Annotated in this window: 54 protein-coding genes and 1 tRNA gene (1 of these 55 cut by a window edge); 18 read left to right on the plus strand and 37 right to left on the minus strand. The window is 62.5% G+C overall.

What is annotated here, in order from left to right; genetic code table 11:
* Nucleotides 1-19: 19 nt before the first annotated feature.
* Together H7993_RS08705 and H7993_RS08710 are read right to left on the minus strand one after the other, a co-directional pair.
* Nucleotides 20-580, minus strand: a complete 561-nt coding sequence (locus H7993_RS08705; protein ID WP_122479525.1) for a response regulator transcription factor — start codon at nucleotides 578-580, stop codon at nucleotides 20-22.
* Nucleotides 577-1836, minus strand: a complete 1260-nt coding sequence (locus H7993_RS08710; protein WP_122479526.1) for an ATP-binding protein — start codon at nucleotides 1834-1836, stop codon at nucleotides 577-579. The genes H7993_RS08705 and H7993_RS08710 overlap by 4 nt, the downstream gene beginning before the upstream one ends.
* Nucleotides 1837-2004: 168 nt before the next feature.
* Between H7993_RS08710 and H7993_RS08715 the strand changes: the two genes are divergently transcribed.
* The 13 genes from H7993_RS08715 (at nucleotide 2005) to leuA (ending at nucleotide 19569) form a co-directional block, all read left to right on the plus strand.
* Nucleotides 2005-2715 carry an SIMPL domain-containing protein gene (locus H7993_RS08715; RefSeq protein ID WP_185794062.1) on the plus strand — a complete coding sequence of 237 codons (711 nt, stop codon included), beginning with the start codon at nucleotides 2005-2007 and terminating at the stop codon, nucleotides 2713-2715.
* A 63-nt stretch (nucleotides 2716-2778) separates the two neighbouring features.
* Nucleotides 2779-4380, plus strand: coding sequence for an ABC transporter substrate-binding protein (locus H7993_RS08720; RefSeq protein ID WP_185794063.1), 1602 nt, complete (start codon nucleotides 2779-2781; stop codon nucleotides 4378-4380).
* A gap of 256 nt (nucleotides 4381-4636) precedes the next feature.
* A complete protein-coding gene (locus H7993_RS08725) occupies nucleotides 4637-6238 on the plus strand; it encodes an ABC transporter substrate-binding protein (protein WP_185794064.1) in 1602 nt (533 codons plus the stop codon).
* Between the two features lie 214 nt (nucleotides 6239-6452).
* Nucleotides 6453-8051, plus strand: a complete 1599-nt coding sequence (locus tag H7993_RS08730) for an ABC transporter substrate-binding protein (protein ID WP_185794065.1) — start codon at nucleotides 6453-6455, stop codon at nucleotides 8049-8051.
* Between the two features lie 162 nt (nucleotides 8052-8213).
* Nucleotides 8214-9593 (plus strand): OprD family porin, encoded by a 1380-nt coding sequence (locus H7993_RS08735; protein WP_185794066.1) that lies wholly within the window; start codon nucleotides 8214-8216, stop codon nucleotides 9591-9593.
* Between the two features lie 72 nt (nucleotides 9594-9665).
* The gene (locus H7993_RS08740) at nucleotides 9666-11261 is read left to right on the plus strand and encodes an ABC transporter substrate-binding protein (RefSeq protein WP_122479532.1); all 1596 of its coding nucleotides are present in this window, start codon (nucleotides 9666-9668) and stop codon (nucleotides 11259-11261) included.
* A gap of 76 nt (nucleotides 11262-11337) precedes the next feature.
* A complete protein-coding gene (locus H7993_RS08745) occupies nucleotides 11338-12348 on the plus strand; it encodes an ABC transporter permease subunit (protein WP_122479533.1) in 1011 nt (336 codons plus the stop codon).
* 10 nt (nucleotides 12349-12358) lie between these two features.
* Nucleotides 12359-13270, plus strand: coding sequence for an ABC transporter permease subunit (locus H7993_RS08750; RefSeq protein ID WP_049861914.1), 912 nt, complete (start codon nucleotides 12359-12361; stop codon nucleotides 13268-13270).
* A 10-nt stretch (nucleotides 13271-13280) separates the two neighbouring features.
* A complete protein-coding gene (locus tag H7993_RS08755) occupies nucleotides 13281-14249 on the plus strand; it encodes an ABC transporter ATP-binding protein (protein WP_185794067.1) in 969 nt (322 codons plus the stop codon).
* Nucleotides 14249-15217: a peptide ABC transporter ATP-binding protein gene (locus H7993_RS08760; protein WP_122479535.1), complete on the plus strand. Its 969-nt coding sequence runs from the start codon at nucleotides 14249-14251 to the stop codon at nucleotides 15215-15217. The genes H7993_RS08755 and H7993_RS08760 overlap by 1 nt, the downstream gene beginning before the upstream one ends.
* A gap of 93 nt (nucleotides 15218-15310) precedes the next feature.
* Nucleotides 15311-16690, plus strand: coding sequence for an exodeoxyribonuclease VII large subunit (gene xseA, locus H7993_RS08765; protein ID WP_185794068.1), 1380 nt, complete (start codon nucleotides 15311-15313; stop codon nucleotides 16688-16690).
* Nucleotides 16691-16693: 3 nt separating this feature from the next.
* Nucleotides 16694-17515 (plus strand): M23 family metallopeptidase, encoded by an 822-nt coding sequence (locus H7993_RS08770; RefSeq protein ID WP_185794069.1) that lies wholly within the window; start codon nucleotides 16694-16696, stop codon nucleotides 17513-17515.
* Between the two features lie 383 nt (nucleotides 17516-17898).
* Entirely contained in the window at nucleotides 17899-19569 is a 1671-nt protein-coding gene (gene leuA / locus H7993_RS08775) for a 2-isopropylmalate synthase (protein WP_185794070.1), read from the plus strand.
* A gap of 206 nt (nucleotides 19570-19775) precedes the next feature.
* Here leuA and H7993_RS08780 read toward each other — a convergent pair whose 3' ends face one another.
* From H7993_RS08780 to trmJ, 21 genes are all read right to left on the minus strand, one after another.
* Nucleotides 19776-20576, minus strand: coding sequence for an amidohydrolase (locus H7993_RS08780; RefSeq protein WP_185794071.1), 801 nt, complete (start codon nucleotides 20574-20576; stop codon nucleotides 19776-19778).
* Nucleotides 20573-21721, minus strand: a complete 1149-nt coding sequence (locus H7993_RS08785; RefSeq protein ID WP_185794072.1) for a pyridoxal phosphate-dependent aminotransferase — start codon at nucleotides 21719-21721, stop codon at nucleotides 20573-20575. Before H7993_RS08785 ends, H7993_RS08780 begins: the two co-directional genes overlap by 4 nt.
* 550 nt (nucleotides 21722-22271) lie before the next feature.
* Entirely contained in the window at nucleotides 22272-23735 is a 1464-nt protein-coding gene (gene der / locus H7993_RS08790; protein ID WP_122479541.1) for a ribosome biogenesis GTPase Der, read from the minus strand.
* 120 nt (nucleotides 23736-23855) lie between these two features.
* A complete protein-coding gene (gene bamB, locus H7993_RS08795; RefSeq protein WP_206682972.1) occupies nucleotides 23856-25010 on the minus strand; it encodes an outer membrane protein assembly factor BamB in 1155 nt (384 codons plus the stop codon).
* Nucleotides 25003-25644 carry a tetratricopeptide repeat protein gene (locus H7993_RS08800; RefSeq protein WP_122479543.1) on the minus strand — a complete coding sequence of 214 codons (642 nt, stop codon included), beginning with the start codon at nucleotides 25642-25644 and terminating at the stop codon, nucleotides 25003-25005. The genes bamB and H7993_RS08800 overlap by 8 nt, the downstream gene beginning before the upstream one ends.
* Nucleotides 25645-25686: 42 nt before the next feature.
* Nucleotides 25687-26976, minus strand: coding sequence for a histidine--tRNA ligase (gene hisS / locus H7993_RS08805; protein ID WP_122479544.1), 1290 nt, complete (start codon nucleotides 26974-26976; stop codon nucleotides 25687-25689).
* Nucleotides 26977-26998: 22 nt separating this feature from the next.
* The gene (gene ispG, locus H7993_RS08810; protein WP_122713484.1) at nucleotides 26999-28108 is read right to left on the minus strand and encodes a flavodoxin-dependent (E)-4-hydroxy-3-methylbut-2-enyl-diphosphate synthase; all 1110 of its coding nucleotides are present in this window, start codon (nucleotides 28106-28108) and stop codon (nucleotides 26999-27001) included.
* A gap of 1 nt (nucleotide 28109) precedes the next feature.
* Nucleotides 28110-29093, minus strand: coding sequence for a RodZ domain-containing protein (locus H7993_RS08815; protein ID WP_185794074.1), 984 nt, complete (start codon nucleotides 29091-29093; stop codon nucleotides 28110-28112).
* Nucleotides 29090-29845, minus strand: a complete 756-nt coding sequence (pilW, locus tag H7993_RS08820; protein ID WP_043186565.1) for a type IV pilus biogenesis/stability protein PilW — start codon at nucleotides 29843-29845, stop codon at nucleotides 29090-29092. The genes H7993_RS08815 and pilW overlap by 4 nt, the downstream gene beginning before the upstream one ends.
* A gap of 14 nt (nucleotides 29846-29859) precedes the next feature.
* A complete protein-coding gene (gene rlmN, locus H7993_RS08825; RefSeq protein WP_122479547.1) occupies nucleotides 29860-31008 on the minus strand; it encodes a dual-specificity RNA methyltransferase RlmN in 1149 nt (382 codons plus the stop codon).
* A gap of 28 nt (nucleotides 31009-31036) precedes the next feature.
* On the minus strand, nucleotides 31037-31462 hold the full coding sequence (gene ndk, locus H7993_RS08830) for a nucleoside-diphosphate kinase (protein ID WP_043186559.1): 426 nt from the start codon (nucleotides 31460-31462) through the stop codon (nucleotides 31037-31039).
* An 88-nt stretch (nucleotides 31463-31550) separates the two neighbouring features.
* Nucleotides 31551-31751 (minus strand): Fe-S cluster assembly protein IscX, encoded by a 201-nt coding sequence (iscX, locus tag H7993_RS08835; RefSeq protein ID WP_185794075.1) that lies wholly within the window; start codon nucleotides 31749-31751, stop codon nucleotides 31551-31553.
* Nucleotides 31752-31764: 13 nt separating this feature from the next.
* Nucleotides 31765-32106 carry an ISC system 2Fe-2S type ferredoxin gene (gene fdx / locus H7993_RS08840; RefSeq protein WP_122479549.1) on the minus strand — a complete coding sequence of 114 codons (342 nt, stop codon included), beginning with the start codon at nucleotides 32104-32106 and terminating at the stop codon, nucleotides 31765-31767.
* A gap of 3 nt (nucleotides 32107-32109) precedes the next feature.
* Nucleotides 32110-33972 carry a Fe-S protein assembly chaperone HscA gene (gene hscA / locus H7993_RS08845; protein WP_185794076.1) on the minus strand — a complete coding sequence of 621 codons (1863 nt, stop codon included), beginning with the start codon at nucleotides 33970-33972 and terminating at the stop codon, nucleotides 32110-32112.
* Between the two features lie 46 nt (nucleotides 33973-34018).
* Nucleotides 34019-34540 (minus strand): co-chaperone HscB, encoded by a 522-nt coding sequence (hscB, locus tag H7993_RS08850; protein ID WP_122796030.1) that lies wholly within the window; start codon nucleotides 34538-34540, stop codon nucleotides 34019-34021.
* A gap of 8 nt (nucleotides 34541-34548) precedes the next feature.
* Nucleotides 34549-34872: an iron-sulfur cluster assembly protein IscA gene (iscA, locus tag H7993_RS08855; protein WP_122479552.1), complete on the minus strand. Its 324-nt coding sequence runs from the start codon at nucleotides 34870-34872 to the stop codon at nucleotides 34549-34551.
* 90 nt (nucleotides 34873-34962) lie between these two features.
* Complete coding sequence (gene iscU / locus H7993_RS08860) at nucleotides 34963-35349, minus strand: Fe-S cluster assembly scaffold IscU (RefSeq protein ID WP_043186545.1); 387 nt, start codon at nucleotides 35347-35349, stop codon at nucleotides 34963-34965.
* 53 nt (nucleotides 35350-35402) lie between these two features.
* Nucleotides 35403-36617, minus strand: a complete 1215-nt coding sequence (locus H7993_RS08865) for an IscS subfamily cysteine desulfurase (RefSeq protein WP_122479553.1) — start codon at nucleotides 36615-36617, stop codon at nucleotides 35403-35405.
* A 34-nt stretch (nucleotides 36618-36651) separates the two neighbouring features.
* Entirely contained in the window at nucleotides 36652-37149 is a 498-nt protein-coding gene (gene iscR / locus H7993_RS08870) for a Fe-S cluster assembly transcriptional regulator IscR (RefSeq protein ID WP_122479554.1), read from the minus strand.
* 423 nt (nucleotides 37150-37572) lie between these two features.
* Nucleotides 37573-38352 (minus strand): serine O-acetyltransferase, encoded by a 780-nt coding sequence (cysE, locus tag H7993_RS08875; RefSeq protein ID WP_185794077.1) that lies wholly within the window; start codon nucleotides 38350-38352, stop codon nucleotides 37573-37575.
* Complete coding sequence (gene trmJ, locus H7993_RS08880) at nucleotides 38353-39105, minus strand: tRNA (cytosine(32)/uridine(32)-2'-O)-methyltransferase TrmJ (protein WP_185794078.1); 753 nt, start codon at nucleotides 39103-39105, stop codon at nucleotides 38353-38355.
* A gap of 133 nt (nucleotides 39106-39238) precedes the next feature.
* Here trmJ and suhB point away from each other — a divergent pair, with 133 nt between their 5' ends.
* Nucleotides 39239-40054, plus strand: coding sequence for a type III secretion system regulator SuhB (gene suhB / locus H7993_RS08885; RefSeq protein ID WP_122479557.1), 816 nt, complete (start codon nucleotides 39239-39241; stop codon nucleotides 40052-40054).
* 88 nt (nucleotides 40055-40142) lie between these two features.
* Here suhB and argE read toward each other — a convergent pair whose 3' ends face one another.
* From argE to H7993_RS08925, 8 genes are all read right to left on the minus strand, one after another.
* Entirely contained in the window at nucleotides 40143-41297 is a 1155-nt protein-coding gene (gene argE / locus H7993_RS08890) for an acetylornithine deacetylase (RefSeq protein WP_185794079.1), read from the minus strand.
* Entirely contained in the window at nucleotides 41294-41971 is a 678-nt protein-coding gene (locus H7993_RS08895) for a DUF1028 domain-containing protein (protein WP_185794080.1), read from the minus strand. Before H7993_RS08895 ends, argE begins: the two co-directional genes overlap by 4 nt.
* Nucleotides 41972-41984: 13 nt before the next feature.
* Nucleotides 41985-42395 carry a RidA family protein gene (locus tag H7993_RS08900; RefSeq protein WP_122713495.1) on the minus strand — a complete coding sequence of 137 codons (411 nt, stop codon included), beginning with the start codon at nucleotides 42393-42395 and terminating at the stop codon, nucleotides 41985-41987.
* 62 nt (nucleotides 42396-42457) lie between these two features.
* The gene (locus H7993_RS08905) at nucleotides 42458-43753 is read right to left on the minus strand and encodes a flavin-containing monooxygenase (protein WP_185794081.1); all 1296 of its coding nucleotides are present in this window, start codon (nucleotides 43751-43753) and stop codon (nucleotides 42458-42460) included.
* Nucleotides 43754-43875: 122 nt separating this feature from the next.
* A complete protein-coding gene (locus H7993_RS08910) occupies nucleotides 43876-44607 on the minus strand; it encodes a class II aldolase and adducin N-terminal domain-containing protein (protein ID WP_185794082.1) in 732 nt (243 codons plus the stop codon).
* 72 nt (nucleotides 44608-44679) lie between these two features.
* A complete protein-coding gene (locus H7993_RS08915; RefSeq protein WP_122479562.1) occupies nucleotides 44680-45513 on the minus strand; it encodes a transporter substrate-binding domain-containing protein in 834 nt (277 codons plus the stop codon).
* 25 nt (nucleotides 45514-45538) lie between these two features.
* On the minus strand, nucleotides 45539-46411 hold the full coding sequence (locus tag H7993_RS08920; RefSeq protein WP_185794083.1) for a phytanoyl-CoA dioxygenase family protein: 873 nt from the start codon (nucleotides 46409-46411) through the stop codon (nucleotides 45539-45541).
* 29 nt (nucleotides 46412-46440) lie between these two features.
* Complete coding sequence (locus H7993_RS08925; RefSeq protein WP_122479739.1) at nucleotides 46441-47961, minus strand: amino acid ABC transporter permease/ATP-binding protein; 1521 nt, start codon at nucleotides 47959-47961, stop codon at nucleotides 46441-46443.
* Between the two features lie 509 nt (nucleotides 47962-48470).
* Between H7993_RS08925 and H7993_RS08930 the strand changes: the two genes are divergently transcribed.
* Nucleotides 48471-49430: a LysR family transcriptional regulator gene (locus H7993_RS08930; protein WP_185794214.1), complete on the plus strand. Its 960-nt coding sequence runs from the start codon at nucleotides 48471-48473 to the stop codon at nucleotides 49428-49430.
* On the opposite strand, the gene H7993_RS08935 is transcribed toward H7993_RS08930, so the two are convergent.
* The 6 genes from H7993_RS08935 to queA form a co-directional block, all read right to left on the minus strand.
* Nucleotides 49415-49963, minus strand: a complete 549-nt coding sequence (locus H7993_RS08935) for a glycine zipper 2TM domain-containing protein (RefSeq protein ID WP_122713500.1) — start codon at nucleotides 49961-49963, stop codon at nucleotides 49415-49417. The two genes, H7993_RS08930 and H7993_RS08935, sit on opposite strands and share 16 nt — an antisense overlap.
* 120 nt (nucleotides 49964-50083) lie before the next feature.
* On the minus strand, nucleotides 50084-50995 hold the full coding sequence (secF, locus tag H7993_RS08940) for a protein translocase subunit SecF (RefSeq protein WP_185794084.1): 912 nt from the start codon (nucleotides 50993-50995) through the stop codon (nucleotides 50084-50086).
* Nucleotides 50996-51004: 9 nt separating this feature from the next.
* Complete coding sequence (gene secD, locus H7993_RS08945; protein ID WP_185794085.1) at nucleotides 51005-52873, minus strand: protein translocase subunit SecD; 1869 nt, start codon at nucleotides 52871-52873, stop codon at nucleotides 51005-51007.
* Between the two features lie 62 nt (nucleotides 52874-52935).
* Nucleotides 52936-53271: a preprotein translocase subunit YajC gene (gene yajC / locus H7993_RS08950; protein ID WP_122479568.1), complete on the minus strand. Its 336-nt coding sequence runs from the start codon at nucleotides 53269-53271 to the stop codon at nucleotides 52936-52938.
* Between the two features lie 51 nt (nucleotides 53272-53322).
* Nucleotides 53323-54438: a tRNA guanosine(34) transglycosylase Tgt gene (gene tgt, locus H7993_RS08955; RefSeq protein WP_163007623.1), complete on the minus strand. Its 1116-nt coding sequence runs from the start codon at nucleotides 54436-54438 to the stop codon at nucleotides 53323-53325.
* Between the two features lie 14 nt (nucleotides 54439-54452).
* A complete protein-coding gene (gene queA, locus H7993_RS08960) occupies nucleotides 54453-55517 on the minus strand; it encodes a tRNA preQ1(34) S-adenosylmethionine ribosyltransferase-isomerase QueA (protein ID WP_185794086.1) in 1065 nt (354 codons plus the stop codon).
* A 109-nt stretch (nucleotides 55518-55626) separates the two neighbouring features.
* Here queA and H7993_RS08965 point away from each other — a divergent pair.
* The 3 genes from H7993_RS08965 to H7993_RS08975 form a co-directional block, all read left to right on the plus strand.
* Nucleotides 55627-55711: transfer RNA gene (locus H7993_RS08965), tRNA-Leu, on the plus strand.
* 238 nt (nucleotides 55712-55949) lie between these two features.
* Nucleotides 55950-56573, plus strand: a complete 624-nt coding sequence (locus H7993_RS08970) for a LysE family translocator (RefSeq protein ID WP_185794087.1) — start codon at nucleotides 55950-55952, stop codon at nucleotides 56571-56573.
* Between the two features lie 101 nt (nucleotides 56574-56674).
* Nucleotides 56675-57671, plus strand: partial view of an MFS transporter gene (locus H7993_RS08975; RefSeq protein WP_185794088.1) — the 5' portion only. 209 nt of this gene lie beyond the right edge of the window; only the first 997 of its 1206 coding nucleotides appear in the window; its start codon is at nucleotides 56675-56677; its stop codon lies off the right edge, out of view.

A 57671-nucleotide genomic window follows, 5' to 3' on the forward strand; every position in this document is an offset into this window, starting at 1 on the left:
CAGAGCGCTGCACGCGGGTTCACCGACGCACGGGGCGTTTCTGCAATTTGCGTTGCAGGGTACGCCGGTGCATACCCAGCGCTCGCGCCGTGGCGGAAATGTTGCCGGCGTGCTCGGTGAGCACTCGCTGGATGTGCTCCCATTGCAGGCGGTCGACCGACATCGGATTTTCCGGCACCAGCGTGTCGAGGTCAGCGTGTTCGGCCGACAGCGCCGCCAGTACGTCATCGGCGTCGGCCGGCTTGCACAGGTAGTTGCAGGCGCCACGCTTGATCGCCTCCACTGCAGTGGCGATGCTCGAATAGCCGGTGAGAATCACCACGCGCATTTCCGGATCCAGCTCCAGCAGCTTGGGCAGCAGCACCAGGCCCGAATCGCCTTCCATCTTCAGGTCCAGCGCGGCGTAGTCGGGTACATCGTCCTGGGCCAGCTTCAAGCCTTCCTCGGCGCTGCCTGCGGTGCTTACGCGAAAGCCTCGGCGGGTCATGGCACGGGCCATCACGCGGGTAAACGTGGCGTCGTCGTCCACCAGCAACAGGTGCGGCAGCTCTTCGCCTTCGACTTGGTTTTCGTCAGTCATCGATCATCTCCTGGGACGCCACGGGGCAGGCGCAGCTCGGTGAGCGTGCCGCCCTCTTCATGACTATAGAGTTTTACCGAGCCGCCGGCGCGAGTCACGCTGGCCTTGCTCAAGAACAGGCCAAGGCCGAAGCCCTTGCCCTTGGTAGTGAAGAACGGTTTGCCGATCTGCTCGGCAATGGCCAGGGGAACACCCGCGCCGTGGTCGCGGATGACGATGAAGATGTCTTCACTGTCCCAGTCCAGCTTGACCTCGAGGTTGTCGGGGCAGGCATCGGCGGCGTTGTTGAGCAGGTTGAGCAGCGCCTGGGTGAGGTCCGGAGGCGGCGACAGGTGCGGCACCTCGCCTTGGCCCAGGCGGTGGAAACGGTAGCTGGACTCGGGGCGCATCAGATGCCAGCGATTGAGGGCTTCGTCGAGCCAGGCGGTGACCGGCTGATCGACCACGGCCATGCGTCGGTTGGCTTCGGCAGCCCGCACCAGTTGCTGGAGGGTTTCCTTGCACAGCTTGACCTGATCCTGCAGCACCTGCAGGTCTTCCTGCAGTTCAGGCTGGGGATGGTCCTGGCGCATTTCCTTGAGCAGCACGCTCATGGTGGCGAGCGGCGTACCCAGCTCATGGGCAGCGCCCGCAGCCTCGGTGGCCACGGCCAGCAGTTGCTGGTCACGCAGGCCCTCTTCGCGGCGCTGGGCACGCAGCTGTTCCTGGCGCCGCAGCTCCTCGGCCATCTTGGCGGCGAAGAAGGTAATCACCGAAGCAGCCAGGGCGAAGCTCAGCCACATGCCGTAGATCTGCAGGTTTTCACGGCCGATCGGCAGCGTGTCGAGGGGGTAGAAGTGCGCCAGCATGAAGGTGTAGCAGGCCAGCGCGATGCCTGAGAGCACCAGGGAGTAGACCCACGGCAGGGTCACGGCCGCAATGGTCAGGGGCACTAGGTAGTAGGACACGAACGGATTGGCGCCGCCGCCCGAATAGTAGAGCAGGACACTGTGGATCAGCAGGTCGCAGGCCAGTTGCAGGGCGTACTCGAGCTCGGTGACCGGCAACGAGAAGCGCAGGCGCAGGACGGTCAGCGCGCAGAGTATGGCAGACACCGCCAGCGTGGTGCTCAGCGCCAGCCAGGGCAACGGCAGCAGGTGCGTCAGGTAGGCGAAACCGACCGAACCGGCCTGAGCGGCCAGTACCAGGGTGCGGATGAAGGTCAGGCGCCAGAGGTTCTGGCGTGAAGCGGAAAGAGGCATAGGATGGGCGAGCATTTGCTCTCCAGTGAGCGCTGCAGGCGGATCGGTGCAAGTATAACCAACTCGACACGCCGACAGCGGAAACTGCGGCAAATGACCGCGCGAAACGCATGAACCTGGCTCGTTCAGGAACCGCATCCGGCCTGGCCAGTCTTACCCAGCACTTACAACAAGGAGTTTTCCATGCCCGTCATCACCCGCAGCGCCGCTTTGGTCCTTGGTGCGAGCCTGTTGGCCAGCCTTCCAGCACTGGCCGACGAAGCCCGCTACAACCAGATTTCCCTGCGCGCCGAGGTCAGCCAGGAAGTGCCCCGCGACCTGATGCTCGTGACCCTCTACAGCGAAGAGCAGAACGCCGACCCGGCCAAGCTCGCCGCCGGCATCACCGAGACCTTGAACAAGGCTCTCGCCCAGGCCCGTGAAGTCAAGGGCGTGATCGTGCGCCAAGGCAGTCGCAACAGCTACCCGATCTACGACGACAAGGGCCAGACCATCACCGGCTGGCGTGAACGCGCGGAAGTGCGCCTGGAAAGCGCCGACTTCCCCGCGCTGTCCAAACTCACCGGCGAACTGCTGCAGAGCCTGAAAATGGGCGCCATGGACTTCTCGATCGCCGACAAGACCCGCAAGCAGAGCGAAGACGCCCTGCTCAAGGAAGCCGTCGCTGCGTTCAAGGCCCGTGCTCAACTGGCCACCGACGCCTTGGGTGGCAAGAGCTACAAGGTGGTCAATCTCAACCTCAACAGCGCGGGCTACCCGCGGCCCTACGCGTCCGCCCCGATGATGATGAAAGCCGCCCGTTCCGACGCCGCCCCGGTAACCCCGGACGTGGAAGCCGGCACCAGCGAGGTCAGCATCAACGCTGATGGCGTCATCGAAGTCGTGATGCCTTGATGCGCTGCCGTCCTTGATCGGGCGGCCCTATCCCCCTATTGCCATTCATCTGCCGAGGCCCCCATGCACATCCCCGCCTTCAAGCCACTGCTCCTGACCGCTGCCCTGTGTGCCGGGATGCCCATGGCCCAGGCCGCGAGCACCCTGGTGTACTGCTCCGAAGCCAGCCCCGCCGGCTTCGACCCTAGCCAATACACCAGCGGCACCGATTTCGACGCTTCGGCGGAAACCGTCTTCAATCGCCTGACCCAGTTCAAGCGCGGCGGCACCGAAGTCGAGCCTGGCCTGGCCACCTCCTGGGACGTATCGGCGGACGGTTTGAGCTACACCTTTAACTTGCGCGAAGGGGTCAAGTTCCACAGCACCGACTACTTCACGCCCAGCCGCGATTTCAACGCCGACGACGTGCTGTTCACCTTCCAGCGCCTGCTCGATCCCGAGCACCCCTTTCGCAAGGCCTACCCTTCGGAATCGCCCTACTTCACCGACATGGGCTTGAACACCAACATCAAGTCGGTCAGCAAACAGGACGAGCACACCGTCGTCTTCACCCTCGCCACGGTCGATGCCGCGTTCGTGCAGAACCTGGCCATGAGCTTCGCCTCGGTGCAATCCGCCGAATATGCCGCGCAGCTGCTCAAGCAGGGCAAGGCTGCCGACATCAATCAGAAACCGATCGGCACCGGCCCGTTCGTCTTCAAGCGCTATCAGAAGGATTCGCAGATCCGCTACGTTGCCAACAAGGCGTACTGGAAGCCTGAAGACGTCAAGCTCGACAATTTGATCTTCGCGATCAACACCGATGCTGCCGTGCGCCTGCAGAAACTCAAGGCCGGCGAATGCCAGGTCAGCGGCTATCCGCGGCCCGCCGACATCGAGGTGATGAAACAGGACCCCAACCTGCGTGTGCTCAGCCAGCCCGGCTTCAACCTGGGCTTCCTTGCATACAACGTGACCCATCCGCCGCTCGATCAACTCAAGGTGCGTCAGGCACTGGACATGGCGATCGACAAGCCCGCCATCATCAAAGCGGTGTACCAGAGCGCCGGCCAACTGGCACAGAACGCCCTGCCCCCCGCGCAATGGTCTTACGACACGGGCATCAAGGACGCGCCCCACGACATCACCAAGGCCCGCGCGCTACTCAAGGAAGCCGGGATCAAGGAAGGCACGACTATCGACCTGTGGGCCATGACGGTGCAGCGCGCTTCCAACCCCAACGCACGCATGTCGGCGCAAATGATCCAGAGCGATTGGGCCAAGGTCGGCATCAAGGCCAACATCGTCAGCTACGAATGGGGCGAGTACATCAAGCGCGCCAAGAACGGCGAGCACGACACCATGATCTACGGCTGGACCGGCGACAACGGCGACCCCGACAACTGGCTCGGTGTGCTCTACAGCTGTGCGGCGGTCAAGGGCAGCAACTACGCCAAATGGTGCGACCCGGCCTACGACAAACTGATCCAGCAGGCCAAGTTGAGCAGCGATCGCGACGAGCGTGTGAAGCTGTACCAGCAGGCGCAACGCATCCTCAAGCAACAGGTGCCGATCACACCCATCGCGAACTCCACGGTGTTCCAGCCCATGCGCAAGGAAGTTCAGGACTTCCGCATCAGCCCCTTCGGCCTGACCCCTTTCTACGGTGTCAGCCTCTCGCAGTGATACCTAACGCCCCATTGCAGTGCGCCAGCGTGGTGCAGTGGGGTCGATAAGCGTGCGTTCTGCTGCAAAACGTTATTGATCGTGCGTTCAACTATCGAAAAAATTATATCGATGCGACATTCGTGTACGCCCGTCCCACCGTTTCAACCCCGATTCGATGCAAACAGTTGATTTGGGTATGCCGCCTGCATAAGTATCGGCCGGGTCGGCCCACAAGGTCGCCCTCATTCTTAAAATGACAACAACTGAGGCCACCATGCTCAAAACCGCGGTCATTCCGTTCATCGTCGGGGCCGGCCTGCTTGCCAGCGCCCCTTTCGCCCATGCTGCGAGCAACCTTGTATTCTGCTCCGAAGGCAGTCCGGCGGGTTTTGACCCGGCGCTGTATACCAGTGGCACGGATTTCGACGCTTCTGCAGAAACCGTCTTCAACCGTCTGAGCCAGTTCGAGCGCGGCGGCACTGCGGTCATTCCTGGCCTGGCCACGAGCTGGGACATCTCCGAAGACGCACTGACCTACACCTTCCACCTGCGCGAAGGGGTCAAGTTCCACACCACCGACTACTTCAAGCCGTCCCGCGAATTCAACGCCGACGACGTGCTGTTCACGTTCAACCGCATGATCGACAAGAACATGCCGTTCCGCAAAGCCTATCCGACCGAGTTCCCGTACTTCACCGACATGGGCATGGACGAGAACATCACCAACATCGAGAAGCTCGACGACCACACCGTGCGCTTCACCTTGAAGACCGTCGACGCCGCGTTCATCCAGAACATGGCAATGAGCTTCGCCTCGATCCAGTCCGCCGAATACGCCGCCCAGTTGCTCAAGCAGGGCAAGGCCGCCGACATCAACCAGAAGCCAATCGGCACTGGCCCGTTCGTGTTCAACCGCTACCAGAAAGACGCGCAGATTCGCTACAAGGGCAACAAGGACTACTGGAACCCGGATGACGTGAAGATCGACAACCTGATCTTCGCCATCACCACCGATGCATCGGTGCGCATGCAGAAGCTCAAGAAGAACGAGTGCCAGGTCAGCGTGTACCCACGCCCGGCCGACCTCAAGCCGCTCAAGGAAGACAACAAGCTGCAGATGCCCGACCAGGCCGGCTTCAACCTGGGCTACATCGCCTACAACGTCACCCATGAACCGCTCGGCAACCTCAAGGTCCGCCAGGCGCTGGACATGGCAGTGAACAAGAAAAGCATCATCGAAGCCGTGTATCAGGGCGCCGGCCAGCTGGCAGTGAACGCCATGCCGCCGACCCAGTGGTCCTACGATGAAAGCATCAAGGACGCCGGCTACAACGTGGAAGAGGCCAAGAAGCTGCTCAAGGAGGCCGGCGTCAAGGAAGGTACCGAGATCACCCTGTGGGCAATGCCGGTGCAGCGTCCCTACAACCCCAACGCCAAGCTGATGGCCGAGATGCTGCAATCGGACTGGGCCAAGGTGGGTATCAAGGCCAAGATCGTCAGTTACGAATGGGGTGAGTACCTCAAGCGAGCCAAGGCCGGCGAGACCGATGCCATGCTCATCGGCTGGAGCGGCGACAACGGTGACCCGGACAACTGGCTCGGCACCCTGTACGGCTGCGACGCGGTGAACGGTAACAACTTCTCGAAGTGGTGCGACAAGGACTACGACCAGTTGATCAAGACCGCCAAGGCCACGCCTGACCAGGCCAAGCGCACCGAACTGTACAAGCAGGCTCAGGTGCGCCTCAAGGAACAGGTACCGATCACCCCGATCGCCCACTCCACGGTCTACCAGCCCATGAGCGCCAAGGTCACCGACTTCAAGATCAGCCCCTTTGGCTTGAACTCGTTCTATGGCGTAGGCCTGAAGGACTGACCCCGGGCATCTCTCCTGACGCAGGCGGACGACGGACCGAAAGGTCCGTCGTCCACTTCGCTTGCACGAACGCCAGGATTTTTCCCACAGCACTACCGGAATACGCCGACATACACCTTAGTCAAATGGAACTAGCTTTCCTTGGCGACGGCCGTCCTATTCCTGCCAGGGGACTGGCGACCCACGATCGGAAAACAACAAGACAGGGACTATCATGCGACATACAAAGCTTTGCTCCGCCATGCTCGCTCTGGGCCTGCTCGGCCAGGTCGGCCTCAGCCAGGCCGCGAACAGCCTGGTGTACTGCTCCGAAGGCAGCCCCGCAGGTTTCGACATCGCCCAGTACACCAGCGGGACCGACAACGATGCTTCGCAACCGATCTACAACCGCCTGACCGAATTCGAAAAAGGCGGGACCAGTGTTATTCCCGCACTGGCCACCAAATGGGACATCTCGGAAGACGGCCTGACCTACACCTTCCACCTGCGCGAAGGGGTCAAGTTCCACAGTAACGAGGCGTTCAAGCCGACCCGCGACTTCAACGCCGACGACGTGCTGTTCACCTTCAACCGCATGCTCGACCCCAACCAGCCGTTCCGCAAGGCCTACCCCACCGAGTTTCCCTACTTCGTCAGCATGAGCCTGGACAAGAACATCGCCAAGGTCGAAAAAGCCGACGACCACACCGTGGTGTTCACCCTCAACGCCGTGGATGCCGCGTTCGTGCAGAACATCGCCATGAACTTTGCCTCCATCCTGTCCGCCGAGTACGCCGACCAGCTGCTCAAGGGCGGCAACATGCGCGACATCAACCAGAAGCCGATCGGCACCGGCCCGTTCGCCTTCCAGCGTTACCAGAAGGACTCGCAGATCCGCTACAAGGCCAACCCGCAGTACTGGGACATGAGCCAGGTAAAGGTCGACCAGTTGATTTTCGCCATCAACACCGATGCTTCGGTGCGCATGCAGAAGCTCAAGAAGAACGAGTGCCAGGTGACGGCCTACCCACGCCCCGCCGACCTCGCGGGCCTCAAGGCAGACCCCAAGCTCAAGGTCATGGAGCAGGCTGGCTACAACTTGGGCTACATCACCTACAACGTGCGCCACAAGCCGTTCGACCAGCTGGAAGTGCGCCAGGCGATGGACATGGCGGTGAACAAGGACGCCATCCTCAAGGCCGTCTACCAGGGTGCCGGGCAGAAAGCAGTCAATGCCATGCCGCCGACTCAGTGGTCCTACGACGAGAGCATCAAGGACGCGCCTTTCGACCCGGAGAAAGCCAAGCAGATGCTGCAGGCCGCCGGGGTCAAGGAAGGCACCGAGATCACCCTCTGGGCCATGCCCGTGCAGCGTCCGTACAACCCCAACGCCAAGCTGATGGCTGAAATGCTGCAGGCCGACTGGGGCAAGATCGGCCTCAAGGTCAAGATCGTCAGCTACGAATGGGGCGAGTACCTGGACCGTACCAAACGCGGCGAACACGACGTTTCGCTGATTGGCTGGACTGGCGACAATGGTGACCCGGACAACTGGTTGGGCACGCTGTACAGCTGCGATGCGATTGGCAGCAACAACTACTCGATGTGGTGCAACCAGGACTACGACAAGCTGGTGCAGCAGGCCAAGCGCGTGACCGATCGCGACGAGCGCAGCGTGCTCTATCGCCAGGCGCAGCAGTTGCTCAAGCAGCAGGTGCCGATCACCCCGATCGCCCACTCCACCGTCAACCAGCCGGTCAGCGCCAAGGTCGACGGCTTCAAGGTCAGCCCGTTCGGGCGTAACGATTTCGGCGGCGTAAGCGTCCGCGACTAGATAACCCCCGCCCTCCCAAACCTATGGTCGTGCCATGGGTTTGGGGAGCTTTTGGCAAAAAAGAGCAAGCAAACGTTTGCAACTGTCACCACCCGCCATGGATAGGGCACAAGCCGCACTCGATAAAGCGGCAATAAAACCAAAAAATGTAAGGAGCTTCAGTTGAAAATCACCAAGAGAGCAGTACTCACGTTGTCCTTGAGCGGTTTCACGCCCCTGGCCCTGGCCGAAGAAGTCAGCCAGGCTTTCGTCCCTCTCAGCGTCAAGACCAGCAGCGCCCAGGATGAAGCCCAGGGCTTCATCGAGGACTCGAGCCTGACCGGCTCGACGCGCAACTGGTTCGCCAAGGAAAAAGGCAAGCGCGGCCTGACCTGGGGCATCAACAAAGGCAACGGCGCCACCGAACGCACCGGCAGCCGCGACACCTGGGTACAGGGCACCATCGTCAACTACACCTCGGGCTTTACCCAAGGCACGGTAGGTTTCAGCACCGAAGTGGCGGCCTACAACACCGTGGCTCTGGAGCAAGGCAAAGGCCGCGTGGCTGGCGGCGGCAACCGCACCCTGACCGACCACGACGGCGAAGTGGTCGACCAGTGGACCAAGGCAGGCCTGGCCAACCTCAAGGCACGGGTTTCAAACACGGTGGTGACCGCCGGGCGGCAATCGCTGAACACACCGGTGCTGGCCTTCATCGGCAACCGTGCCCTGCCCTCCAGCTTCGAAGGTGTCAGCGTGCACAGCGCCGAGTTCGACAACCTCGATTTCGACCTCGGTACGTTCAGCCGGGTGTCGCCGCGCACCGAGCAGGGCCTGAGCAAATTCAGGACCGAGTACGGCAACGGCACCACTACCGATCAGGTCAACATCTTCGGCCTCAACTACCAGCCGCTGAAAAGCCTGACCACCAGCCTGTACGCGTCCAACGTCAAGGATGTCTGGAACCAGTACTATTTCGGCGCAGCCCATGAATTGGGGGATGCCTCGGTACTGAGCCTGAGCACCGGGTTCAACTATTACAAGACCAAGGATGCGGGCAGCGCCAAGATGGGTGCCATCGACAACGACACCTACAGCCTGTCGTTGACCGCGACGCACAAGGCGCACAGCCTGACGCTGGCCTTCCAGGAAGTGAACGGCGACGAATACTTCGACTATTTGCACGAGACCAACGCCATCTTCCTGGCCAACTCGCTGTTCTCCGACTACAACGGCCCGAACGAAAAATCGTTCCAGGTCGGCTACGGGCTGGACATGGCCAGCTATGGCGTACCGGGGCTCAAGTTCAGCGTCTACACCGCGCGCGGCTGGGGCATCGATGGCACGCGCTACAAGGGTGGCGGCTATGACGGCATTCAGGCTCAGGACGGCGAAAGCCATTACGAGTACGGCTTCGGCACCTCATACGCCGTGCAGGGCGGGCCATTGAAGGCCAGCACCATTCGCGCGACCTACAGTGCCCACCGCGCCAGCGCCAATCAGGTCGATGGCAGCCTCAACGAGCTGCGCATCGTCACTACCATTCCGTTCCAGATTCTTTGATCGGCGAGCGCTGCCCGTGGTTCGCCGAATCACGGGCAGCGACTACGCTTACGTGCGATTGCGAGGGCAACGATGAAAACGCTATCACTCAAGGCTGCCGTAGCCGCCGCCCTGCTCGGCATGAGCCTGGGCGCCAGTGCCAAACCGCTGGTGGTCTGCACCGAAGCCAGTCCCGAAGGTTTCGATATCGTTCAGTACACCGGTGCGGTGACGGCCGACGCCTCAGCCGAAACGGTGTTCAACCGCCTCGTCGACTTCACGCCGGGCAGCACCGATATCCAGCCCGGCCTGGCACGAAGCTGGGACATCAGCGAAGACGGCAAGACCTACACTTTCCACCTGCGCGAGGGCGTGAAGTTCCATACCACGGACTACTTCAAGCCGACCCGCAACCTCACTGCCGACGACGTGCTGTGGAGCTTCATGCGCCAGTTCGATGCCAACCACCCCTGGCATGACAAGTCGACCATGGGCTATCCCTACTTCGAATCGATGGGCATGGGTGAGTTGATCCAGAGCATCGACAAGCTTGATGAGCTGACCGTGCGTTTCGTGCTCAAGCGCCCAGAGGCGCCCTTCCTGCGCGACATGGCAATGGGCTTCACCTCGATCTACTCCGCCGAATATGCCGACCAGTTGCTCAAGGCCGGCAAGACCGCCGAGCTGAACAGCAAGCCGATCGGCACCGGCCCCTTCGTGTTCGTGCGCTACAGCAAGGACGCACAGGTTCGCTACAAGGCCAACCCCGACTATTACAACGGCAAGCCACCGGCCGACCCGCTGATCTTCGCCATCACCGTGGACAACAACGTGCGGGCGCAGAAGCTGCGCGCCAACGAATGCCAGGTCGCGGTGTACCCCAAGCCGGACGACGTGCCCGGCATCAAGGCCGACCCGCAGCTCAAGATCGCGGAAATGGACGCCCTGATGACCAGCTACGTGGCCATCAACACCACCCACAAGTACCTGAGCGACGTGCGCGTGCGCCAGGCCATCCAGATGGCCTTCGACAAGCAGACCTTCGTGCGTACGCTGTTCGGCGAAGGCAACGCAACGCCGGGCGTGGGCCCCTACCCGACCACCCTGCTGGGCTACAATCATTCCCTGAAGGACTTGCCCTACGATCCGGCCAAGGCCCGGGCGCTGCTCAAGGAAGCCGGCGTTCCGGAAGGTACGTCGTTCACCATCTTTGCGCGCAATGGCAGCAGCCCGACCAACCCCAATTCCAGCCTGGCGGCGCAGCTGCTCCAGGCGGACCTGGCCAAGGTAGGCATCAAGCTGGATATTCGCGTGCTGGAGTGGGGCGAGTTGATCAAGCGCCTGAAACTGGGCGAACATGACCTGGCTTTCTACGGTTGGGCCGGCGACAACGGCGATCCGGACAACTTTCTCAGCCCGAACCTGACGTGTGAAGCGGCGAAGAACGGCGAAAACGCCGCTCGCTGGTGCAACCCGGAGTTCGATGCATTGGTGAACAAGGCCCGCGAAGCCACTGAACCGGCAGCGCGCGCGGCGTTCTACGAACAGGCACAGGTCATTTTTCTCAAAGAGCAACCCTGGTTGAGCCTGGCGTATCCACGCCTGTTCTCGGCCATGCGCAAGAACGTCGAAGGCTTCCACATAAGCCCGATGACCAATAATAACTTCGCCACCACCCAGGTGAAGTAGAAAAAGACGCCCCGCTTCGGCGCCCATCCGGGCGGACGCGGGGCATGCCTAACCGGCTGATGAGGTACTACGCACGATGTTTAGTTTTATTGCCCGACGTGTGGGATTGCTGATCCCCACTTTCTTCGGCATCACGCTATTGACCTTCGCGTTGATACGCCTGATTCCCGGTGACCCTGTCGAAGTGATGATGGGCGAGCGTCGGGTCGACCCCGAAATGCACGCACAGGCGATGGAACGCCTGGGTCTGAACAAGCCCCTGTATGCCCAGTACCTGGACTACATCGGCAACCTTGCCCAGGGCAACCTGGGCGAGTCGCTGCGGACCCGTGAAAGCGTGTGGACCGAGTTCACCGCACTGTTTCCGGCCACCCTGGAGCTGTCCATTGCCGCGCTGATCTTCGCCGGCATTCTGGGCCTGCTCGCCGGGGTAATCGCCGCACTCAAGCGAGGCTCCCTGTTCGATCACGGGGTCATGGGCATCTCCCTGGCCGGCTATTCCATGCCGATTTTCTGGTGGGGCCTGATCCTGATCATGTTCTTCTCGGTGACCCTGGGCTGGACGCCGGTCTCCGGGCGCATCGACCTGTTGTACGACATCGAGCCGAAAACCGGCTTCATGCTCATCGACACGCTGTTCAGCGAAGACGAAGGCGCCTGGTGGGATGCCCTGCATCACCTGATTCTGCCAGCCATCGTACTGGGCACCATCCCGCTTGCGGTGATCGCGCGCATGACCCGTTCCTCGATGCTCGAAGTCCTGCGCGAGGATTACGTGCGCACGGCGCGCGCCAAGGGCCTGTCGCCGGCCCGCGTAGTATTCGTGCACGGCCTGCGCAATGCGCTGATTCCGGTGCTCACGGTGTTCGGCCTGCAGGTCGGCACGCTGCTGGCCGGTGCGGTACTGACCGAAACCATCTTTTCCTGGCCGGGCATCGGCAAGTGGCTGATCGAGGCCATCGGCGCCCGTGACTACCCTGTCGTGCAGAACGGCATCCTGTTGATCGCCTGCCTGGTGATCCTGGTCAACTTCGTCGTGGATATACTCTACGGCCTGGCCAACCCACGCATCCGTCATCAGCGCTGAGACCCTATCCATGACTACGAAAATCGAAACGGTAGCGGTGGATCAGAGCCTGCTCTATCCCTCCCCGTACAAAGAATTCTGGCAGGCTTTTGCCAAGAACAAGGGCGCCGTGGCCGGCCTGGTGTTCATGCTGATCATCGTCTTCTGCGCGCTGTTCGCGCCCTGGGTGGCACCGCACAACCCCAGCGAGCAGTACCGCGACTTTCTCCTGACCCCGCCGGTATGGCTGGAAGGCGGCCAGTGGCAGTTCATTCTGGGCACCGACGAACTGGGCCGCGACCTGCTTTCGCGCCTGATCCAGGGTTCGCGGCTGTCGCTGCTGATCGGCCTGTCGTCGGTGGTGATGTCACTGATCCCGGGCATCCTCATGGGTCTGCTGGCCGGCTTTTTCCCACGCATCCTCGGGCCGTCGATCATGCGCCTGATGGACGTCATGCTGGCGCTGCCGTCGCTGCTGCTGGCAGTGGCCATCGTCGCCATTCTCGGCCCTGGCCTGATCAACACCGTGATCGCCATTGCCGTGGTGTCGCTGCCTTCCTACGTGCGCCTGACCCGCGCTGCGGTGATGGGTGAACTGAACCGCGACTACGTCACTGCCGCGCGGCTGGCCGGGGCAACGCTGCCACGCCTGATGTTCATTACCGTGCTGCCCAACTGCATGGCGCCGCTGATCGTGCAGGCCACCTTGAGTTTCTCCTCGGCGATTCTCGACGCCGCTGCGCTGGGCTTCCTGGGCCTGGGCGTGCAGCCGCCGACGCCGGAATGGGGCACCATGCTGGCCTCGGCGCGGGACTACATCGAACGCGCCTGGTGGGTGGTGAGCCTGCCGGGTCTGACCATTCTGCTCAGCGTGCTGGCAATCAACCTGATGGGCGACGGGCTGCGCGATGCGCTGGACCCCAAACTCAAGAACGCCGCCTGAGGAGCCGACCATGTCACTTTTGAATATCAATAATCTGAACGTGCGCTTTGGCGACGCCAAGGCTGTGCCGGTCGTCGACGGGCTGGACCTCAGCGTGGACAAGGGCGAAGTGCTCGCCATCGTCGGCGAGTCGGGTTCGGGCAAGTCGGTGACCATGATGGCCCTGATGGGCCTGATCGACGCGCCCGGCATCGTCACGGCCGACTCGCTGCTGTTCGACGGCCACGACATGCTCAAGCTCAACGCACGGCAACGGCGCAAGGTGGTCGGCAAGGACCTGGCGATGATTTTCCAGGATCCGATGACCGCCCTGAACCCAAGCTACACCGTGGGCTTCCAGATCGAGGAGGTCTTGCGCCAGCATCTGGGCATGTCCGGCAAGGCCGCGCGCCAGCGGGCCCTGGAACTGCTCAAGAAGGTGGAGATTCCTGCGGCGGAAAGCCGTCTGGATGCCTACCCCCATCAACTGTCCGGTGGCATGAGCCAGCGCGTGGCAATCGCCATGGCGATTGCCGGCGAACCCAAGCTGCTGATCGCCGACGAACCCACCACCGCCCTGGACGTGACCATTCAGGCGCAGATCATGGAGTTGCTGCTCAACCTGCAGCAAGAGCAGAACATGGGCTTGATCCTGATCACCCATGACCTGGCCGTGGTGGCCGAAACCGCCCAGCGCGTGTGCGTGATGTACGCCGGCCAGGCGGTGGAGGTGGGCCACGTGCCGCAACTGTTCGATATCCCTGCGCACCCCTACAGCGAAGCGCTGCTGATGGCCATCCCCGAGCACAGCGAGGGCGCCGAACGCCTGGCCACCCTGCCCGGCATCGTCCCGGGCCGCTACGACCGTCCGCAGGGCTGCCTGCTTTCGCCACGCTGCCCCTACGTGCGTGAAAACTGCCGTACCGAACGCCCTGCCCTGGATCAGAAAGCCCAGAGCCTGGCGCGCTGTCTCTATCCACTCAATCAGGAGGTGGCGTAATGAGCGTCGTACTGACCGCCCGCGACCTTACTCGCCACTACAACGTCTCGGCCGGGCTGTTCAAGCCTGATGCCGTGGTGCGCGCCCTCAATGGCGTGTCCTTCGAGCTCGAAGCCGGCAAGACCCTTGCCGTGGTCGGTGAATCGGGCTGCGGCAAGTCGACCCTGGCTCGCGCGCTGACCTTGATCGAAGAGCCTTCGTCCGGGTCGCTGCAGATCGCCGGCCAGGAAGTCGCCGGCGCCAGCAAGGCCGAGCGCAAGCAATTGCGCAAAGACGTGCAGATGGTCTTCCAGAGCCCCTATGCCTCGCTCAATCCGCGGCAGAAGATCGGCGATCAGCTCGGTGAGCCATTGCTCATCAACACCTCGCTGAGCAAGGCCGAGCGACGCGAGAAGGTCCAGGCAATGATGCAACAGGTCGGCCTGCGGCCCGAGCACTACCAGCGCTACCCGCACATGTTCTCCGGTGGTCAGCGCCAGCGTATTGCCCTGGCTCGTGCCATGATGCTGCAGCCAAAGGTGCTGGTCGCCGATGAGCCGACCTCGGCACTCGACGTGTCGATCCAGGCGCAGGTGCTGAACCTGTTCATGGACCTGCAGCAGGAGTTCAACACGGCCTATGTGTTCATCTCGCACAACCTGGCGGTGGTGCGTCACGTGGCCGATCAGGTGCTGGTGATGTACCTGGGCCGGCCAGCGGAAATGGGGCCCAAGGAGGACATCTACACCCGGCCTCTGCACCCGTACACCCAGGCGCTGCTGTCGGCAACGCCGACCATCAAGCCCGATCCGCTCAAGCCCAAGATCAAGATCGTCGGCGAATTGCCCAACCCGTTGAATCCACCGTCGGGCTGTGCGTTCCACAAGCGTTGCCCGTACGCCACCGAACGCTGCAGCACGGAAATACCGGCGTTCCGGCCGGTGGATACGCGGCAAGTGGCGTGTCATTACGCCGAACAGTTCCTGTAACGCTTCAAGGCCTCTTCGCTCACTGTCGAAGAGGCCTTTTGCCTCCCCTTCCTCCCAGTGCATCCGCAGACGAATGTCTCTATGATGCCGAACATGATCAAAGACCCCTTCGCCCGCCTCAACCTCGATCGCGAGGTCATCACCGTCAGCCAGCTCAATGGCCGCGCCCGTGTATTGCTCGAAGACGTCTTCAGCAACATCTGGGTCGAAGGTGAAATCTCCAACCTGGCGCGTCCGGCGTCCGGCCACGTCTATTTCACCCTGAAGGACAGTGGTGCGCAGGTACGCTGCGCCTTGTTCAGGCAGAACGCCCAACGCGTGCGCCAGGTCCTCAAGGACGGCGCAGCGGTAAAGGTGCGTGGCAAGGTCTCGCTGTTCGAAGGCCGTGGTGACTATCAGCTGATCCTCGACACCGTGGAGCCTGCCGGCGACGGCGCACTGCGCATGGCGTTCGATGCGCTCAAGGTCAAGCTCGATGCCGAAGGCCTGTTCAGCAGCGAACGCAAGGTCGCGCTGCCGGCTCACCCGCAACGCATCGGGATCGTCAGCTCGCCGACCGGCGCGGTAATCCGCGACATCATCAGCGTGTTCCGTCGCCGCGCCCCGCAGATCCAGTTGACCCTGATCCCGACCGCCGTGCAGGGCCGCGAAGCCACCGCTCAGATCGTCCGCGCCCTGCGCCTGGCCGATGCGCGCGGGTTCGACGCGATCATCCTCGCCCGTGGCGGCGGTTCGCTGGAGGACCTCTGGTGCTTCAACGAAGAAGCCGTGGCGCGCGCCGTCGATGCCTGTGTGACGCCGATCGTCAGTGCCGTAGGCCACGAGACCGACGTGTCCATCAGCGACTTCGTGGCCGACGTACGTGCCCCTACTCCTTCGGCAGCTGCCGAACTGCTGGCCCCGGATGCCGGCGACCTGCAGCGCCGACTCGACAGCCTGCAGCGGCGCCTGGTGTTGCGCATGCACAATCGCCTGGCCCACGAACGCCTGCGTGTGGAAGGGCTGACCCGCCGCCTGCGCCATCCCGGCGAACGTTTGCGCCAACAGGCACAGCGCCTGGACGACCTGGACATGCGCATGCGCCGCGCCTTCGAACGGCAGATGACTGCGCGCGCGCACCGCCTGGCACAGTTGCAGACGCGGCTTGCCGGGCAGCACCCGGACCGAGTCCTGCGGCTGCTCAAACAGCGCCTGGATGGCCTGGCCGAGCGTCTGCCGCGGGCCATGCGCGACACCCTCAAGGCGCGTCGTCTGTTGCTGCAGAGCCAGGTGCAGACCCTGCACGTGGTCAGCCCATTGGCGACCCTCGGACGCGGCTACAGCATCCTGCTCGATGAGCGGGGCCAGGCCATCCGCAGCGCCGAACAGACCCAGCGCGGTCAATGCCTGATCGCAAGGCTCGGCGAAGGCGAGCTTGCAGTGCGCGTCGAGGACAATCACCTCACGCCCGTTACCCTTTCCCTACTGGACTGATCCATGCCGCGTTTTCTCGTTGTCGCCCTGCTGATATGCCTGTCTTCGTTCGCCCAGGCGGACAGCTACATCACCCGGCTGTTGAACAAACCGGTGCCCGGCGGCGTGGCGGTGGTCGATCTGGGCAGCGCCAGCCAGGCACCAAAGGCCACCTACGATGGCAGGCAGGTGCTGGTGGTCAACGAGCAAGGCACCTGGCGCGCCATCGTAGGTATTCCATTGACGGTCAAGCCGGGCCCGGCGCAGTTGAGCGTGGCCGGGCGCACCGTCGCTTTTCAGGTGGGCAGCAAACAGTACCCGGAACAGCGGATCACTTTGAAGAATACACGGCAGGTCAACCCCAACCCGGCCGACATCAAACGCATCGACGGCGAACTGGCCGAGCAGCTGCGCGCCTATCGCAGCTTCAGCGCTGGCACGCCGAGCAACCTGCTGCTGGACAAGCCTGTCAGCGGACCGCTGTCGAGCAAGTTCGGCGTGCGGCGTTTCTTCAACGGCGAGGAGCGCAATCCTCACTCGGGCCTGGATTTCGCGGTGCCGGCCGGCACGCCGATCAAGACCCCTGCCAATGGCAAGGTGATTCTGGTGGGTGATTACTTCTTCAATGGCAACACCGTGTTCGTCGACCATGGGCAGGGCTTCATCAGCATGTTCTGTCACATGTCCAAGATCGACGTGAAGGTTGGGCAAAGCCTGGCACGCGGTGCAGTGGTCGGCCGGGTCGGCTCCACCGGCCGCGCGACCGGACCGCACATGCACTGGAATATCAGCCTCAACGATGCGCGGGTCGATCCGGCGATCTTCATCAACGCCTTTCAGCCTTGACCCACCGGAAATCCTCCCAGCACTGCTTGACCTGTGGGAGCGGGCTCTGCCCGCGAAGGCCGCACCGCCGGCCCAGCGCATTGCGCCGCCCCTTAAAGCCACGCAATCTCTGGCACCCCTTTCCAAATCTTCAGCAATAAAATCTCGCCTGCTCCAAGATACCCAACTCTCCTACCATTTTTCTCAATACCCTTGCCATTTTTCACCCCACTGGTTAGGGTTGGGGTCATGAACACTGCACACACCCTCATCCAGCTCCGCCAACACCGCAGCCTCTGCCTGGTCAGTGCACGACTGCCTGGCTGAAACGCGTCGCCTCGCCTCTTCACCATTCGAATGACCGGCAGGCCCTTTCCCCAGGCTGCTCACCAAGGATTTTCACCATGTCCATGCTCAAAGATCCGTCGCAGAAGTACCGTGCGTTCCCGACTATCGACCTGCCCGACCGCACCTGGCCGTCGAAGGCCATCACGGTGGCCCCTATCTGGTGCAGCTCCGACCTGCGAGACGGCAATCAATCGCTGATCGAGCCCATGGACGCGGCAAAGAAGCTGCGCTTCTGGAAAACCCTGGTCGCCGTTGGCGTGAAGGAAATCGAAGCCTCCTTCCCCTCCGCCTCGCAGACCGATTTCGATTTCGTGCGCACCCTGATCGAAGACGGCCACATCCCGGACGACACGACCATTCAGGTGTTGACCCAGGCCCGCGAAGACCTCATTGCGCGCACGTTCGAATCGCTCAAGGGCGCCAAGAAGGCCATCGTTCACCTGTACAACGCGACGTCGCCGTCCTTCCGCAAGATCGTGTTCAACCAGGACAAGCAGGGCGTCAAGGACATCGCGGTAAATGCCGCCAAGCTGTTCGTCAAATACGCAGCCCAGCAGCCTGAAACCCAGTGGACTTTCCAATACTCGCCGGAAACCTTCAGCGCCACCGAGCTCGAGTTCGCCAAGGAAGTCTGCGATGCGGTGATCGAGGTGTGGAATCCCACCCCGCAGAACAAGGTCATCCTCAACCTGCCGGCCACCGTGGAGGTGTCCACGCCCAACATCTATGCCGACCAGATCGAATGGTTCGGCCGCCATATCAGCCGTCGCGACAGCGTGCTGTTGAGCCTGCACACGCACAACGACCGTGGCACCGGCGTGGCTGCGACCGAGCTGGGTCTGATGGCCGGCGCGGATCGCGTCGAAGGCTGCCTGTTCGGCAACGGCGAACGTACCGGTAACGTCGACCTGGTGACCCTCGGCTTGAACCTGTACACCCAGGGCGTCGATCCCGAGCTGGATTTTTCCGACATCGACGGCATCCGCAAGGTGGTCGAAGAGTGCAACCAATTGCCGGTGCATCCTCGTCATCCGTACGTGGGCGATCTGGTTCACACCGCGTTCTCCGGCTCGCACCAGGATGCCATCCGCAAGGGGTTCACCCAGCAGAAGGAAGGCACGTTGTGGGAGGTGCCATACCTGCCGATCGACCCGGCCGACATCGGTCGCAGCTACGAAGCAGTCATCCGCGTGAACAGTCAGTCGGGCAAGGGTGGCATCACCTACCTGCTGGAACAGGAATACGGCATCAGCCTGCCGCGCCGCATGCAGATCGAGTTCAGCCAGGTGGTACAGGGTGAAACCGACCGCCTGGGCCTCGAAATGACCGCCCAGCAGATCTACGCCCTGTTGCGTAAGGAGTATCTGCAGGCCAACACGCCATACGCGCTGATCAGTCATCGGTTGCAGGAAGAAAACGGCAACAGCGCCGTGGACGTCGAGGTGCACAGTGACGGAGAAACCCAACACTGGCGTGGCAAGGGCAACGGCGCGCTGGAAGCGCTGGTCGCCTCCATGCCAATCGCCGTCGAGATCATGGACTACAACGAACACGCCATCGGCGCAGGCACGAACGCCAAGGCCGCAGCCTACATCGAGCTGCGGGTGGCCGGTGGCCGTCCCGTGCATGGCGTGGGTGTGGACGAAAACATCACCACGGCCAGCTTCAAGGCCTTGTTCAGCGCGCTGAACCGGTCGCTGAGCCAGCAGGAAGCGAAAGCTGCCTGATATGGGTAGTCGCACAAGAACCGGCCCTTCAGGGCCGGTTTTTTTATGCGTGCGCTACCCCGTAGGAGCGGTCATCGGCCACGAAAAACACACCGCAGTGTGTCAGGCATAACGCCATGAACCCTTCGCGGCCACAGACCGCTCCTACAAACTATCGAATCATCGGCCGCGAAAAACGCACCGCGGCGTGTCAGGCATGAGCGTTCCTAGCGCAACTCGTATTCGTCAGCGTCCAGGTGGGCCGGGAACCTGCCGCGGTAGGCGCGCAACGCTTCGGCACTGAGGCTTGCGTGGAAGACCCCGTCGGCCTCGCCAGCGCTCAGCAGATTCTCGCCCTGAAAGTCCAACACCTGGCTGTCGCCTGTGTAGGCAAAGCCCTTGCCATCGGTGCCCACGCGGTTCACTGCGGCTACGTAACACAGGTTCTCGATTGCCCGGGCTGGCAGCAGGCGATTCCAGTGCATGCGTCGCGCGCCCGGCCAGTTGGCGGTGTACAGCAGCAGGTCAGTGCCTTGGGCATCGCGGCTCCACACTGGAAAACGCAGGTCGTAGCAGATCAACGGACGCACGCGCCAGCCCTTTACGGAAAACACCGCCTGGTGCTCCCCAGCACTGTAGTGCTCGTGCTCTGCAGCCATGCGAAACAGATGGCGCTTGTCGTAATGCAGCATCTGGCCGTCCGGGCACGCCCACAACAGGCGGTTGCGATAGCTGCCGTCTGCAGCCTGGACGATCACGCTGCCGGTCACTACCGCGTCGAGCTTGTCGGCCCACGCCAACAGCCAGCCGTGAGTCACCCCATTCTCCGGCTCGCACTGGCTTTCGGACTCCATCGAGAACCCTGTGGTGAACATCTCCGGCAGGACCACCAGATCTGCACCCCGCGCGTGCTCGAGCAAGGCATCGAAGTGCTCGAGATTGGCTTCGCGGTCGTGCCAGGCCAGCTGGGTCTGCACCAATGCGAGCTTGAGTTCCGGGGCATGCTCGACAACAGTCGCTTCACTCATATTCGGCATAATGTGCTCGCTGCCTCGCGCAGCGTCTCCTCACGTTTGGCGAAACACAACCGGATCAGGCGCTGATCCGCTACCGGGGTGCGATAGAACACCGACACCGGAATGCTCGCTACCCCATGCTCGCGCGTCAACCACAGCGCCATGTCGACGTCGCTCAAGTCGGGCCGGATCGCCGAATAGTCGACCAGTTGGAAGTAGGTACCGGGCGTGGGTGTCAACGTGAAGCGGGAATCCGCCAGCAGGTCGCAGAGCAGATCACGCTTGCCTTGATAGAACGCCGGCAGCTCATCCACATGTCCAGGGTGTGCGGCCATGTAGTCGGCCAACGCGTACTGCAGCGGCGTGACCCCGCAGAAGCTGACGTACTGGTGCACCTTGCGCAGTTCCCGGCTCAGGGCCGGCGGTGCGATCACATAGCCGGTTTTCCAGCCCGTGACGTGGTAGGTCTTGCCGAACGAGCTGACCACGAACGCGCGCTCATACAAGCGTTCATGAGCGAGCACGCTGGCGTGAGCGACGCCGTCGAACACCAGATGCTCATAGACCTCGTCGCTGAGTATGTAGATGTCGCGGTCGGCGATCAGTGCCGCCAACTGGTCCAGTTCCGCGGCACTGATCAAGGCACCGCTGGGATTATGCGGCGTGTTGATGATGATCATGCGTGTGCGCGCGGTAATGGCATCGCTCAACCGCTGCCAGTCGATCGTGAAGTTCTCGGCATCCAGCTGCACGTGCACGCAGGTGCCGCCAGCCAGCTCGACCGAGGGTTCGTAGCTGTCGTAGCAGGGATCGAACACGATGACTTCATCGCCGTGGCGAATGACCGCCTGGATCGCGCAGAAAATTGCCTGGGTGGCGCCCGGTGTGATGGTGATCTCGGTTTCGGCGCTCACAGTGCGCCGGTACAGACGCTCGACCTTGGTCGCCACCTGTTCGCGCAGGGCCGGTAGGCCGGTCATGGGCGAGTATTGGTTGTGGCCTGCCAGCACATGTCGACCGACCGCCTCGAGCAAGGCAGGCGGACCGTCGAAATCCGGGAAACCCTGGGACAGGTTCAACGCGCCGGTTTGTGCGGCAAGTTGCGACATGGTGGTGAAGATGGTGGTGCCGACATTCGGCAGCTTGCTGCTGATCATGAGCTGCTCCCTGGAAAACCGTCCTCCAGTGTAGCAGGCAGACCGCATTCACCGCCGACGCGGCTTGCGCCGCTGCTACGGGGGGAGTGGTGTGTCTGATGGACCGCATCCACCGCCGACGCGGCTTGCGCCGCTGCTACGGGGGGCGTGGTGTGTCTGACGGACCGCATCCACCGCTGACGCGGCTTGCGCCGCTGCTACGGGGGGCGTGGTGTGTCTGACGGACCGCATCCACCGCCGACGCGGCTTGCGCCGCTGCTACGGGGGCGTGGTGCGTCTGACGGACCGCATCCACCGCCGACGCGGCTTGCGCCGCTGCTACGGGGGGCGTGGTGTGTCTGATCGCCGACGCGGCTTGCGCCGCTGCTACGGGGGGCGTGGTGTGTCTGACGGACCGCATCAGCCGCCGACGCGGCTTGCGCCGCTGCTACGGGGGTCATGGTGTGTCTGATGGACCGCATCCACCGCCGACGCGGCTTGCGCCGCTGCTACGGGTTGCACATTTTCCTGTAGCAGCGGCGCGAGCCGCGTCCGGCGTCACCACGGTGTATCAACGCTTGTCGCGGCGCTTCTTGTCGGCCTTCTTGTGGTGCGACATCAGGCGGCGCTTCTTGTTGACCTGGCGATCGGTGAGGGTGTTCTTGTTGCCCTCGTACGGGTTCTCGCCACCCTTGAACTCGATACGGATCGGCGTACCGACCAGCTTGAGCACCCGGCGATAGGTGTTTTCCAGATAGCGCACATACGACTTGGGTACCCGCTCCACCTGGTTGCCGTGGATCACGATCAACGGCGGGTTGGCACCACCCAAGTGCGCGTAGCGCAACTTGATGCGGCGGCTGTTGACCATCGGCGGCTGGTGCTCTTGCACCGCATCCTCGAGGATCTGCGTCAGGCGGCTGGTGGGCCAACGCGTGATCGCCGATTTGAACGATGCTTGCACCGATGCATACAGGTTACCCACGCCGGTGCCGTGCAGCGCCGAAATGAAGTGGATGTCGGCAAAGTCGACGAAGAACAACCGCCGCTCCAGCTCGACCTTCACATAGTCGCGCTCGCTGGGCTGCATGCCATCCCACTTGTTCAGCGCGATGACGATGGCACGACCGGTTTCCAAGGCGAAGCCCAGCAGGTTCAAGTCGTGGTCGACCACACCTTCCCGCGCGTCCATGACGAAGATCACCACGTTGGCGTCCTTGATCGCCTGCAGCGTCTTGACCACCGAGAACTTCTCGACTTCCTCGTGGATCTTGCCGCGCTTGCGCACACCGGCCGTGTCGATCAGCGTGTACTTCTCTTCGTTGCGCTCGAAGGGAATGTAGATGCTGTCGCGGGTAGTGCCCGGCTGGTCATAGACGATGACCCGGTCTTCACCGAGCATGCGGTTGACCAGGGTCGACTTGCCAACGTTGGGCCGACCGATGATGGCGATCTTGATGCCATCCTTCTCGCTCGGGCCCGGGATGCGCACGGCTTCCTCGCCTTCGGCCACATCGGCTTCGAGGTCGACTTCGTCATCGTCGCGCGGAAACTCGCCCAGGGCAGCTTCGAGCAACGTGTTGAGGCCACGGCCCTGGGCACCAGCCACGGGGATGGCATCGCCCATGCCCAACGGGGCAAATTCGGCCTTGGCCATTTCCGGGTCGACGTTGTCGACCTTGTTGGCCACCAGCAGCGAGCGCTTGTTACGCTTGCGCAGGTGTTCGGCAATCATCTGGTCGGCGGCGGTGAAACCGGCGCGCGCGTCGACCAGGAACATCACGACATCGGCTTCTTCGATGGCCAGCAGCGACTGCTCGGCCATCTTTTCGTCCATGCCGTGCTCGTCACCGGAAATACCACCGGTGTCGACCAGAATGTAGGAACGCCCTTGCCAGCGCGCCTCACCGTATTGGCGATCACGGGTAAGACCAGACAGGTCGCCGACAATGGCGTCACGGCTCTTGGTCAGGCGGTTGAACATGGTGGATTTACCGACGTTGGGTCGGCCCACCAGGGCGATTACGGGAACCATGCGGCTCTCCACTGCGTTGATTCAGAAAATACAAAGGCCGCTGCAGGCAGCGGCCGGAGTTCGAGGCGCTTCAAAGGAAGCGGCTTGCCGACACCCGCGGGTGTCAGCAAGCATAGTCAATCACTGCTTGACGGTCAGGGCTTCCAGCTTGCCACTGTTGCCGAAAATATAAAGCATGTCGCCGACGACCAGCGGGCGAGCCCGCACGCCATCGCTGTCGACCCGGGTGCGGCTGACGAAACGACCGTCGACCTGGCTCAACAGATGGACATAACCTTCCAGGTCGCCCACTGCGATGTAGCTGGAGAACACTTCGGGCGCCGACAACTGACGACGAGCCAGCTGGTCGTTGCTCCACAGGGCGGTGGTGGAACGCTCGTCGACGCCCTCCACGGTTCCCGAGGCCAGGCTGGTGTAGACGTTGCCGAAGCCCTGCGCGACACCTGCGTAGCTGGAGGCATCACGCTGCCACAGCACGCGCCCGCTTTCCAGGTCCAGGCCGGCCATGCGGCCCTGATAGGTGGTCACATACAACGTGCCACCGGACAGCAGCAGGCCGCCGTCGATATCGACCACCCGATCCAGTTCGGAGCGGCCCTGGGGCACGGCAACCCGCGCTTCCCAGACCGGCACGCCGTTGGAAACGTCCAACGCCACGACCTTGCCGGTCGACAGCCCGGCAATCGCCAGCCGGTTGGTCACCAGCGGCGCGCCCGTACCGCGCAGGGTCAGCACCGCCGGGGTGCTGTCGTACAGCCAGCGCTGGTCGCCAGTGCTGGCATCCAGGCCGATCAGGCGATCGTCCTGGGTCTGCACTACAACGACGTTGCCATTGTTGGCCGGTGGTGCCAGAACTTCACTGTTCACCCGCGCCTTCCAGCGCTGTTCGCCGGTGTCGGCGTCCAGCGCGATCACATCACCACGCAGAGTCCCCAGGGTCACCATGCCGTAGCTCACACCGACGGCACCGGAAACCGGCTGGTCCAGATCCTTCTTCCACAACACGTCACCGGTCATGCGATTCATCGCGACCACTTCGCCGGTTACATCGGCGGCGTAGATACGGTCGTTCTCGACGGCCGGCACGAGCATGTTGTAGGTCTTGCCCTGGCCATCGCCGATACCGCGGCTCCAGACCTTCTGCAAGGACACTTCTTCCTTGAAGTCGGTCAGCTCGGCCGGTGGCAGTTCCTTCTTGCTGTTGCTGCTGCAACCCACGGCCATCAAGGCCAGGGCCAGCAATGCTGCATGTTTCCAACGGATCACGTCACGCATCCCCTTTGGCCAGGTCGTCGAGCTTGATTTGAAGGCCACCCACCGCCGCTTCATCGGACAGCGCAGCCTTGGCTTTTTGATAGGCGGCATAAGCGTCGTCGCTGCGGCCCAACTGCACCAGCAGGTCGCCCTTGAGCTCTTCGCGGGCCGCCAGGAAGGCCTTGTCGGTGTCGCCGTCGAGCAGCTTCAAGGCGTCTTCGGCCTTGTTCTGCGCGGCCATGACCTGTGCCAGGCGCTGACGCGCGACCTCACCCAAGGTGGTGTCGGCAGGCTTGTCGACCACCGTCTTGAGCTCGGCTGCAGCGTCATCGAGCTTGCCGGCATCGACGGCAGCCTTGGCCAGGAACAGGCTGGCGTACTGCGCGTAGGCAGTACCGCCGAACTCGTTCTTGAGCTTGCCGGCCAGATCCGCCACCTGGGCGGTATCGGGCTTGCCGGTCGGGGTCAGGCTGGCTTCCAGCAACTGCTGGTACAGGTTGGAAGCGCTCTGCGACTGGTTGCTCTGGTATCGGGTCCAGGCTTGCCAGCCGAACACGATGACCAGGGCCAGCAGGCCACCGGTCACCAAGGGCTTGCCGTTACGCTGCCACCAGTCCTTGAGTTCGCCCATTTGTTCGTCTTCGGTACTCGACACCCCAATGCTCCTATTCGCGCAAATGCTTGATGCTTGCTTGATTCAGCCCTGCACAACGCAGGTCGCCAGATGATCGGCCAATGCCGACCAGGCAATGTTCTGTTGTTCGCCCTGGCCGCGCAGGGGTTTGAAACCTACCACTTGTTGGGCCAGTTCGTCGTCCCCCAGGATCAAGGCATGCAACGCACCGCTCTTGTCGGCTTTCTTGAACTGACTCTTGAAGCTGCCGGCACCGGCATTGACCATCAAGCGCAGCCCAGGCACTTCGTCGCGCAGCCGCTCGGCCAGGGTCAGACCTGCCAGCTCGGCCTGCTCGCCAAATGCACACAGGTACACATCGACCTGTCGGGAAATCGACTCGGGCACCTGCTCCAGGGTTTCGAGCAGCAGGATCAGACGCTCGATGCCCATGGCAAAGCCCACGCCCGGTGTCGGCTTGCCGCCCATCTGTTCGACCAGGCCATCATAGCGGCCACCGGCACACACGGTGCCCTGGGCGCCCAGCTTGTCGGTGACCCACTCGAAGACGGTCTTGCTGTAGTAGTCCAGGCCACGCACCAGCTTGGGGTTGATCACGTAGGGAATGCCGGCGGCGTCCAGACGCGCCTTCAGACCTTCGAAATGCACGCGCGACTCGTCGTCGAGATAATCGGCCAGCTTCGGTGCGTTGACCAGCACCGCCTGGGTTTCCGGGTGCTTGGTATCGAGCACGCGCAGAGGGTTGGTTTTCAGACGGCGCTGACTGTCTTCGTCGATCTGGTCCAGGTGCGCGGTGAGAAACTCCACCAGCGCCTCGCGATAGCGACCGCGGGCTTCGCTGGTGCCCAGGCTGTTGAGTTCCAGGGTGACCGCGTCACGGATCCCCAGCAGCTTCCACAGCCGCCAGGTCAGCACGATCAGCTCGGCATCGATGTCCGGGCCGTCGAGGTTGAAGACCTCCAGGCCAATCTGGTGAAACTGGCGATAGCGCCCTTTCTGCGGCCGCTCATGACGAAACATCGGCCCCATGTACCAGAGCTTCTGCACCTGGCCACCGCCGCTCAAGCCATGTTCGAGCACTGCGCGAACACAGGCTGCAGTGCCTTCGGGGCGCAGCGTGAGGGAATCGCCGTTGCGATCCTCGAAGGTGTACATCTCTTTCTCGACGATATCGGTGACTTCGCCGATGGAGCGCTTGAACAGGTCGGTGAACTCGACGATGGGCATGCGGATCTGGCGGTAGCCGTAGCCGTCCAGCAAACCGGCCACGGTGCCTTCGAAGTAGCGCCACAGCGGCGTCTGCTCGGGCAGGATGTCGTTCATGCCACGAATGGCTTGCAGAGTCTTGCTCACAAAATATCCTTAGAAATCCCGGTTAGCCGCGAATGATCAACGCCGCGTCGGCTTCGACCTTTTCCGCTGCCTTCTGCCGGATCAGCCTTTCGAGCTCATCCACCAGATTGTCGTTGGTCAGTTTCTGTGACGGCTTGCCGTCGATGTAGATCAGGTTTGGCGTACCGCCAGTCAGGCCGACATGGGCCTCCTTGGCCTCGCCCGGTCCGTTGACCACGCAACCGATGACCGCGACGTCCAGCGGCACCAGCAGGTCTTCGAGACGCCCTTCCAGTTCGTTCATGGTCTTGACCACGTCGAAGTTCTGTCGCGAACAGCTGGGGCAGGCAATGAAGTTGATGCCACGCGAACGCAGGCGCAACGACTTGAGGATGTCGTAACCAACCTTGACCTCCTCCACCGGATCGGCTGCCAGCGAAATGCGAATGGTGTCGCCGATACCGTCGGCCAGCAGCATGCCCAGACCGACCGCCGACTTGACCGTGCCGGAGCGCAGGCCACCGGCCTCGGTGATGCCCAGGTGCAAGGGCTGGATGATCTGCTTGGCGAGCAGGCGATAGGCATCGACGGCCATGAACACGTCGGACGCCTTCACGCTGACCTTGAAATCGTGGAAGTCCAGGCGCACCAGATGCTCGACGTGACGCAGCGCCGACTCGACCAGCGCTTCGGGCGTCGGCTCGCCGTACTTCTTCTGCAGATCCTTTTCCAGCGAGCCTGCGTTGACGCCGATACGGATCGGGATGCCGCGGTCGCGAGCGGCATCGACCACGGCGCGCACACGGTCTTCGCGACCGATGTTGCCGGGGTTGATGCGCAGGCAGTCCACGCCCAGTTCGGCCACACGCAAGGCGATCTTGTAGTCGAAGTGGATGTCTGCCACCAGCGGCACGCTGACGCGCTGCTTGATGCGACCGAACGCCTCGGCGGCGTCCATGTCGGGCACGGACACGCGCACGATGTCGGCACCGGCATCGACCAGACGCTGGATCTGCCCCACGGTGGCATCGACGTCATTGGTATCGGTGTTGGTCATGCTTTGCACGGCAATGGGCGCATCGCCCCCCACCGGTACCGAGCCAACCCATATTTTGCGCGATTCGCGGCGCTTGATCGGAGATTCACCGTGCATGTTATTGCCCCAGCTTCATGCGAGCAGTATTGCCCTTGGTAAAGGGCGCGACATCCACCGCTTGACCGTTGTAAGTCACCTGGGCGGCATTGGCCACGCCCAGGCGTATGGCGAACGGCGGCTTGCCGCCGACCTGTAGATTCTCGCCGGAACGCTTGAGACCGCTGTACAGGACCTTGCCGGTGGCATCACTGACCTGAGTCCAGCAATCGGCGACGAAGTTGATCCCGACCTGGCCTTGCCCGGCCACTGGAGCCTCAATGGGCGCAGGGACGGCAGCCGGGGCGGCAGCACTGCTCGTCAGGGCGCTGCTCGGGCTCGGCGCGACAACGGCCGCTGGTGTCTGCGCCGCAACCGGCGGCTGCGCCACCGTGGCGGCAGGCGTACCGGTGGTGGCCGGGTCGACCGGGGCCTGGCCCTGGTTCAGGCTCAAGGCCGTCGGCTCGCCTTCGCGCGCCGCCACGACCGCCTGGTCTTCAGGCTCGTCGAGCGGATGGATCTGGGTGGTGCCATCGGCGCTTTCGACTTCGACGTGCTCCAGCGCGACGTTGGTCGGATCGGTGCCCCGCGCGGTGGTCTTGTCCTGCCACCAGAGGAAACCGCCACCCACCAGCGCCAGTACCAGCATCAGGCTGACGATGCGCAGCAGGTTGTGAGCCAGGCGCGATGGTTCTTCGATGCGACCCAGGCCATGCACGTTGCTGCCATGTGCATTGGTGCCCGTGTACTGGTCGAACGCCTGCACCAGTACTGCCTGATCGAGGCCCAGCAACTTGGCATAGGCGCGGATATAGCCACGGGAAAAGGTGTGCCCGGGCAGCTTGTCGAACGCGCCCGCTTCCAGGTTGGCCAGCGAGGTGGGCGTGAGATTGAGCCGGGCGGCCACCTCAGGCAACGACCACTCTTTGCTTTCGCGGGCCTGACGCAAGGTATCGCCGGGGTTTACACGAGAGCCTGCTGCTACTTCGGGATGCGCCGCTTTCATCTTTGCTCCGACAGGTATTGCTGATATTCCGGCGTACCGGGATAAAGCCGTTTGAGTTGCAGGCCATAACTGGCGGCCTTGTTCTTGTCTTCGTAGACTTTCGCCAGACGCGTGCCAAGCAGCAGGCTGCGCGCGGTGTGCTCGCTCAACTGGGTGAACCGGTCGAAATACTCCTTGGCCGGCACATAATGCATGTCCTGGTATGACATCTCGGCCATTTCCAGCAAAGCACGGGGCTGCTGGCGGTTGAGCCGCAGGGCCTTCTCCAGGTTCTGCTGTGCCACCTCGCGCTGCCCAAGGGCCACGGCGGTCATGCCGAGGTTCTCGAAGACCCGTGAACGCTCCGGGTAAAGCGTATCGGCGGCGGCCTTCTCGAACAGTTCATAGGCTTCCTTGTAGCGTTTCTGCTCGTACAGGAAACTGCCGTAGTTGTTCAGGATACGGGCATCGCTGCGAGCGTTCAAAGCCTTGCGAAAATGCTGCTCGGCGAGCTCCGGTTCCATCTCCGCCTGGAACACCAGGGCCAGTGCGGCATTGGCGTCGGCGTCGGAGCTGTTCAGCTCCAGGGCCTTCTTCAAGGGAATCTTCGCCCGTTCGGTACTGCCTTCCTGCAGGTAGCCCAGGCCCAGTTGCACATAGGCCTGACGTGCCTCGTCCCGCCCCTTGCTGGTGTCCATCGGATTGACCTTGCCCGTGGTGACGCAGCCGGTCAGCAAGGCGAATACGATCAGCAGCGCAGCGCGCAGGGTCATGGGGTTCCTCTCGTTCAGTTCCGATTCGCGGCAGTTTGCGGCATATCGGCCTCAGCGCCTAATTGGCGTACGGCGATGTAGCGTTCACTGCGGCGCGTGCGGTCCATGACCTGACCCACCAGCTGGCCACAGGCCGCGTCGATGTCCTCGCCGCGGGTGGTGCGTACGGTGACGTTGAAGCCAGCCTGATGCAGGTGATCCTGGAAACGACGGATCGCATTGTTGCTCGGGCGCTCGTAGCCGGAATGCGGGAACGGGTTGAACGGAATGAGGTTGACCTTGCAGGGCACGTTCTTGAGCAACTCGACCATTTCCACGGCATGCTCGAGCTGGTCGTTGACGTCCTTGAGCAGGGTGTACTCGATAGTCAGCACGCGCTTCTCGCCCAGCTGCGACATGTAGCGCTGGCACGACTCGAGCAGCATCTTGAGCGGGTACTTCTTGTTGATCGGCACCAACTGGTTGCGCAACGCGTCGTTGGGCGCGTGCAGCGACAGGGCCAGGGAGACGTCGATGTGATCGGCGAGCACGTCGATCATGGGCACGACACCCGAGGTCGACAGGGTGACCCGGCGTTTGGAGATGCCATAGCCCAGGTCATCCATCATCAGGCGCATGGCCGCGATGACGTTGTCGAAGTTCAGCAGCGGCTCGCCCATGCCCATCATCACCACGTTGGTGATGGCACGGTCGACGGTCGCCGGGACGCTGCCGAAGGATTTGTTGGCAATCCACACCTGGCCAATGACTTCGGCGGCGGTGAGGTTGCTGTTGAAGCCTTGTTTGCCGGTGGAGCAGAAACTGCAATCCAGCGCACAGCCCGCCTGGGACGACACACACAAGGTGCCACGCTTGCCCTGGGGGATGTACACGGTCTCGACGCAGCTGCCGGACGCCACGCGCACCACCCACTTGCGGGTGCCGTCGGTGGAGATGTCCTCGCTGACCACTTCGGGGCCGCGGATCTCGGCACAGGCCTTGAGCTTTTCGCGCAGGGCCTTGCCGACGTTGGTCATGGCATCGAAATCGTCCACGCCAAAATGGTGAATCCACTTCATGACCTGACCGGCACGAAAGCGCTTCTCCCCGATCGAGTCGAAGAACTGTTCCATTTCCGGTTGAGTCAGACCCAACAGGTTCGTCTTGCCAGTCATATCAGTCATGGGTTCACCTTCACTCGTTGGCCGTGGCTTAGCGAGTGGTTACTTCGGTAGTAGCGAAGAAGTATGCGATTTCGCGGGCAGCAGCAGCTTCGGAGTCCGAACCGTGGACGGCGTTGGCGTCGATGGATTCGGCGAAGTCGGCACGGATGGTACCGGCAGCAGCTTCTTTAGGGTTGGTAGCACCCATCAGTTCGCGGTTCAGAGCGATGGCGTTTTCACCTTCCAGAACCTGGACGACGACCGGGCCGGAAGTCATGAAGGCAACCAGCTCACCGAAGAAGCCACGAGCGCTGTGTTCGGCGTAGAAGCCTTCGGCTTCGGCTTTGGACAGTTGCTTGAGTTTCGAGGCAACGACGCGCAGGCCGGCTTTTTCGAAACGAGTGGTGATCTCGCCGATGACGTTCTTGGCGACAGCGTCGGGCTTGATGATGGAGAAAGTACGTTGAACAGCCATGTGAAACTCCAGAAACAGTGATTGAAGCGAAAAATTAAACCCGCGAATTATACGCGGGTTCCGGGGTATTGCCTAACCTGCAAATCGATCAGTCCTTTTCGGCAGCCCAGAGGGTCTGCACCGCCTCGAGCACCTTCTCGCCGACGCGACCGGAGGCGTCGTCGAAATCGGGCAGCGCCTTGATCATCTGCTGCAGGCGGGTGAAGCCGATCGAATACGGATCGAGTTCCGGACGCCGTTCTTCCAGCTCCTCGGCGATCCGCTGTACATCATTCCAACCATAGCTCATGACGATTCCTCGGTCAGTGCGGCGCTTCGGCGGCGTGATTGAGCGAGTACTTGGGAATCTCGACGGTGATGTCCTGGGTGCCGACCTTGGCCTGGCAGCTCAGGCGCGACGTCGGCTCAAGGCCCCAGGCGCGATCGAGGAAATCCTCTTCCAGCTCGTCGGCTTCTTCCAGCGTGTCGAAACCGGCACGGATCACGCAATGGCAGGTGGTGCAGGCGCACACGCCGCCACAGGCACTCTCGATCTCGATGTGATGATCGTGGGCAACGTCGAGCAGCGACCGGCCAGTTTCAGCTTCGACCACCATGCCGTCCGGGCAATGCTCGGCGTGGGGCAGAAAAGTCACCTTCGGCATCAGTTATTCCTCAATTTCATTCAGGTTGCGCCCTGACAGGGCGTCTTTCACGGCATTGTTCATACGACGCGCAGCGAAAGCATCGGTCACCTGCGACAGCAGCTTGGTCTGCTGTTCGATGGCCGGACCGTCGTCGCCCTTGACCCGCGCGCGTAACTCGTCCATCTGCAGGCCGATCACCATGCGCTCTTCGTCGTCGAGCAGACGCTCGCCATCGGCGTCCAGCGCGGCCTGTACCGCTTCGAGCAGACGCTCGCCGTCTACCTGGTGCTCGCGCAGCTGGCGAGCAACCTTGTCGTCACCGGCGTACTGGAAGGAATCGGTGAGCATCCTGGCGACCTCGCCGTCGGTCAGGCCATAGGAGGGCTTGACCTGAATGCTCGCTTCCACGCCAGAGCCCAGCTCGCGCGCGGACACACTGAGCAGGCCATCGGCATCGACCTGAAAGGTCACACGGATCTTCGCCGCGCCGGCCACCATGGCTGGGATGCCACGCAGCTCGAAACGGGCCAGCGACCGGCAGTCGCTGATCAGCTCGCGCTCACCCTGCAGAACGTGCACGAGCAAGGCCGACTGGCCGTCCTTGTAGGTGGTGAAATCCTGGGCACGCGCAACGGGAATGGTGGTGTTGCGCGGAATCACCTTCTCCATCAGCCCGCCCATGGTTTCCAACCCCAGGGACAGCGGGATGACGTCCAGCAGCAACAGCTCGCCGCCGTCGCGCTTGTTGCCGGCCAAGGTATCGGCCTGGATGGCCGCACCGATGGCCACCACCTGATCGGGGTCGATGTCGGTCAACGGCTGGCGCCCGAACAGCTCGCCTACCGCTTCACGTACCCGAGGCACGCGGGTAGAGCCACCGACCATGACCACGGCAAGGATCTCGTCGATCTCGATGCTGGCGTCACGCACGGCACGTCGGCAGGCCTTGAGGCTGCGCGCGATCATGGGTTCGATCAGCGCCTGGAAGGCGTCGCGAGTGAGCTCCGCACTCCAGGTGCCGTATTCGATGGTGGCGCTGTACGACTGGCTCAGGGCTTCCTTGGCAGCGCACGCCGCCTGCAGCAGCTGACGCTGGGCACCGGGGTCGAGGTTGGCGGATACGCCCGCCTGCTCGACGATCCAGCCTGCGATGGCATGATCGAAATCGTCGCCACCCAGCGCGCTGTCGCCGCCGGTGGCCAGCACTTCGAAGACCCCGCCGGTCAGGCGCAGGATGGAGATATCGAAAGTGCCACCGCCCAGGTCGTAGATCGCCACCAGCCCTTCGGCGTGCTGATCCAAGCCATAGGCGACGGCAGCGGCCGTCGGCTCGTTGAGCAGGCGCAGCACGTTCAGCCCGGCCAGGCGCGCGGCGTCCTTGGTGGCTTGACGCTGGGCGTCATCGAAATAGGCGGGAACGGTGATCACCGCCCCGACCAGGTCGCCGCCCAAGACGTCTTCGGCGCGCTGGCGCAGGGCCTTGAGAATATCGGCAGACACTTCCACCGGGCTTTTCGGCCCTTGGACGGTCTGGATGAACGGCATGTGCGACTCGCCACCGACGAAGCGGTAGGGCAATTGCTCGCCCAGCTGCTTGACGTCGGCCAGGCCACGGCCCATCAGGCGCTTGACCGAGAGTACGGTGTTGAAAGGGTCGCTGGCGGCGGCAGCCTTGGCAGCCGCTCCGACCTCGACACGATCGGCGTGATAGCGAACGGCAGACGGCAGGATGACCTGCCCGTCTGCGTCTGCCAGGGGTTCGGATAGACCGCTGCGCAGCGCAGCGACCAGCGAATTGGTAGTGCCCAGGTCGATCCCCACGGCCAGACGACGCTGGTGTGGTTGAGGACTCTGGCCAGGTTCGGCGATCTGCAGTAGGGCCATGCTTATCAGGTCAGGAATTCAGGCGTGTGGCCGTAGCGACACTGGGTTAATCGTCGAGGCGCTCTTCAAGCTGGCGCACTTCATAAGAAAGCTTGTCGAGAAACTGCATGCGCCGCATCAGGCGTTCGGCCTGTTCGCGTTGCGCCGCGTCATCCCAACAGGCAGCGAAGCTGTCTTCGAGTTCAGCCTGCGCGGCCTTGACCCGCCGCTTGAAGGCGGCCACACCGGGCAAGTCGGCGCTGTCCTGCAGGTCTTCGAGCTCTTCGCGCCACTGCATCTGCTGCAGAAGAAAGTCCGGGTCATGGACCGTGACTTCCTGCGGTACTTCCCGCCCGCCGATGGACAGCAGGTAACGCGCACGCTTGGGCGCAGCCTTCAGGGTCTGGTAGGCATCGTTCAAACCCGCGGACTTTTCCAGCGCCTGGCGCTGCTCGCGCTCGGAAGCGTCGGCAAAGCGATCGGGGTGGACTTCACGGGCCAACTCGCGGTAGCGGGTAGCCAGCTGGTCGAGATCCAGGCGAAAGCCGGGCTTGAGGTCGAACAGGGCGAAATGACAAGGAGTACCCACGGTCAGCCTCAGATATTGAAGCTTTCGCCGCAGCCACATTCGCCGCGTACGTTGGGGTTGTTGAACTTGAAGCCTTCGTTCAACCCTTCCTTGACGAAATCGAGCTCGGTACCGTCCAGGTAGACCAGGCTCTTGGGATCGATGATCACCTTGACGCCATGGTTCTCGAAGACCTTGTCTTCGCTGCCGGCTTCATCGACGAACTCCAGCACGTAGGCCAACCCCGAGCAACCGGTGGTGCGTACGCCCAAACGAATGCCGTCACCCTTGCCACGCCCTGCCAGGGAGCGGCGAACGTGGTTGGCGGCGGCTTCTGTCATGCTGATGGCCATCGTGACTCCTTACCTGCAAACGGTTGCGCGCGAGCGGTCACCCGCACCGCGCTGTATCGAACCTGCGACTGTGTCCAGCTTCGCTCTGACTCAGAGCAGACCTTTCTTCTGCTTGTAGTCGCGTACGGCCGCCTTGATGGCGTCCTCGGCGAGCACCGAGCAGTGGATCTTCACCGGCGGCAACGCCAGTTCTTCGGCCAGCTGGGTGTTCTTGATGGTTTCGGCTTCGTCCAGGGTCTTGCCCTTCATCCACTCGGTGGCGAGGGAGCTGGAAGCGATGGCCGAACCGCAGCCGTACGTCTTGAACTTGGCATCTTCGATGATGCCCTGCTCGTTGACGCGGATCTGCAGACGCATCACATCGCCGCACGCCGGAGCGCCGACCATGCCAGTGCCGACATCGGCATCTTCGGCGTCCATCTTGCCCACGTTACGTGGGTTTTCGTAGTGGTCGATGACCTTTTCACTGTAAGCCATGATATTGATCCTTACTGAAACTCATCAGGTAAGCCGCTCTTGCCGGCAGCTACTTAGTGCGCCGCCCACTCGATCTTCGAGATATCGACACCGTCTTTGTACATGTCCCACAGCGGCGACAACGCGCGCAGCTTGGTGACAGCCTCGCAGACTTTCTGCGCGGCGTAATCGACTTCTTCCTCGGTGGTGAAGCGACCGAAGGTGAAACGAATGGAGCTGTGTGCCAGCTCGTCGTTACGGCCCAGGGCGCGCAGCACGTACGAGGGCTCGAGCGAGGCCGAGGTGCACGCGGAACCGGAAGACACTGCCAGGTCCTTGAGGGCCATGATCAGCGACTCGCCTTCGACATAGTTGAAGGACAGGTTCAGGTTGTGCGGTACGCGGGCAGTCAGACTGCCGTTGACGTACAGCTCTTCCAGGTTTTCGACCTGCTGGTAGAACCGGTCGCTGAGGGCCTTGATGCGTGCGTTCTCGTCCGCCATGGTTTCCTTGGCGATACGGAAGGCTTCGCCCATGCCGACGATCTGGTGCGTGGCCAGGGTGCCCGAACGCATGCCGCGCTCGTGACCACCGCCGTGCATGGCAGCTTCCAGACGAACGCGCGGCTTGCGGCTGACGTACAGCGCGCCGATACCCTTGGGGCCGTAGGTCTTGTGTGCCGAGAACGACATCAGGTCGACCTTGAGCGCGGCCAGGTCGATGTCGACCTTGCCGGTAGACTGCGCAGCATCGACATGGAACAGCACGCCGCGCGAACGGGTCAGTTCGCCGATGGCCGCGATGTCGTTGATGACGCCGATTTCGTTGTTCACGTGGATGACCGAAACCAGGATGGTGTCGTCGCGCATCACCGCTTCGATCATGGCCGGGGTGACCAGGCCATCGGTGCCGGGCTCGAGGTAGGTGACGTCGAAGCCTTCACGCTCGAGCTGGCGGGTGGTGTCCAGCACCGCCTTGTGCTCGATCTTGGTGGTGATGATGTGCTTGCCCTTGGTCTGGTAGAAGTGCGCCACACCTTTGATCGCGAGGTTGTCGGACTCGGTGGCACCGCTGGTCCAGACGATTTCGCGCGGGTCGGCACCGACCAGGTCGGCCACTTGGCGACGGGCGTTTTCGACGGCTTCTTCTGCCTTCCAGCCGAACACGTGCGAACGGGAAGCCGGGTTACCGAAGTTCCCGTCCATCTGCAGGCATTCGATCATCTTCTGTGCAACGCGTGGATCCACTGGCGTGGTCGCGGAGTAATCGAGGTAAATCGGCAACTTCATTGGTATCTCCTATCAGGCGGCTAACCTGGCTTTCTCATTCGACGGCAGACGTTTCGATCTTGTCCAGGCGTTGCGTGCGGCCGTTGCTGTTGCAACGGCGCAGGTCCTGGCGCTGGGCGACTTCTTGCACTTCACGGCGAGTGACAAGGTCGGACAGACTGATGCCGCTCAAAAATTCATGGATCTGCTGGCTGAGGTCGCACCACAGGTGATGGGTCAGGCAGGTGTCTCCGGCGTGGCAATCACCCAGGCCCTGGCACTTGGTGGCGTCGACTGATTCGTTGACCGCGTCGATGACCTGTGCAACCTGGATGCCTTCCATTTCGCGGGAAAGCTGGTAACCACCGCCCGGGCCGCGCACGCTGGACACCAGGTTGCCCCGGCGCAGCTTGGCGAACAGTTGCTCCAGGTAGGACAGCGAAATGCCCTGGCGCTCGGAGATGTCGGCCAATGAGACCGGCCCACGCTGCGCGTGCAATGCCAGGTCGAGCATGGCAGTGACGGCGTATCGGCCTTTAGTTGTCAGTCGCATGGCTAGTACCACGGGTTCTCAGAATAGGTTCGATCATCCTATTTCCGAGTAAATTTGTCAACTATAAGTCCTACTGAATTACTAGGACTTGAGTGCAAAAACGGCGGCGCAATGATAGCAGACTAATGATGCAGGAGGGAGCACCCGCTGCGCGCTATGCCCCGCAGGAGCGGTCATCGGCTGCGAAACGGGCGCCGCAGTGGATCTGCTAGACCGATGTGCGCCCTTCGCGGCCATGGACCGCTCCTACGGGGGTGTCGAGGCACGCGTAGGAGCGGTCATCGGCCGCGAAACGGGCGCCGCGGTGGATCTGCTAGACCGAGGTGCGCCCTTCGCGGCCATGGACCGCTCCTACGGGGGGGTCGGGGCGCGCGTGGGAGCGGTCATCGGCCGCGAAACGGGCGCCGCGGTGGATCTGATGGATCAGGGGTTGGCCTTGCGCTCCGCGCCCTGCACGCATTCGAAATCCTCGTCACGCAGGGGCGGCAGGTCCTTGGCACGGTAGTCGCTGCCCAACTGGTTGAGCGCGCCACACATGCCCTCGAGGCGCCCATCCACTGCATGCAGGTGATCGAGCAGTTGGCCGATGGCCCTGGCCACCGGGTCTGGCATATCTTCCCCACCGACACCGTAGGCATCGAAGCCGATCTTCTCGGCCATGGCCTTGCGCCGCGCATCGAGCTGGTCGTCGCTCTTGACGATGATCTTGCCCGGGATCCCCACCACGGTCGCGCCGGGCGGCACCTCCTTGGTCACCACCGCATTGGAGCCGACCTTGGCCCCGGCGCCCACCGTAAACGGCCCGAGCACCTTGGCGCCCGCCCCTACCACCACGCCGTCGGCCAGGGTTGGATGGCGCTTGCCCTTGTTCCAGCTGGTACCGCCCAGGGTCACGCCCTGATAGATCGTCACATCGTCGCCGATCTCGGCCGTCTCGCCGATCACGATGCCCATGCCGTGGTCGATGAAAAACCGCCGGCCCACCGTGGCGCCCGGATGAATCTCGATCCCGGTCATCCAGCGACCGAAATTCGACACCACCCGCGCCAGCCATTTCAGATCCCGCTTCCACAAGGCATGGGCCGCCCGATGCAGCCAGATGGCGTGCATGCCGGGGTAGCAGGTCAGTACCTCGAACGCATTGCGCGCAGCCGGATCGCGATGAAAAACACTCTGGATATCTTCCCGCAGACGTTCGAACATTTACTGATCCTTGCGCTTATGCGGCTCGCCCCGAGCGACCTTCTGGGTCTCGGTGAGAATGCCGCGCAAAATACTCATTTCCGACTTGTTCACGGCGCTTCGGCCAAACAGCCGACGCAGGCGCGCCATCAAATGCCGCGGTTTTTCCGGGTCGAGAAAGGCGATATCGACCAGCGTGTCCTGCAGATGGCCATAGAAGCGCTCCATCTCGTCGCTGGTCGCCCTCTCCTCGGCCTTCTCCATGGCAGCAGCCGGCCGCTTGCCCGCCAGCCAGGCCATGCGCACCTCATAGCCGAGCACCTGCACAGCAGCCGCCAGGTTCAGCGAGCTGAAATCGGGGTTGGACGGGATGTGCACATGGAAATGACAGCGTTGCAGCTCGTCGTTGGTCAGGCCCGCATGCTCGCGGCCGAACACCAGCGCGATCTGCTTGCCCTGCCCCACTTCGTCGATGACTTTTTCGCCGCATTCACGGGGATCCACCAAGGGCCAGGGCAGGCTGCGGTCGCGGGCGCTGGTACCCAGCACCACCGTGCAGCCCACCAGTGCCTCTTCCAGCGTGGCGACCACCTGGGCGTTTTCCAGCACGTCACTGGCACCCGAGGCGCGCGCCTCGGCTTCGGGCGACGGAAAATCGCGGGGCTCGACCAGCACCAGCCGCGACAGGCCCATGTTCTTCATGGCGCGCGCCGCTCCACCGATGTTGCCGGGATGGCTGGTATTGACCAGGACGACTCGGATGTTATCCAGCACGGCTAGGGCTCTGTGTCGGGGAAAGGGCGGCAAATATTACAGAAGGCCTATAACTAAGGCTATGTCCCTCTTCTTGTCCACGACTTTTCTGCTAGAATGCGCGGCTTTCTTTAACGACCTAGGTGAAACGTCCATGCAGCCCATGCTGAATATCGCGCTGCGCGCCGCCCGCAGCGCCAGTGAATTGATCTTCCGCTCCATCGAGCGCCTGGATACCATCAAGGTCGACGAGAAAGATGCCAAGGACTACGTGTCCGAAGTCGATCGCGCCGCCGAACAGAAAATCATCGACGCCCTGCGCAAGGCCTATCCAACCCACGGCATCCGTGGCGAAGAAACCGGCTTCCACGCCGGCAGCGGCGAAGGCGAAGACTACCTGTGGATCATCGACCCACTGGACGGCACCACCAACTTCCTGCGCGGCGTCCCGCATTTCGCCGTCAGCATCGCCTGCAAATACCGCGGTCGCCTGGAGCACGCGGTGGTTCTGGACCCGGTGCGCCAGGAAGAATTCACCGCCAGCCGTGGCCGTGGCGCCCAACTCAACGGTCGCCGCCTGCGCGTCAGCGGTCGCACCAGCCTGGACGGCGCCTTGCTGGGCACCGGCTTTCCGTTCCGTGACAACCAGATGGACAACCTCGACAACTACCTGGGCATGTTCCGCAGCCTGGTGGGCCAGACCGCCGGCATCCGCCGCGCCGGCTCCGCCAGCCTGGATCTGGCCTACGTCGCCGCGGGCCGCTTCGACGCATTCTGGGAGTCAGGTCTGTCGGAATGGGACATGGCTGCAGGCGTGCTGCTGATACAGGAAGCAGGCGGTCTGGTGAGCGATTTCACCGGCGGCCACAACTTCCTCGAAAACGGCCACATCGTGGCCGGCAACACCAAGTGCTTCAAGGCGGTGCTGACCGCCATCCAGCCGCACCTGCCGGCTTCGCTCAAGCGCTGAGCGCCGAGCGCCGACGCGACAAGCGCCGCGACGAAAAAAGCACCCTGATGGGTGCTTTTTTCATGCCCGAGATTCACGCCAACACGGACTATTCTTCGCAGGCAAAGGCCAGTATTCGACCCAGCATCTCGTCGCAGCCAGCCAGTTGCGCGATGCTGACGAACTCATCGGGCTTGTGCCCCTGCGCCATGCTGCCGGGCCCGCACACCACCGTCGCTATGCCCGCCTGATCGAACAGCCCGCCTTCGGTACCGAATGCCACCGTGGAAAACGCCCGCGACCCGCTGAACCGCGCGATCAAGCCCGCCGCCTCGCTGGCATGGCTCACGTCAAGGCCCGGATAGCTGGACAACTCGCTGAAGCGAATGGCGCTCTGGCCACCGACCGCCTGCATGGCCGGCAGTAACGTGTGCTCGGCGTAACCTTGCAGGGCCTGGGTGAGTTGCCGCGGATCATCGGCGGGCAGCGAGCGCACCTCGAAATCGAAACGGCAATGCTGGGGTACGATGTTGAGCGCCGTACCGCCCGCGATCACCCCCACCTGCACCGTGGAAAACGGCGGATCGAAGCGCTCGTTGCGTGCATCCGGGGTTTGCAGCGCCTCACCCAGCCGACCCAGTTCGGCAATCAACCGCGCGGCGTACTCGATGGCATTGACCCCACTGGGTGCATGGGCCGAGTGACAAGCCAGCCCCTCTACCTCGCAACGCATCGCCAGTTTGCCCTTGTGGCCGAGCACGGGCGCCAGTTCGGTCGGTTCGCCGATCACGCACAACATCGGCTGCACCGGCCGGTGACGCAACGCTTCGAGCAGCGAGCGCACGCCCAGGCAGCCGACTTCCTCATCGTAGGACAGCGCGATGTGCAGCGGCCTGCGCAGGGGTGCCTCGACCCATGCCGGCACCTGCGCCAGCACGCAGGCGATGTAGCCTTTCATGTCGGCGGTGCCGCGGCCGTACAACCGGCCGCCCGCTTCGCTCAACTGGAACGGCGGATACATCCAGGTCTGGCCGTCTACCGGCACCACATCGGTATGGCCCGACAGGACGATGCCCGGCACATGGTCAGGGCCGATGCTGGCGAACAGATTGGCCTTGCTGCGAGCCTCGTTGTAGATCAGCTCGCTGCTCACGCCGTACTCTGCCAGGTAGCCCTGAACGAATTCGATCAGCGCCAGGTTCGACTCGCGACTGGTGGTGTCGAAGGCCACCAACTGCGCGAGCAGATCACGGCTGGCGTTCATCGGGCGTCTCCCGGCACGCCGTAACCCGGCGCCACCGCCGGATTCAAAGCGCGGTCGATATAGTCCTGCATCTGCGGTCGATAGGCCTGCCACAGCTGCTGCAACTCACCCAAAGGATCATGCTCGGCCCAGTCCACTCGCAGGTCGACGACGGGCCACGGCAGCTCACCTACTACTTTCAGCGCCGCAGAGTGCACCGGCCCGGCTTCGCCACCGGCGGCCAGCCCGGCCAGCATGGCATGCAGCAAGCGCTCGGCCAGGTGCCCGGAGGCCTCTTGGAACGCCTCGACCAAAGCGTCGACCACCGCGGTGGCGGCCAGCATGTTGCCTGCCGCTACGCATTGCTCACCGCTGCGCGCATGGTGAATGCCCAAGGTCTGGCCGCCGCTGACAAAGGCGCTGCGCCCCTGCGCATCGAGGGCGATGATCTGCCGGTACTCACCAAAACCGTCGCCGCCCAGCACCTGCTGCAACGCCTCTGCAGGCGAGACCTGCCGTTCGAGCAGCACAAGCGTCTGCGGGCCGAGGGCTGGCAGGGTGATGTTCTGTGACGACACCGCCCCCACCCCGGCCAGCAGCCACGGGCAGCGGGCGCCCACGGCGATGCTCGAAGAACTGATGGCGATGCCCAACTGGCCGGTTTCGGCGCAGCGTGCCGCAATGGAAAAGGTCATGGCAGGGAACTCCTCATTCCGGGATGACGGCGATCACGTCGATTTCCATCAACCACTGCGGTTGGCCGAGGGCCGACACCACCAGGCCAGTGGAAATCGGGAAGACTCCCTTGAGCCAGCGGCCGACGACGTGATAGACCGGCTCGCGATAGCGCGGATCGATGATGTAGGTCGTGGTCTTGACGATATGCGACAGGTCGCTGCCCGCCTCTTCCAGCAACTGCTTGACGTTTTTCATGGCCTGCTCGGCCTGCGCGGCCGGGTCACCGAGCCCCACGAGGTTGCCGTCGAAATCGGTGCCCACCTGGCCACGCACATAGACGGTATTGCCGGCCCGGACAGCTTGGCACAGGTCATTGTCCAGGCTCTGGTTGGGGTAGGTGTCCTTGGTGTTGAACATCCGAATGCGGGTATGGGTAACCATGAACGAAACTCCTTGGCGTAGGCGTCGAGGTGACGCCACACAGTAGTGATCAACAGCTGCGATCAAGCGTTGGCGCGCAACGCGGCGGGCAAGTCCGCGGCCGACCTGGATTCGTCGTAGGCGCGGTATTTGCGCTGGGTGGCGATCTGGTCGGCGACATGCCGGGCGTCGTGCCATACGCCCCAGATAAACGCCGAACCGCGCCGCGACAACCATGGCAGACCGACGAAATAGATGCCTTGTTCGCTGCTCACGCCGCGCTGGTGACGCGGCTTGCCGTTGGCGTGGAAGGCGTCCACCTGCAGCCAGCTGTAGTCTTGCGAATAACCGGTGGCCCAGATGATCGTGGCCACGCCCGCCTCGGCCAGGTCCAGCGCCTGCAGCGGCTGGGCGATGCACGCCGCGTCGGCTACGCGCTCGCGGGCAGTCGGTTCCAGGGGCAAGTCCAGGCCGTTGCGCTCGGCATAGGCATCGGCCGCATCGAGCAGGGCCAGATAGTTCTCGTCACCCCGGTCGAGGTTGTCGTTCAGGTCCTGGGCAAAGGTGACGGTGCCATCGGCAAAACGCTCGGTCAGGCCGACCAGCACCATCCCGGCTTGCGCCAAGCGACGAAAGTCCACGGTATGCCCGCCACGGGCGCCACTGACGGCAATGGTGACGTGCTCGCGGCCCGCCTGCACGGTCTCGCTGTCCCACAGCCCGAGCACACCCAGCCACCAGCAGAAATCCCGCCCGCGGTAAGCGCGTGGCGGCCGGTCGTGCGGCCCAACCGACAGGTAGACCTTGCGTCCTGCGCGCAGCAGCTCCTCGGCGATCTGCACCCCGGATGACCCCGCACCGACCACCAGCACCGCGCCTGCGGGCAATTGCTCGGGGTTGAAATAGTGCGCCGAATGGATCTGGTGAAGCGTTGAATCAGTGGGCGCGATGGCCGGGATGACCGGTTTCTGGAACGGCCCGGTGGCCGACACCAGATGCTTGACCGAATAGGTGCCCGCGCTGGTTTCCACGGTGAAGCCGGCGCGACCGACGTTGCGCGTCACTCGCTTGACCTCCACACCGGTCTTGATCGGCGCGTCGAATGTGCGGGCATAGGCTTCGAAATAATCGGCCACCTGCTCCTTGCCGGCGAAGCCATCCGGGTCCATATCGAATTCCAGGCCGGGGAACCGATCGTGCCAGGCCGGGCCGTTGGCCACCAGTGAGTCCCAACGGCCCGAGCGCCAGGCTTCGGCGATGCGAGCCCGCTCCAGTACCAGGTGAGGGATGCCCAGACGGCTCAGGTGCTCGCTCATGGCCACCCCGGCCTGTCCAGCACCCACTACCAGGGTGTCTATTTCGGTGATCTGTTGGTTCATCTTGGCATCCTTCGGCAGGCCGTCAGGGCTTGCCGCTGTCTTCATGAAAATTCGAAAGCCGGGCACACGGCGTCCTGCGGCACCCGCGAGGCTGTGCAGAGCGCTCAGTGGGTGTCGGGTGCTCAGTCCACCAGCGAGGGATCCGCCTGAATCATCAGGTACTTCATTTCTTCGAAATGGCGCTGGGAAAAATCGCTGATTTTCTCCCAGTCTCGCGCGGTCTTTTCCGCCACTTCATCAGCCAGCACCTTGAGCGGCTGACCGGTCGACCAGGCGGTTACCAGAATCTGGCAGGCGCGCTCCAGGGTCCAGATGTCATCGAACGCCTCACCCACCGTGGGGGCGGTGACGATGACACCATGGTTGCCCATCAGCAGCCGGCTCTTGTCCTCCAGCAAGCTGGCCAGGCGGGCGCCCTCGGCGCTGGTATCGGCCATGCCGCCATACAGTTCATCCACCGCGACGCGGTTGAAATAGCGTGCCGTGTTCTGGTCGACCGGCACGATCCTGGGCTGCGCCAGGCAGGCCACGGCGGTGGTATAGACCGGGTGCAGATGCAGCACCACACGGGCATCGGGCAGGCGCTGGTGAACCTGGCCGTGGATCGACCAGGCAGTGGCATCCACGTCCGGGCGCTGCGCGGCTTCGGCATCGTCGGCATCGAGCAGCAACAGATCGCTGGCCCGCAGGCGGGAAAAATGCACCCATTTGGGGTTGAGCAGAAACTGCTTGCCGTCGGCGCTGATGGCCGCACTGAAATGGTTGGCGACCGCCTCATGCATGCCCAGGTGGGCGATGATGCGGAACGTCGCCGCCAGGTCGACGCGCGTCTGTTCTTCGAAACTCAGGGCCATGGCGCTGGGCACTCCGTTGGCACGTACCCGCGACGATCCGCGGGTACTGATGGCTGATCTTGACGTGCGCTATCAGGGCTTGGGCATCAATGTGGCGATGTCATCGGCGGTCGGCGCCTGGAACTTGTACTTGGCCAGCAGGGCGGCGTACTCCGGGGTCTTGCTGTACTTTTCCAGGCCTTCGACGAGCGCGTTTCTGACGGCATCGTTGCCCTTCTTCACGCCGAAGCCGTTGAGCACCGGGTAGATCAGGGTCTGCGAGGAAATCACCACGCGATTGCCCAGCTTGTCGACCACACCACGGGCGACCGCCGCATCGGTGATCTGCGCCTCGACTGCGTGTGCCAGCATGGCCTGGGTTGCCTGTGGATCGGTGCCGTACTCGCTGATGGCAATCGGCTGCAGGCCATTCTTCACGCAATATTCGGCAGACAGCTTCTGCAACTGCTGCAACCAGGACGTGGCACCCATGGAGCCGATCTTGTGGCCGCAGAACTCTTCGGGCGTCTTGGGCTGATAGTCACTGCCCTTCACCGCAAGTATCGACTCGCCACTTTTCAGGTAAGGGACCATGTCGATCACCTTCAGGCGGTCGGCGGTGATGTACATCGACGAGTTGGTGATATCGAACCGTCCGGCCTGCAGTCCGCTGATCAGGTTGGGAAAGCGCGTGTCGATGTTTTCCGCAGTCATGCCCATGACCTTGGCCAGACCGTCGAGAAATTCGATATCGAAGCCGGCGGGTTTGTTCTTCTCCATGTACTCGTAGGGGAAGAACGTCATATCGGAACCGGCGACGATCTTGCCGGGCTGCTGGAACGCCGAAGCGCTCAACGAGCTGGCAGCCAGGACGGCGCCGAACACGGCCATGGCAACGGGGCGGACGATCAGGCTTGGCAATTTCATGGGGTATTCCTCGCAGTCAATGGAGTCAGGCAGTCGTCAGGTCGGTACCGGCCTGCTGGACGAAAAATGATGCACCCTTGGGTTTCTGGGGCAGGCGAACGTGGTGATCGGTGCTGCGCACCAGGCCGCTCTCGCGCCCGGCCACCAGAAGCCCGGCGTGCTCGCTGGGCAGCGGGTTGTCGGCCAGCGGCAAAGCGTCCTCGGCGGCGTAGACGCTGATGAACAGGGTTCGCGGATCTTCGGTGTGGTTGGGGCTTGAGGCATGCAGCAGACGGGTGTGCATGAAGCACACCGAACCCGGCGGACCGAAGCACGCCACCGGTGCCTGGCAGTGCTCATCGACCACGGCATCGGCCACCGCACCGGTAAAGCGCTCGTCGTGCCAGTGCGACCACAGCGGGCCCGTGTGGCTGCCGGGGATGACCTTGAGCGGGCCGTTCTGCGGGGTCACTTCGCTGACCATCAACAGCGCCGTCACCAGGTCATCGTTGCTGTGCGGGGTGAACAGGAAATCCTGGTGCCATTTCACCTGGGTGGCGGTGTGCGGCAGCTTGGAGTTGATCTTGCTGTGGTGGAAGCGCGTACCGGCGCCGCCGATCAGCTGTCCGGCAATCTCGGCCATGCGCGATGCGAAGGCGGCCTGGCGATACGCCGGCGAAATCTCGGTGGGCGAGGCCACGCGGCGCAGCGAAGGATGGTCCGCGCGGTGATCGCTTTCCACATCGAAGCGAGGGCGCCCATCCAGTGTTTCACCCCAGGCCAGGGACTGGCTGCGGCTGTCCTGAACCCACTGGTCGAAGTCCTGTTGCAGCGCGGCGACTTCCGGCGCAGCCAGCACATCCTCCACAACCAGAAAGCCATCTCGATGAAACCGGTCTATCTGCCATTGCTCGATCATGTTTGCTACTCGCACCAGTTAGGTTGGATTCAAGCCAACGAGACATCTTTGAGGAACGCTTCCACCCGCGGGTTGTGCCCGCTACGCAGCGCCTGCGGACTGTCATCGCAGACCACGCGGCCCTTCTCCATGAAGACGATGCGATCGGAAACCTTGAAGGCGAAATTCATTTCGTGGGTCACGATGATCATGGTGATGCCTTCGCTGGCCAGCGCTTCGATGACCTGCAACACCTCGTTGACCTTCTCCGGGTCGAGCGCCGAGGTGGGTTCGTCGAACAGCATGATCTGTGGGCGCATCATCAGTGCGCGAGCAATCGCCACGCGTTGCTGTTGGCCACCGGACAACTGATGCGGGTACTTCCAGGCATGGTCGAGCATGCCGACCTTGTGCAGCAGGGCGTAGGCCTGCTGCCGGAGATCGGCCAGCGGCGCCAGGCGGTGATAACGCGGGGCCATGAGCAGGTTGTTGAGCACGGTCATGTGCGGGAACAGGTTAAAGCTCTGGAACACCATGCCGATGTTCAGGCGATGCTCGGCGTGTTCTACATAGCGCTGCGGCTGTGCGCCCTGTCGGTCCAGGTGAATGAACGGCTGGCCGTTGATCTTGATGTCACCGTTGTCGATCTGCTCCAGCCCGTTGAGCAGGCGAATCAGCGTGGTCTTGCCCGAGCCCGAAGGGCCGATGACCGACACCACTTCACCCGGCTGGATCTGCAAGCTCACCGCGCCCAGTACTTCGACGTCGTTGTAGGCCTTGTGCAGCTTGGTCGCCTGCAGCGCGGGGCCAGTCGAATCGCTGTTGGGCCGCGCCACGGCAGCCTTGTGCTCGGTGGCCAGGCGCAGCACTTCGGCATCGGGCAGGCGCGCGGCCTTGGTCTGGGTCACGTCCAGATAGCGCTCCAGGCGCTTGAGCAGAAAGTCGAACACGGTCACGATCAGCACGTAGAAGAACGCCACTCCGGCCATGGTTTCCATGACCAGGAAGTTCTGCGAGTACAGGCGCTGACCCACCATGAGGATCTCGGTCAACGAGATCACCGACACCAGCGAGCTGAGCTTGACGATGGAGATGAACTCATTGGTGAGCGAAGGCAGCGCCACCCGCAATGCCTGGGGAATGACGATGCGCCATTGCGTGCCCGCAAACCGCAGGCCCAGGGCCCGGGCGGCCTCGCTCTGGCCCTTGGCGATGGACAGCAAGCCACCACGATGGATCTCTGCGACGTAGGCGGTTTCACTGAGCACCAGCGCGATCAGGCCAGCCCAGAACGGGTTGGCCAGCACGGCCGATGTGGACGGCATCGCCTGCGGCAGGTTGTAGACGAATATCAGCAGCACCAACAGCGGCAGACTGCGAAACAGCCAGATATAACCGCGCGCTGGCAGATTGATCAATGGACGGGTGGACTGCTTCGCCAGGGCTAGAACAAAGCCCAGCACGATACTGATGACCCAGGTCAATACACTGAGTTGAATCACGGTCCAGGCCGCCATCCAGAACTCGGTATCGCTGAGCAGACCAAACATGTATTTCCAGTCAAACGTCATCGTCGGCTCGCTCGGCAAGGTCAATAGTGATGGGTGACTTCCTGTCGGATCTGAACTTCGAACGTTGCCCGTTCTGCCCGTCTTGTAACCATCATGATTGATGCCAGGTCGTGCCGAAATTAGTAAATTCGAGCCCCTTGCATAGGAAAAACCTAAGCAGGAGCGGCACGGTTAGTTCGCTACAGAAGACTGCGTACGCTACGCAGTGAAACAACCACGACCTTCGAAAAGCCCGTGCACGGTATTGGCGCGGTGAACTTCCAGTCCGTGCGAACATGGGGCGTTTCGCTGCGCAAAGGCAAACCTGCCTGTATTTGCTGGATGTGCCGGAATGTCGCAGCCAGGAGCGCCCTGGTGAAGCAGGCTGCCGTGCCGCGCCACGGGAACATCCCGCAATGCTGGCGACAAGGCCAGGCCAGTACTGGCATGGTCTTCGCACAGCCTTGGCAAAGATAGGTAAAACCTATTCAGCCAGCGCATTGCGGAACTGCGCTGCACAGGAGTCGAACGTGATGCACTTTACCCTGCGGCAACTTAAATACTTCGTGGCTGCCGTAGAACAGGACAGCATTGCCGAAGCGTCCAGACAACTGCATATATCCCAGCCGTCCATCTCGGTTGCCATCAAGAATCTGGAAGAAGCCTTCAACCAACCCTTGTTCGTTCGCCATCATGCCCAGGGTGTTTCACTTACCGCTGGGGGCGGCAGGATCTATGAGAAGGCCAAGGAGTTGTTGCGCCTGTCCCAGGAATTGGAACAGGACTCACGCGCCGAGAATGGCAATGTTTCCGGCACTATTGCCATTGGCTGTTTCGAATCGGCAGCGCCTTTGTACATGCCCAAGTTAGTGGCTGGATTCAAAAGCCTGTACCCGGAAGTTTCCATTCAGTTGTATGACGGCGAACAACATGAATTGATGCATGGCCTGCACCGGGGTCGCTTCGATCTGGCTTTTCTCTACGATCTGGAGCTGGGCACGACCATCCACAAACAGGCCCTCAACGCACCGCACAAGCCCTACGCCCTGCTGCCTGTCGAGCACCCCCTGGCACAGCAGCCATCCGTGACCTTGCAGGCCCTGAGCCAGGAGCCGATGATCCTGCTCGACGCCGTCCCCAGTCGCAGCTACTTCATGGATATCTTCACCGAAAAAGGCTATGCGCCAGTGGTCGCCTACAGCTCCCCTTCCATTGAAATGGTGCGCTGCATGGTGGGGCAAGGTCTGGGGTTTTCGGTGCTGGTGACGCGGCCGTGTACGCAGATGACATACGACGGCAAGCTGCTGGCTCATCTGGAGATCGAAGACGATATGCCTGCCTCGACCTTGGTGATGGCGCACCTGCGCAACAACCAGCCAAGTCGGGCGACCCGGCTGTTCATGGAGTACTGTTCAAGTGTGGAGCTGACGCCACCTGGGGCGGCGGCGCCTGCGATCGAGGCAGAGCGAGAGGCTTACTGCCCGGCTTGATTTTCGCCCAGGATCAACTGACCCTGCTTGTTCACAGGGATCTGCGAACCGGGATCACGATCCATGCGCACCTGGCCAACCTTGCCATCGAGCTGGTACTTCACATTGTAGCCAACGACCTTGTCGCTGATGTCGTTGACGGTATTGCAGCGCGTCTGGGTGGTGGTGTAGGTGTCCCGGCCTTGCATGCCTTCCTGCACCTTGTTGCCTGCATAGCCACCGCCGACGGCACCGGCCACGGTCGCGATCTTCTTGCCATTGCCACCGCCGACTTGGTTGCCGAGCAAACCACCTGCCACTGCACCAAGGACGCTGCCAACGATCTGATGCTGGTCCTGAACGGCCTTCTGCCGAGTCACGGTGACGTCCTTGCACACTTCGCGAGGCGTCTTGATCTGCTGCTTGATCGGCTCTGCGGCCAATACGTCAGCGTACTCGGGGCCCTTGTTCACGAGGCTGTAGGTTGCAACGGCACCTCCGGCTGTAACACCGACTGCACCGAGCACTGCACCAATCAGCAACGATTTATTCACTTTGAACCTCCTGACTACAATCATGGCACGAAGCCACGCTTCCATGCCTTGGAGCATAAAAAAAGGCGCGAGTTCAATACTCGCGCCTTTCGGGCCTTGCCGTTGGGACAGTCGAACGTCTTATGGACGGTCGTCGACCTGGTCCTTGGCCACTGGAGGAATCAGATCCTCGCTGCTCAGGTTCAGCCAGATCAGTACCACGTTGGCGATGTAGATCGACGAGTAGGTACCGGCCATCACGCCGATGAACAGCGCCAGCGAGAAGCCCCACAGGTTGTCGCCACCGAAGAACATCAGTGCGGCGATGGCCAGCAAGGTCGACACCGAGGTCGCCACGGTTCGCAGCAGCGTCTGCGTGGTGGACACGTTGATGTTCTCCATCAAGGACGCCTTGCGCATCACCCGGAAGTTCTCGCGAACCCGGTCGAATACCACGATGGTGTCGTTGAGCGAGTAACCGATGATGGCCAGTACCGCAGCCAGCACCGTCAGGTCGAAGGTGATCTGGAAGAACGACAGCAGGCCGACGGTGACGATCACGTCGTGGATCAACGAGAGGATCGCGCCGACTGCAAACTTCCACTGGAAGCGGAACGCCAGATAGATGAGCACGCCGCCCAGCGCCAGCAGCATGCCGAGGCCGCCCTGGTCGCGCAGTTCTTCACCCACCTGCGGACCGACGAATTCGACGCGCTTGACCGTGGCAGGGTTGTCGCCACCGACCGTCTGCAGCGCCGCTGCGACCTGGTTGCCCAATTGCGGGTCTTCACCCGGCATGCGCACCAGCAGGTCGGTGGTAGCACCGAAGTTCTGCACCACGGCATCGTGATAACCGGCTTTCACCAGCTCTTCACGCACCAGGCCCAGGTCGGCCGGCTTTTCGTAGGTCAGCTCGATGAGCGTACCGCCGGTGAAGTCCAGCCCGTAGTTCATGCCCTTGTGAAACATGCTGAACAACGCCAGCACGGTAAGGAGCACGGTGATGGCGAACGCAATATTGCGAACGCCCATGAAGTTGATGGTACGTAACATGGCAGCCCCTTAAATCCACAACTTCTTGAAGTCCCGACCGCCGTAGATCAGGTTGACCATTGCGCGGGTCACCATGATGGCCGTGAACATCGAGGTAAAGATCCCGAGGGACATGGTGACGGCGAAGCCCTTGACCGGGCCGGTGCCCATGGCGAAGAGAATGCCGCCGACCAGCAGCGTCGTCAGGTTGGCATCGATGATCGCGGTGTAGGCGCGGTCGAAACCTTCGTGAATGGCGCGCTGGATGCTCATGCCATTGGCGATTTCCTCACGTATGCGCGAGAAGATCAGCACGTTGGCGTCCACCGCCATGCCCATCGTCAGCACGATACCGGCAATGCCCGGCAGCGTCAGGGTTGCCCCCAGCAGCGACATCAGCGCCAGCAGCATGACCATGTTCAAGGCCAGTGCCACGGTGGCGATCACACCGAAGAAGCGGTAGATGGCAATGATGAACAGCGAGACGAACAGCATGCCCCACAGCGATGCATCGACACCCTTGGTGATGTTGTCGGCACCCAGGCTCGGGCCAATGGTACGTTCTTCGGCGAAGTACATCGGTGCCGCCAGACCACCGGCACGCAACAGCAGCGCCAGTTCGGATGACTCACCCTGGCCGTTGAGGCCGGTAATGCGGAACTGGCTGCCCAGCGGCGACTGGATGGTCGCCAGGCTGATGATCTTCTTCTCTTCGGTGAAGGTCTGTACCGCAACGTCCTTCTCGACCCCATTGACCGTCTGCTTGACGTAGCGCGTAGTCGGGCGCTGCTCGATGAAGATCACCGCCATGCTGCGGCCAACGTTACTGCGCGTGGCGCGGCTCATGAGGTCGCCGCCGTGGCCATCGAGCTTAATGTTCACCTGTGGCTGGCCGTGTTCGTCGAAGCTGGCCTGGGCATCGGTAACCTGGTCACCGGTGATGATCAGGCCACGCTCGACTGCCGCGGGAGCACGGTTGCCCTCGCGGAACTCGAAGGTTTCGGTAGTAGCCTTGGAATCATCCGGACCGGCACCGAGACGGAACTCGAGGTTGGCGGTCTTGCCGAGGATACGCTTGGCTTCGGCAGTATCCTGCACGCCCGGCAGCTCGACCACGATGCGGTTGGCACCCTGGCGCTGGACCAGCGGCTCGGCCACACCCAGCTCGTTGACCCGATTACGCACCGTGGTCAGGTTCTGCTTGATGGAGTACTCGCGGATCTCCGCGACCTTGGCCTGGGTCATGGCCAGGCGCAGCACCGACAACTCGCTGCGCTCGCTGGCAGTCAGGTCGAAATCGGTGAAACTCTTGCGGATCAGGGCTTGTGCCTGGTCGCGGGTAGCGGTGTCGCTGAAGCCCAGCTGAATGGCGCCATCCTGCTGCGGCAGGCTGCGATAACGCACGCGCTCCTTGCGCAGCAGCGTCTTGACTTCGCCTTCGTAGACTTTCATGCGGGCGTCGAGCGCCTTGTCCATGTCGACTTCGAGCAGGAAGTGCACGCCACCGGACAGGTCGAGGCCCAGCTTCATCGGGCTTGCACCCAGGCTGCGCAACCAGGGCGGCGTGGTCGGAGCCAGGTTCAGGGCCACCACATAGTCATCGCCCAGCGCCTTGCGCACGACATCCTTGGCCGGCAACTGGTCTTCGGCCTTGGTCAGGCGCAGCAGACCGCCCTTGCCGTTTTCGGCGAGGCTTGCGGAGTTGACCTGGATGCCGGCGGCATTGAGTGCCGTGCCGACGCGATCCAGATCTGCCTGATTGACCTGCAGCGAAGTGCTCGCGCCGCTGACCTGGATGGCCGCGTCATCAGGATAGAGATTAGGTGCGGAATAGATAAAACCGATCGCCAGCACCGCCAGGATCAGTACATATTTCCACAGAGGGTATTTGTTCAGCATCACGCCGCCCGTTCAAGACGCGGGGCGCCTTGCGCGCCCCGACATGGGTAAAAGTCTGCAGCTTAGATCGCTTTGAGCGTGCCTTTGGGCAGGGTCGCGGCGATGGCGCCCTTCTGGATTTTCAGCTCGACGGTGTCGGACACTTCGATGACCACGAAGTCGTCGGTGACCTTGTTGATCTTGCCGGCGATGCCGCCACTGGTGACCACTTCGTCACCTTTCTGCAGGTTGCCCAGCAGGTTTTTCTGTTCCTTGGCACGTTTGGCCTGCGGACGCCAGATCATCATGTAGAAGATGACCAGGAAACCGACCAGGAAAATCCACTCGAAGCCAGAGCCGGCAGGGCCAGCAGCCGGTGCAGCGGCGTCCGCGAAAGCGGCGGGGATCAAAAAGCTCATTCAACGCTCCAGTTACTTAGAAGTTATTGACTTAAAGTCTTTATAAAACGGTCAGTCCAAGGGCGGCACGGGCAGCCCGCGCTTGGCATAGAAGGCATCGACAAAGGCGGCCAATGTACCCTGTTGAATAGCCTCGCGCAAACCAGCCATCAGCAGCTGGTAATGACGCAAATTGTGGATGGTATTCAACATGCTACCGAGCATTTCGCCACACTTGTCCAGGTGATGCAGATAAGCGCGCGAGAAGTTGCGGCAGGTATAGCAATCGCAGGTAGGGTCCAGCGGCGAATCATCGTGGCGATGGAACGCGTTGCGGATCTTCAGCACGCCCGTGTCGATGAACAGATGCCCGTTGCGCGCATTGCGCGTCGGCATCACGCAGTCGAACATGTCGACGCCGCGGCGCACACCCTCGACCAAGTCTTCGGGTTTGCCTACCCCCATAAGGTAACGAGGTTTGTCAGCGGGCATCAGGCCCGGCAGGTAGTCGAGCACCTTGATCATTTCATGCTTGGGCTCGCCCACCGACAGGCCGCCGATGGCCAGGCCATCGAAACCGATCTTGTCCAGGCCTTCGAGCGAACGCATGCGCAGGTTCTCGTGCATGCCGCCCTGAACGATGCCGAACAGCGCCGCGGTGCTTTCGCCATGCGCGTCCTTGGACCGTTGCGCCCAGCGCAGCGAAAGCTCCATGGAGGTGCGCGCGGTGTGCTCGTCGGCCGGGTAAGGCGTGCACTCGTCGAAAATCATCACCACGTCCGATCCCAGGTCGCGCTGGACCTGCATCGATTCTTCCGGCCCCATGAACACCTTGGAGCCATCCACCGGGGAGGCGAAGTACACGCCCTCCTCCTTGATCTTGCGCATGGCGCCCAGGCTGAACACCTGGAAACCACCGGAGTCGGTCAGAATCGGCCCTTTCCACTGCATGAAATCGTGCAGGTCGCCGTGCGCCTTGATCACCGCAGTGCCCGGGCGCAACCACAGGTGGAAGGTGTTTCCCAGAATCATCTGCGCACCGATCGCCTCGATGTCGCGCGGCAACATGCCCTTGACCGTGCCATAGGTGCCCACCGGCATGAACGCCGGGGTCTCCACCACGCCACGGGGGAAGGTCAGGCGGCCACGACGGGCCTTGCCATCGGTGGCCAGCAATTCGAACGACATACGACAGGTGCGACTCATGCTTGATCCCCTGGCGCGGCTTCGCTGGGACCGCGAGGCGCCGGATTGCGGGTGATGAACATGGCATCACCGTAACTGAAGAAGCGGTACTCGTTGGCCACCGCTGCCGCATAGGCCGCCATGGCTTCGGGATAACCCGCGAACGCCGAGACCAGCATCAGCAGCGTGGACTCCGGCAAATGGAAATTGGTGACCAGGGCATCGACCACACGGAACGGTCGCCCCGGAAAGATGAAGATATCGGTGTCGCCACTGAACGGCTTCAACACGCCGTCACGCGCCGCGCTTTCCAGCGAGCGCACGCTGGTGGTGCCTACCGCCACCACTCGACCACCGCGGGCCTTGCACGCCTGCACCGCGTCGATCACGTCCTGGCTGACCTCCAGCCACTCTTTATGCATGTGGTGGTCTTCAAGCTTCTCGACCCGCACCGGCTGGAAGGTACCGGCGCCGACATGCAGGGTCACGAAAGCGGTCTGGACCCCCATCGCCTCGATCTGTGCCAGCAGCGCCTTGTCGAAATGCAGCCCCGCCGTCGGCGCCGCCACCGCGCCGGCCTTCTCGGCGTACACGGTCTGATAACGCTCGCGGTCGGCGCTGTCGTCGGGCCGGTCGATGTAGGGCGGCAACGGCATGTGCCCGACCCGATCGAGCAGTGGCAACACCTCTTCATTGAAGCGCAGCTCGAACAGCGCATCATGCCGCGCGACCATCTCGGCCTCGCCGCCGCCGTCGAGCAAAATCTTCGAACCCGGCTTGGGCGACTTGCTGGAACGCACGTGGGCCAGCACGCGATGGCTGTCCAGCACGCGCTCGACCAGAATCTCCAGCTTGCCCCCCGACGCCTTCTGGCCAAACACCCGTGCCGGAATCACCCGGGTATTGTTGAACACCATCAGGTCGCCTGGCCTGAGAAAACCGGGCAGATCGGTGAATTGACGATGATCCAGCGCACCGGACGGCCCATCGAGGACCAACAGGCGGCTGCCATGGCGCTCCGCCAACGGATGGCGAGCGATCAGGGAATCAGGAAGCTCGAAAGAGAAATCGGCGACACGCATGATAGGGTTCGGCTGTATAGGGCTGAAAATTCTAGCAAAAATCTGCAAAATTGACCATGAAAGCTGATTGACCAGTGGTCGCGCCGTCTCTATACTTCGCCGCCTGTAAGCCCTGATGGCGGAATTGGTAGACGCGGCGGATTCAAAATCCGTTTTCGAAAGGAGTGGGAGTTCGAGTCTCCCTCGGGGCACCAAATCAGAAAAAAGACCTTCACGAAGGTCTTTTTTTTCGTCTGCGATTTCTCCGACTCCCTTTGTAGGAGCGGCCAGTGGCCGCGAAGGCGCCAGCCCAATCGCTGCCACTTCCGCGCCCATCCCTCGCCTGACAGGCCCCGCCCCGACCACTGTTGCCCCCACCTTCTGTTGAACTGTACCTCCCGCCGCTCGCTCGATGCGCCTACCCTGTGAACTCAATCCACAGGAGCGCTCGTCATGCCGGATGCAGCCAACCTCTACCTGTTCGTTATCGCCGCAATGCTCCTGTTGGTCGTTCCCGGACCGAACATGGCCTTCGTCACCAGCCATGCGCTGGCCCACGGCTGGCGGGCCGGGGTGGCGGCGGCGTTGGGGATTTCGCTGGCAGACTTGCTGCTGACGCTGTTGGTCAGCGCCGGCATGGGCGCTGTCGTCATGAGTTGGGCGCCTGCCTTCGACTTGTTACGGCTGGCCGGTGCGTGCTATCTGTTGTGGCTGGCCTGGCAAGCGCTGACGGCGCCGACTGGCGAAAGCGCTGCACCCCGCCCCCTGGGTTCGATCCGCAAGATCTTCGTTCGCGCCACGCTCAACAGCTTGCTGAATCCCAAGGGCCTGCTGTTCTTCATGGTGTTTCTGCCGCAGTTCGTCACTGTCGGCAACGCCAGTGTGACGGTTCAACTGGTGATGCTAGGTGTGCTGCTTCTGCTGATCTCCCTGGTTTTTCACAGTGTGCTGGCACTGTGTGCCGGAACGCTGCGCGGACGATTGAACAGCATGCCTCGGCGCTGGGCCAATTATGGCTTTGCGAGCGTGATGACAGCGCTGGCAGCACGACTTCTGTTTCTTGAGCGGCCGATATGACCACTCTCCAGAAGCACCTCCGGACAGGTATCCATCCCGCCTCGTTGGCCCTGTAAACTTCTCCCTCATGCCCCCCGCGAACACGGAGTTCCGCCCTTCACATGAGTAATGCCTACCGTACATTCTTCGCAACCCCGGGCGTCGTGGCTCTGTTACTGGCGGGTTCCATGGCCCGGCTCCCACAGACCATGATCGGGCTGGGCCTCATCACCATGCTCGTGCATGAAACCGGGCGCTATTGGGTTGCAGGCGCAGTGGCGGGCACTTATACCCTGACCAGCGCCATACTCGGGCCGATGATTTCGAAACTGGTGGATCAGCGCGGCCAGCGCAAGGTGCTGGCGCCCGTCGCGGCGTTCAGTATCGGCATGCTCCTGGCCCTGATCGGCGCCGTGCATTGGCATGCGCCGCTGCCGGTGCTGTTCGTGCTGGCCGCCCTGGCGGGCGTGCTCCCCAGTTTCGGAGCAATGATCCGCGCACGCTGGGCCTACCTGTTTCGCGGAAAACCACAACTGCACGCCGCCTACTCCCTGGATACAGTGCTGGTGGAGTTCACCTTCATCGTCGGTCCACCGCTGTCCATCGCGTTGAGCAGCGGTCTGTTTCCACAAGCCGGCCCGCTGGTAGCCGCCGTGTTGTTGGCCGTGGGCGTGGTTGCCTTTCTGCGCCAGCATGAAACCGAGCCGCCGCCGGTGCCGGTGGTCAAGGGTCCATCCACTTCTCCGCTGCGCATTCCTGCCTTGCGGATCATCGTGGTGGCGATGCTGGCGCTGGGGTTGCTCGGCGGCTCGGTCGATGTCGCAGTAGTGGCGTTTGCCAAGGAACAAGGCTGGCCAGCCGCCGCCAGCTTTATTCTCGCGGGGTTCGCTGCAGGGTCGATGGTTGCCGGGATCACGTTCGGGACAGTGAGAAGTGGGCTGGCATACGAAACTCAGCTGCTGATCGGCGCGGTATTCACTGCCGTGGCGACGACGTTGCCGATTTTTGCGCCCAATGTGTATTGGCTCACCGGATTGCTGTTCATCACCGGCATGTCGTTCGCACCGACGCTGATCGTGGTGATGAACATCGGCACGAAAATCCTGCCGCCCGGCAAGA

Origin of the sequence: Pseudomonas baltica, assembly GCF_014235765.1 — a bacterium.
In the GTDB taxonomy this organism is placed as follows: domain Bacteria; phylum Pseudomonadota; class Gammaproteobacteria; order Pseudomonadales; family Pseudomonadaceae; genus Aquipseudomonas; species Aquipseudomonas baltica.

Excerpts from the sequence above, each read along its gene's own strand:
- H7993_RS08705 (WP_122479525.1), bottom strand. The coding sequence starts at position 580 with ATGACTGACGAAAACCAAGTCGAAGGCGAAGAGCTGCCGCACCTGTTG.
- H7993_RS08710 (WP_122479526.1), bottom strand. The coding sequence starts at position 1,836 with ATGCTCGCCCATCCTATGCCTCTTTCCGCTTCACGCCAGAACCTCTGG.
- H7993_RS08715 (WP_185794062.1), top strand. The coding sequence starts at position 2,005 with ATGCCCGTCATCACCCGCAGCGCCGCTTTGGTCCTTGGTGCGAGCCTG.
- H7993_RS08720 (WP_185794063.1), top strand. The coding sequence starts at position 2,779 with ATGCACATCCCCGCCTTCAAGCCACTGCTCCTGACCGCTGCCCTGTGT.
- H7993_RS08725 (WP_185794064.1), top strand. The coding sequence starts at position 4,637 with ATGCTCAAAACCGCGGTCATTCCGTTCATCGTCGGGGCCGGCCTGCTT.
- H7993_RS08730 (WP_185794065.1), top strand. The coding sequence starts at position 6,453 with ATGCGACATACAAAGCTTTGCTCCGCCATGCTCGCTCTGGGCCTGCTC.
- H7993_RS08740 (WP_122479532.1), top strand. The coding sequence starts at position 9,666 with ATGAAAACGCTATCACTCAAGGCTGCCGTAGCCGCCGCCCTGCTCGGC.
- H7993_RS08745 (WP_122479533.1), top strand. The coding sequence starts at position 11,338 with ATGTTTAGTTTTATTGCCCGACGTGTGGGATTGCTGATCCCCACTTTC.
- H7993_RS08750 (WP_049861914.1), top strand. The coding sequence starts at position 12,359 with ATGACTACGAAAATCGAAACGGTAGCGGTGGATCAGAGCCTGCTCTAT.
- H7993_RS08755 (WP_185794067.1), top strand. The coding sequence starts at position 13,281 with ATGTCACTTTTGAATATCAATAATCTGAACGTGCGCTTTGGCGACGCC.
- H7993_RS08760 (WP_122479535.1), top strand. The coding sequence starts at position 14,249 with ATGAGCGTCGTACTGACCGCCCGCGACCTTACTCGCCACTACAACGTC.
- xseA (WP_185794068.1), top strand. The coding sequence starts at position 15,311 with ATGATCAAAGACCCCTTCGCCCGCCTCAACCTCGATCGCGAGGTCATC.
- H7993_RS08770 (WP_185794069.1), top strand. The coding sequence starts at position 16,694 with ATGCCGCGTTTTCTCGTTGTCGCCCTGCTGATATGCCTGTCTTCGTTC.
- leuA (WP_185794070.1), top strand. The coding sequence starts at position 17,899 with ATGTCCATGCTCAAAGATCCGTCGCAGAAGTACCGTGCGTTCCCGACT.
- H7993_RS08780 (WP_185794071.1), bottom strand. The coding sequence starts at position 20,576 with ATGAGTGAAGCGACTGTTGTCGAGCATGCCCCGGAACTCAAGCTCGCA.
- H7993_RS08785 (WP_185794072.1), bottom strand. The coding sequence starts at position 21,721 with ATGATCAGCAGCAAGCTGCCGAATGTCGGCACCACCATCTTCACCACC.
- der (WP_122479541.1), bottom strand. The coding sequence starts at position 23,735 with ATGGTTCCCGTAATCGCCCTGGTGGGCCGACCCAACGTCGGTAAATCC.
- bamB (WP_206682972.1), bottom strand. The coding sequence starts at position 25,010 with ATGCGTGACGTGATCCGTTGGAAACATGCAGCATTGCTGGCCCTGGCC.
- ispG (WP_122713484.1), bottom strand. The coding sequence starts at position 28,108 with ATGCACGGTGAATCTCCGATCAAGCGCCGCGAATCGCGCAAAATATGG.
- H7993_RS08815 (WP_185794074.1), bottom strand. The coding sequence starts at position 29,093 with ATGAAAGCGGCGCATCCCGAAGTAGCAGCAGGCTCTCGTGTAAACCCC.
- pilW (WP_043186565.1), bottom strand. The coding sequence starts at position 29,845 with ATGACCCTGCGCGCTGCGCTGCTGATCGTATTCGCCTTGCTGACCGGC.
- rlmN (WP_122479547.1), bottom strand. The coding sequence starts at position 31,008 with ATGACTGATATGACTGGCAAGACGAACCTGTTGGGTCTGACTCAACCG.
- ndk (WP_043186559.1), bottom strand. The coding sequence starts at position 31,462 with ATGGCTGTTCAACGTACTTTCTCCATCATCAAGCCCGACGCTGTCGCC.
- iscX (WP_185794075.1), bottom strand. The coding sequence starts at position 31,751 with ATGAGCTATGGTTGGAATGATGTACAGCGGATCGCCGAGGAGCTGGAA.
- fdx (WP_122479549.1), bottom strand. The coding sequence starts at position 32,106 with ATGCCGAAGGTGACTTTTCTGCCCCACGCCGAGCATTGCCCGGACGGC.
- hscA (WP_185794076.1), bottom strand. The coding sequence starts at position 33,972 with ATGGCCCTACTGCAGATCGCCGAACCTGGCCAGAGTCCTCAACCACAC.
- iscA (WP_122479552.1), bottom strand. The coding sequence starts at position 34,872 with ATGGCCATCAGCATGACAGAAGCCGCCGCCAACCACGTTCGCCGCTCC.
- iscU (WP_043186545.1), bottom strand. The coding sequence starts at position 35,349 with ATGGCTTACAGTGAAAAGGTCATCGACCACTACGAAAACCCACGTAAC.
- H7993_RS08865 (WP_122479553.1), bottom strand. The coding sequence starts at position 36,617 with ATGAAGTTGCCGATTTACCTCGATTACTCCGCGACCACGCCAGTGGAT.
- iscR (WP_122479554.1), bottom strand. The coding sequence starts at position 37,149 with ATGCGACTGACAACTAAAGGCCGATACGCCGTCACTGCCATGCTCGAC.
- cysE (WP_185794077.1), bottom strand. The coding sequence starts at position 38,352 with ATGTTCGAACGTCTGCGGGAAGATATCCAGAGTGTTTTTCATCGCGAT.
- suhB (WP_122479557.1), top strand. The coding sequence starts at position 39,239 with ATGCAGCCCATGCTGAATATCGCGCTGCGCGCCGCCCGCAGCGCCAGT.
- argE (WP_185794079.1), bottom strand. The coding sequence starts at position 41,297 with ATGAACGCCAGCCGTGATCTGCTCGCGCAGTTGGTGGCCTTCGACACC.
- H7993_RS08895 (WP_185794080.1), bottom strand. The coding sequence starts at position 41,971 with ATGACCTTTTCCATTGCGGCACGCTGCGCCGAAACCGGCCAGTTGGGC.
- H7993_RS08900 (WP_122713495.1), bottom strand. The coding sequence starts at position 42,395 with ATGGTTACCCATACCCGCATTCGGATGTTCAACACCAAGGACACCTAC.
- H7993_RS08905 (WP_185794081.1), bottom strand. The coding sequence starts at position 43,753 with ATGAACCAACAGATCACCGAAATAGACACCCTGGTAGTGGGTGCTGGA.
- H7993_RS08910 (WP_185794082.1), bottom strand. The coding sequence starts at position 44,607 with ATGGCCCTGAGTTTCGAAGAACAGACGCGCGTCGACCTGGCGGCGACG.
- H7993_RS08915 (WP_122479562.1), bottom strand. The coding sequence starts at position 45,513 with ATGAAATTGCCAAGCCTGATCGTCCGCCCCGTTGCCATGGCCGTGTTC.
- H7993_RS08920 (WP_185794083.1), bottom strand. The coding sequence starts at position 46,411 with ATGATCGAGCAATGGCAGATAGACCGGTTTCATCGAGATGGCTTTCTG.
- H7993_RS08925 (WP_122479739.1), bottom strand. The coding sequence starts at position 47,961 with ATGACGTTTGACTGGAAATACATGTTTGGTCTGCTCAGCGATACCGAG.
- secF (WP_185794084.1), bottom strand. The coding sequence starts at position 50,995 with ATGTTACGTACCATCAACTTCATGGGCGTTCGCAATATTGCGTTCGCC.
- secD (WP_185794085.1), bottom strand. The coding sequence starts at position 52,873 with ATGCTGAACAAATACCCTCTGTGGAAATATGTACTGATCCTGGCGGTG.
- yajC (WP_122479568.1), bottom strand. The coding sequence starts at position 53,271 with ATGAGCTTTTTGATCCCCGCCGCTTTCGCGGACGCCGCTGCACCGGCT.
- tgt (WP_163007623.1), bottom strand. The coding sequence starts at position 54,438 with ATGTCGTTCGAATTGCTGGCCACCGATGGCAAGGCCCGTCGTGGCCGC.
- queA (WP_185794086.1), bottom strand. The coding sequence starts at position 55,517 with ATGCGTGTCGCCGATTTCTCTTTCGAGCTTCCTGATTCCCTGATCGCT.
- H7993_RS08970 (WP_185794087.1), top strand. The coding sequence starts at position 55,950 with ATGCCGGATGCAGCCAACCTCTACCTGTTCGTTATCGCCGCAATGCTC.